Genomic DNA, 56,518 nt, shown 5'->3' with positions numbered 1-56,518 from the left:
GAACTTGCCGTATGCGGTTTCCGGCAGGCGGTAGCGCACGCCGATGTCATAGCCGGCGGTTTCGCGGTAACCGGCATTGACCAGCGAGCGATCCAGCGCGGTCACCTGGCCACGGGTGGCCGCAGCAGTGGAACGGGTGAAGCGGCCGCAGGCCGAATCCACACCCTGCACATAGCACTGGTTGAGGATGTCGGTGGCCGACTCGCCGACGATGGCGTTGTCGATGCGGATCTTCCACCAGTCCAGGCTGATGTCCAGGCCCTGCACGAAGTCCGGGCTGTAAACCAGGCCCACGGTCCAGGTCTTGGCGGTTTCCGGCTTCAGTTCCGGGTTGGAACCGGAGTTGAAATCGGAGGTGGCCTGCTGGCCCGGGCGGTTGGCGACATTGCCATCCGAGCCGGTCTGCTGGCGGAAGTTCGCCGGCACGTTCAGCGCCTGGCAGCGAGCTGCCACGGTGGCGCTGCTGGCGGCGATACCGAACTTGGAATCACACGGGTCGGTGAACGAATCACGGCTGGACACCGCGCCGCCGTAGAGGTCATCCACGGTGGGAGCACGGAAGCCGGTACCGTAGGTCGCGCGCACCAGCAGGCTGTCGATCGGCTTCCACTTCAGGCCGAACTTGCTGTTGGTGGTCGAACCGAAGGTGTTGTAGTCGGTGTAGCGACCCGCCAGGTCCAACGACAGTTCGCGTGCGAACGGCATGTCGGCCAGCAGCGGCACCTGCAGCTCCAGGTAGACCTCGTTGAGCGAGTAATCGCCACGGGTCGGCTGGCCGGTGGTGCCGGCGATCTGGCCCTTCTGCACCATCAGGTCCGGGGTGTAGCTGGCTTCTTCGCTGCGGTGCTCGAAGCCCATCGCACCCATGATGTCACCGGCCGGCAGGGTGAACAGCGAGCCGGAGATGTTGGCGCTGGCCACCTTGGTGGTGCTGCGCATCTTGTCGACGAAACGGGTGAACAGGTAGTCCTGCACGTCCTGGTTGCTCAGCGAGCCCGGGCCCGTATAGCCCATCGGTGCGGCCGGGTTCCACGGCACGCAGCCGGCAATCACTGCACCCGGCGTGCCGCAGCGCGCCACGGTGCCATCCATGAAGGACGGGCCGACGGCCTGATTGACGTGCGGCTGGTACAGGCTGCCGGTGCCAACGCGCTCGCCTTCATTGCGGTTGTACATGTAGCTGACGTTCCAGTCCCAGTAGCGCGAACCGGCTTCGAAGCTGCCTTCCAGGCCGAGGCTGGCACGCTTGGTTTCCAGCGTGTTCTCGGTGCCGCGCGGCAGTTCTTCGGTGCGGTGCGAGAACAGGACGTCCTGGCCCCACTTGTTGAAGGTGCTGTCCTTGGACAGGGCAGCACGGGTGCCATTGCGTGCCTGTGCGGCCGAGACCGAGTACGGGTAGCCTGCCAGGTGCTTGGTCGACTCGCGCTTGCTGTACAGCGCGTCGGCCACGATGCGCAGGTTGTCGGTGATCGAGAAACCACCGTTGGCGAACACCGACGTGCGCTCCAGACCGCTCAGCAGGCTCATGTTGGTCTTGGCGTTGGCACCATCAGCCGGATTCGGCGTGTGGAAGTTGCCTGCCTTGCCTGGATCACCGCCGGGGCCCACGGTCAGCGGCTTGCCGCCGACGGTGACGGTACCCCACTGGGTGGTCGGGCTCAGCGCGTCGACGTCATCGGCGTGGCGTGGGCCACCCGGGTAGCGGCTGAACTCGCGGTCCTTGCCGAGAATCTCGTCTTCCTTGGTGCGCTCGGCGCCAACGCTGAACCAGCCGCGGTCGAAGGTCTTGCCGAAGGTCGCGCTGTAGGAACGCTTCTGGCCGTCGCCTTCACCGTACTGGCCAACGTAGACGCTGGCTTCGCCGCCATCGAAGTTCTTGCGGGTGATGATGTTGACCACGCCGGCGATGGCGTCCGAGCCATACAGCGCAGATGCGCCGTCGGTCAGCACTTCCACGCGCTCGACGATGGCCGACGGAATCGAGGCCAGGTCGGAGTAACCGCCGGCGCTGACGCCCATGCGGCGGCCGTCGATCAGCACCAGGCTGCGTTCCGGGCCGAGGTTGCGCAGGCTGACATACATGCCGCCGAAGTCGCGCGAAGAGCTCAGCGACGAGGAGCGGCTCAGGCTCGGTGCGCCGGCTGCGGTGACATCCTGCAGGATGTCGGCAACGTTGACGTAACCCTTCTTCTCGATCTCGGCGCGGCTGAGCGCGACCACCGGTTGTGCGGTCTCGACACTGGCCTGGTGGATGCGCGAGCCGGTGATTTCGATGCGGTCGAGGTTGGTCGGGGTATCGCCGGCGCTCTGTGCGAAGGCGGGGGTGGTGCAGCTGGCGGCCAGCGCGATGACGATCGCGTTGCGCAGCGGAGTGGTTTTCAGGGACATCCGTGAAATCTCGTGTTTCAGGAAAAACAAGCGCCCGTTCTATGGGCGCGTGGGGTGCTGCAAACCAACGTGGGGGGCGCGATTCTAGAGTGTTTCCATTCGTAACTGTTTGTCGCTGCGCAACGGATGTGCGCGAAAATGAATCGCAACCAACAATCCACAGATGCGCTGTGCGCAGCGTCACGTGCGCTGCGTTGGCGATGGGCAGAGGCATCGATAGCGGCGGATTTACCGCAATCTGTAGCAGTGCATATGCGCAGGCATCCATCCACGCATGGCGTGGATCTACTGCACCCGGATCTGCCCCCCCCAACGAGAAAGGGACGGAGCCTTCGCTCCGTCCCCCTGCGTGATGCGCGTTGTATCGCTGCGAAATGCTCAGGTTTCGCGCAGCGCCGTGGTGATCGGCAAACGTGCTGCGCGCAGCGCCGGGAACAGGCCGCCGACCAGGCCGATGCCCAGTGCCCATTTCAGGCCGGTCCACAGCAGTTCCGGCGAGACGTGGAACTTGAACACCACTGCGCTGAAGTTGCTGCCGATGGTGGACACGCTGTAGCCATTGAACAGCAGCCACGCCACTGCGCAACCGAGCAGGCCGCCCAGCAGCGCCAGCAGCATCGTCTCCAGCATCACCGCCGTCACCACCGGCAGGCCGCGGAAGCCAATCGCACGCATGGTGGCGATCTCGCGGGCGCGCGTGGCCACTGCCGCATACATGGTGTTGAGCGCGCCGAACACCGCACCGACCGCCATGATGGTGCCGATCACCTTGCCGAGGATGTCGATCAGCTTGGTGAGGCCGCCGCCCTGCTTGCTGTAGTAGACGCGGGTGGTTTCCACGTCCAGTTTCAGGCGCGGGTCGGCGGCGACGGCCGTCTTGAACTGCTCGAAGCCGGCCTTGCCATCGGTGCGCACGCTGATCGACTGCCAGGCACTGCGCTGGTAGGTGGTGGCCAGCGTATCGGCATCGGTCCACAGTTCCGAATCATGCGCATCGCCGGTGGCGAACACACCCACCACGGTCCAGGTCTGGTTGCCCAGCGTCAGCGTCTTGCCAACGTCCAGATCGCGGAACTTGCCCTTGGCACCCTGGCCGACCACGATCTCGCGCAGGCCTGTGGCGAACTTGCGGCCTTCGACGATCTTGACCTTGTCATGCACCGCCCACGCCTGCGGGCCGACGCCGCGGAACTGCGCGTTGACGTCGGTGCCATCGGACTTCGACACCAGGTTGACCACCTGCGACAACTCCGGTGACAGTAGCGGCCGGCCTTCGGCATCGCGGCTGATGCCGGGCAGGGTGGACAGCGTCGGCACCTGTTCGCGGGTGATGACCGAGTTGGTTTCGGCCTGCGAGCCGCCGCGCAGCACGATGGCGGTGGTGTCATCGCCGGTGTTGTTGAGCGTGGCCTGGAAGCCTTCGCCCATGGCCAGCATCGCCACCAGCACGCCGACCACACCGGCGATGCCGACTACGATCACCGAGGACGCGCCCCAGCGCTGCGGCAGACTGGCCACGCCGATGCGGGTGGCGGCCAGCGCCAGTCGCCCACTGCGGGTCAGCAGCAGCCACAGTGCCACCAGCACGGCCACGGCCAGCACCCCGATCCACGGCAGGCTGATCCACAGCACCAGGCCGATCACCAGCAGCAGCACCGTCACGCCGTTGCCCAGCCACTTCTTGAGTTTGCTCTTGAACATGTCTGCGTTCTCCTCAGCGGCCGGCCAGTGCGTCGACGATCTTCAGGCGCTTGGCACGCAGCGCCGGCAACAGGCCGACGATGATGCCGATCACCACGATCAGGCCCAGCCCCATCAGCCAGGTCGGCGTCGGCACGTGCGGCGGCAGCATGCCCATGCTCTTCGGGCCGATGGCTGGCAGGATCAGCGCAGCCAGGCCCATGCCGATCAGGCCGCCCAGGCCGATCAGCAGCACCGACTCCACCATCACCAGGGTCAGCACGGTGCCATCCTTGAAGCCCAGCGTCTTCAGCGTGGCCAGTTCGGGCACGCGCTCGCGCACCGCCTGCGCCATGGTGTTGCCGGTCAACAGCAGCAGGGTGAAGAACACCGCACCCATGATCGACGTAACGATCATGCCGATGTCCGCGAACTGCTTGACGAAGGCCTGCTGGAACGCCGATTCGGTCTGGGTCTTGGTCTCGTGGTCGGAGTTGGCCGAGATCGCATCGATGGCCTGCGCCACCCGCGAGGACTGGTCAGGGTTGTCCAGCGTCACCGTGTACCAGCTCACCTGGTTCTTGATGTAGTCGTTGGATTCATCGAAGTACTTCCAGTTCATCATCAACTGGCGTTCTTCGTTGGCCGCCAGGGCACGGTCCTTGGAACGGTAGATGCCCTTCAGTTCCAGCGGCCAGTCGTTGCTGCCGCCCCGCGGGAAGATGGTGGCCTGCAGCGGGATGGTGTCGCCGATCTTCCAGCCGAACTGCTTGGCCAGCGTCTCGCCGACGATGGCGCCGGTGCGGGTCTGCTTCCAGTCTTCGAGCTGTGCCGGATCGATCTGCAGTTCACGGTAGACGTCGAAGTAGTTGGGTGACACCGAGAAGTTCGGGAAGAAGTTCTTCGGGTCCTGGTAGATGCCGCCGAACCACATGCCGTAGGCCACGTCGCGCACGCCGGCCACCTGGCGCACCTGCGCTTCCAGGCGGATCGGCAGCGATTGGGTGATCGACAGTCGCGAGGCCACCACCAGGCGGTTGGCGCCTTCCACGCTGCCACCGGAGGTGAACGCCACGCGTACCGAGTCGAGCATGCCGAACAGCAGGAATGCGGCCACCACCGAGAGCAGGGTCAGCAAGGTACGGGTGCGGCTGCGGAACAGCTGCGCCCACACCAACGAGAAATATTTCATCGTTGTGGCCTCCGTCAGTGGGCCAGCGGCGCGTCGGCCAGCTCGCCTTTGTCCAGGTGCACCGTGTGGGTGGCGTACTCGGCAGCCTTCGGGTCATGGGTGACCATGATGATGGTCTTGCCGTGTTCGCGGTTGAGCTGCTGCAGCAGGCCGAGGATCTCCTCGGCGGACTGGCGGTCGAGGTCGCCGGTCGGTTCGTCGCAGATCAGGAAAGTCGGGTCGGAGACGATCGCGCGGGCGATCGCCACGCGCTGCTGCTGGCCGCCGGACAGTTCATTGGGGCGATGGCTGCGGCGGTCGGCCAGGCCGACCAGGGTCAGCGCGATCTCGGCGTTGCGCTTGCGCTGCGCTGCATTGAGGTGGGTCAGCAGCAGCGGCAGCTCCACGTTCTTCTGCGCGGTCAGCATCGGCATCAGGTTGTAGAACTGGAACACGAAGCCGACATGGTGGCTGCGCCAGGTCGACAGCTGGCCGCCGCTCATCTGGTCGATGCGCTCGCCTTCGATGCTGATCTCGCCGCCGCTGGGGTTATCCAGGCCGCCGATCAGGTTGAGCAGGGTGGTCTTGCCCGAGCCGGACGGGCCCATCAGCGCAACGAAGTCGCCGCTGGCGATGTCCAGGTCGATGCCGTGCAGCACCTGCACTTTCTCGGGGCCACGCTGGTAGGTCTTGGTGATGTTGCGCAGTGAAACCAGGGTCGACATGGGTGGTTCTCCACGGAAGGCGGGAAACGGGGAAGCACACCTGCGGTGGCCACAGGCGTGCGTCGAGCGGTGTTGCCGGCGGCGCCCGTGGGCGCCAGGCCGTTACTGCGCTTGTTTCTGTTGCACCTTGGCGCCATCGCGCAGGGTGTCCGGCGGGTTCACCACCACCGATTCACCTGCGCTCACGCCCTTGAGGATCTGGCGGTCCTTGCCCATCGCCTGGCCCGCCTCGACCGTGCGCTGCTGCACGCGGTTCTCATCACCCAGCACGAAGGCCACCGAGGCGCCCTCGCGCTGGACCACGGCGCCGCCCGGCACGCGCACGCCCTGCGGCTTGGCGGCCGCCTGCGGCTGCGCCTGTTCCAGGAAGCTGACCCGCACGCCCATCTCCGGCACGATGCGCGGGTCCTTCACCTTCAGCGCCACGCGCACCTTCACTGTGGCCTTGCCGCGGTCGGCGGTGGGGATGATGGCGATCACCTCACCCGGAATCTTCCATTCCGGGTAGGCGTTGAGCGTGGCTTCCACCGGCATCTTCGGCTGCACGCGGCCGATGAAGGCCTCGCCGACCTCGACTTCGATCTCCAGTGATTCCATGTCGACGATGGTGCCGATGCCGGTACGGGTGAAGCCACCACCGGCCGACAGCGGCGAAACGATTTCGCCGGGCTGCGCAGCCTTGGCAGTGACCACGCCGGAGAACGGCGCGCGCACGATGTTGTTGTCTACGCCCAGGTCGGCGATGGCCAGCTGGTCGTTGGCCACCTTGACGTTGCGCTGTGCGGTGTCCAGCTGTGCACGCAGGCTGTCGCGCTGCGCCACCGCCTGGTCGTACTGCGAGCGCGACACCAGCTGCTGGCCGACCAGTGCCTGCAGGCGGCTGGCTTCAGCGGCGGCCTGCTTCTGCTGTGCTTCCAGCCCGGCGACCTGGCTGCGTGCGGCCTGCAGCTGCGAGGCATACAGGCTGCGCTGCGCGTCGGCATCGATCGGGTCCAGCGTGGCCATGATCTGGCCCTGCTCCACGCGCATGCCTTCCTCGATCATCACCTCGCGAACCTTGCCGGTGATCTTGGCCGAGACCGTGGCCATGCGCCGCGCAACTACATAGCCGCTGGCGTCGAGCACCGAACTGCTGGCGTTGCCCTGCTGGATGGCCACCGCCGGCGCGGTTTCCACGTCCACCGCTGGCGTACGCCCGAACAGGGCGAAAGCGACAGCGGCCAGCAGCAACACGACCACGATGATCGCGATCCACAGCCAGCGGCGGCCACCACCACTGCCACTCCCTCCGGAGGCGGGCGGCGGGGACTTGCGGTCGATACGGAGTTCCTTCAACAGCTCGGCAGAAGCGTTCATTCGTTCCATCACAGGCGTTCGGGCGGGTGTGGCCGGAAGGGCAGACGACGGCGGTTCCGGCGGTGGAGCGTGCGGCACAGCATGAGGGCAGGTACGGCGATGACGGCAGTGACAGCTGTCACCCGATGACACTGACGGCGGCAACTGCGAAATGTGACCACGGCGGCACAGGATGGCAACGTCCCCGCTACCGGTACCGCCCATGGATCCGATCGCCCCGTCGCTGGCCCGCCTGCAGCAGGTGCAGGTGCGCTATAGCGACCATACCGCCCTGCATGGCATCGACCTGCAGGTCCGCGCTGGCCAGGTGCTGGCGCTGCTGGGCCGCAACGGTGCCGGCAAGAGTACCGCGATCAGCGTGTTGTTGGGCCTGCGCCGCGCCGATGCCGGCCAGGTCGAGCTGCTCGGCGGTGACCCGCAGCAGCGGACCAGCCGCCTCGGCCTGGGCGTGATGCTGCAGAGCACCAGCCTGCCGCCGATGCTGCAGGTGGACGAACTGGTGGCGCAGGCCAGCGCCTGCTACCCCGACCCGATGCCGCTGCAGGAGGTACTGCAGCGTGCTGGTCTGCAGGCACTGGCACGCCGCCGCTACGGCCAGCTGTCCGGTGGCCAGCAGCGCTGCGTGCAGTTCGCCATCGCCCTGTGTGGTCGCCCGCGCGTGCTGTTCCTGGACGAGCCCACCACCGGCCTGGACATCCAGGCGCGGCAGGCGATGTGGCAGGCAATCCGGCAGCTGGTGGCCGAAGGCTGCGGCGTGCTGCTGACCACCCACTATCTGGAAGAGGCTGAAGCGCTGGCACAGCAGGTGGTGGTGCTGGAGCAGGGCCGGGTGCTGGCCGATGCGCCGCTGAGCGAGCTGCGCCTGGCTGATCGGCCACGCCGCATCCGCTGCCGCAGCGGGCTGCCTGCCGAAGACGTACAGCAGTGGCCGGGTGTGCAGCAGGTGCAGCGCGACGGCGAGCACCTGCAGTTGCTGGCAAGCCCGGCCGAGCCGGTGGTGGCACGCCTGCTGGCCGCCGATGCGCAGCTGCGCGAGCTGGAAGTACAGGGCGTGGCGCTGGCCGACGCCTTCCTCGACATGACCCGGGAGGCCGCATGAACACGATGACCCGTACCGGCACCACGCCCACGCCGGCATCTGCCTGGCGACAGGTACTGCGCCCGTACCGCGCCGAGCTGGTGGCCGAACTGCGCCGCGCCTGGCGCACGCCGGCGTTCGCGGTGCCCTCGCTGCTGTTCCCGGTGCTGTTCTATCTGCTGTTCGGCGTGCTGCTGGGGCGTGGTCATGCGCCGCTGTATCTGCTGGCCACCTACTGCGTGTTCGGTGCGATGGCCCCGGCCCTGTTCGGCTTCGGCGTGCAGCTGGCGCTGGACCGCGAAGGCGGCCTGCTGACCCTCAAGCGCGCACTGCCGATGCCTGCTGCGGCGCCGCTGCTGGCACGGCTGGCGATGGCCGTGATGTTCGCGCTGCTGGTAGCTTCGCTGTTGATCGGTGTGGCACACGTGTTCGGTGGCGTACAGCTGCATGCACTGCAGGTGCTGCAGCTGATGGCGGTGGCGGGACTGGCCGCGCTGCCGCTGGGGGCGATCGGCCTGCTGATCGGCAGCCATGTCAGTGCCAGCGCGGCGCCGGCGATGGTCAACCTGGTCTACCTGCCGTTGGCCCTGCTGTCCGGCCTGTGGCTGCCGCTGTCGGCGCTGCCTGCGTTGTTCTCGACGATGGCACCGCTGTGGCCGACCTGGCATCTGGCGCAGCTGGCGCTGCCGGTGGTCGGGCTGCCGTCGGTGGGCAGCATCGGTGGTCATCTGCTGGTGCTGCTGGCGGTCACGGTGGTGGCGCTGCTGCTGGCGCGCCGCCGCCTGCGCCGGATCGGCTGAACTGGCATGATCGGCAGCGTTCGTCCCCGCCTGGATCCTCCCGTGTCGTCGAGCTGGCTTGCGTCCCTGCTGCGCCCTGCGCCGGATTCGGCCGTGGCCGAACTGCTGCGACGTGGCAAGTCGCCCTGGAGCGGAGCGATCCACCTGCTGTGGTCGGTATGGATCTTCCTCACCCCGGTGCTCGGCAATGGCTTCACGCTGCGCTGGCTGCTGCTGACCCTGGCCAGCTATCCGCTGTTCCTGCTGCTCTATGCCAAGGTGATGCTGGCGCCCCGGCACCATGGGTGGCGCTATGCGCTGGGCATGATCGTGCTCGCCCTGGTACTGCTGCCGTGGTACCCGTCGGGCCTGAGCTACTTCGTGTTCGGTTGCGTGATGATCCGCATGAGCAGCCGTGGCGGCTGGTGGGTGTACCTGTTGCAGCTCACCGGGCTGAACCTGTTGTTCTGCGGCGCTGCGCTCTACTTCGGCTATCCATGGCAAGCCATGGTGTGGATGCCGGCAGTGTCGTTCATTGTCGGGCTGGTGGTGAACGTGGAGGCCTTGAGCCAGCAGCGCGACGTTGCCCTGCAGCTGTCGCAGGACGAAGTACGGCGGCTGGCGACCACCGCCGAGCGCGAACGCATCGGCCGCGACCTGCACGACCTGCTCGGTCACACCCTCTCGCTGATCACCTTGAAGCTGGAACTGGCACGCAAGCTGTACGACCGCGATGACGCGCGTGCACGGCAGGAGATCGGTGAGGCCGAGGCCATCGCCCGCGAAGCGCTGGCACAGGTGCGCAGCGCGGTGACCGGCATCCGTGCCAGTGACCTGGCCGGCGAACTGGCGTCTGCCCGTCTGCTGCTGGAATGCCAGCAGGTGCACCTGCAGTACACGACGCCACCGCCGATGCCGGTGGACGTGGAACGTGGACTGGCGCTGGTACTGCGCGAGGCGGCCACCAACATCGTGCGCCATGCGCAGGCGACCCGGGTGCAGGTGGATTTCATGCTGGAGGACCGACAGTTGACGATGCAGATACGCGATGACGGCCGCGGTGGCGTGCAGGCCGAGGGCAATGGACTGTGCGGTATGCGCGAACGTGCGGCGGCGCTGGGTGGCCAGCTGACGCTGCAGTCGCCCCGTGGCGAAGGCACGCTGCTGACCGTGCGCGTGCCCTTGGGGGCCGCCACCATACCGCTTTCCCCGGCATCGCTGGCACAGGGAGGGCCGGCATGATCCGCATCCTGCTGGCCGAGGATCAGGCGATGGTGCGCGGTGCACTGTCGGCGCTGCTGGGCCTGGAGCCGGATATCGAGGTGCTGGGCAGCGCCGCCGATGGCGAAACCGCGTGGCGGATGCTGCAGCAGCTGCAACCGGACATCCTGGTCACCGACATCGAGATGCCTGGTCTGTCCGGGCTGGAGCTGGCGCAGCGCATCGCCCGCCAGGAACTGCCGATCAAGGTGGTGATCGTGACCACCTTCGCCCGTGCCGGCTTCCTGCGCCGCGCGTTGGAAGCGGGCGTGCTGGGCTACCTGCTGAAGGACGCACCGGCCGAGAACCTGGCCGAGGCCCTGCGCAAGGTGAAACAGGGCATCCGCGCGATCGACCCGCAGCTGGCACTGGATGCGTGGTCGCAGGCCGACCCGCTGACCGACCGTGAGCGCCGTGTGCTGCGGCTGGCGGGCGAGGGCCGCACCGCCAGCGAGATCGCCGAGCAGTTGGGGTTGTCGCACGGTACGGTGCGCAATTACCTGTCCGAGTGCATCGGCAAGCTGGGTGTGGCCAATCGGATCGAGGCATATCGGCTGGCGCGGCAGAAGGGGTGGTTGTAGCGGCGCCCAGCTGTTCCCAATGATGTCGTTTCCGCGACCGCGGGTGGGTGTCACTTTCTTTGCTCGTGCACCACGCTGCAGGAGCAGCGTGGAACGGCGTAGCCGGCCCGCAGGGTGGCGCACATGGATGTGCGCCATCAAGAAAGTAACCAAAGAAACACGCCGCCAGAGCGCGAGCCGTCGCTGCGCACCGGTGCCCTGCGCTTCTCGGTGAATCAGGGGACGGCGCCGAACTCGCTGCGCTCAGACACCGGCGCCTCTTCGCCCCTGATTCCCCTGCGATGCTCGGCTCGCTCAAGGCGGACCCAACGTCAAAGGCAAAAGCTGCACCCAGTAGATCCACGCCGCGCGTGGATGCTCTTGTTGTTGATCTTGACCTTCAAGTCCGCCTTGAGCGAGCCGAGCACCGCAGGTCCGGCGAGGGCGAAGAGGTGCGGGTGTCTGAGCGCAGCGAGTTCCCGCACCGTCCCTCGACGGACCGAGGAGCGCAGGGCACCGGCGTGCGAAGCGCGCCGGCTCGCGGCCGGCGGAGCGTTTCTTTGGTTACTTTCTTGATGGCGCACATCCATGTGCGCCACCCTGCGGGCCGGCTACGCCGTTCCACGCTGCTCCTGCAGCGTGGTGCACGCGCAAAGAAAGTGACACCCCCCGCGGTCGCGGAAACGATCCGCCGGGAACACCCGGCGAACCCGCTCAATCCTTCCCGCGCGCCATCGCCTGGAACACGCCATCCCGCCGCACCCACAGGTGGAACAGCGCCGCACCCACATGCATCAGTACCGTGGCGAACAACACATACGCCAGCAGGCTGTGCGCATTGCGCAACGCGGCGTACAGCGCCGGGGTGTGTGGCACGATCGGCGGCAGATGCAGGCCACCCCACAGCACGATCGGATAACCACCGGCCGACAGCATCGCCCAGCCGATCAGCGGCATCGCCAGCATCAGCGCATACAACATCCAGTGCGAGGCCTTCGCTGCCAGCACCTGCCAGGCGGGCAGGTCGGAAGGCAGCGGCGGTGGGCGATGGCGCAGCCGGTTGTACAGGCGCAGCAGCACAAGCACGCCGATGGCGATGCCCAGTGGGCGATGCAGATCGATCAGCATCGGCCGCAGATGCAGCGAGGCGACCATGGTCACGCCGATGAACAGCATGGCGATGATCATCAGTGCCATGGACCAGTGCAGCACCCGCGCCAGCAGGTTGAAGTGGCCGTTGCCGGTGCTCATCGTGCGGCCTCCTTCGGTTGCTCGACGTTGCCGGTGGCGCGCTCGCGTTCGCGGCGGTTGAAGGACTGCGAGTACACCGCCGAGCGGGCGGCCAGGATCGGATCGTCACTGCCGCGCACGCCGCTGGGCAGGATCAGCGGATCGAAGTTGATCTGGCCGCACGCGCCTTGTTCCTGCGACTGCATGCGGTCCAGGCTGAGTACGCCGGCCACCACCTGATCACGCGACTCGGGCCACGGTACCGACGGATCATCGATGGCATCGCCAGGCTCGGCGGTAGTAACCACCAGGTTCCAGCGCACCGGGCCGCTGGCCAGGCGCTGCTGCAGTTCCTGGCTGAGGAAATCGACGCTGGCCTGCTTGCGCGTTTCCGCATCCATCTCCACCACCGGTGCCTGCGGCTGCCAGCGCCAGCGCACCGCGCGCTTCTGGCCCTGCGCGTTGGTGAACCAGAAGCTGTTGACGCTGTTGAAGGTGGTATCGGCCCAGCTGCTGGTCCACGGTGCCGTCTTGGCCCACTGCTGGAACGCCTGCGCACTGGGGTACTTCGTCAGTACGGCGGCCATCTTCTGCGGGTCGGGCTTGCCGGTGGCCGGGTCCGGGATGGAGGCGCGTGTCTGCGCGTAGAACGCCTCGGCATCGGGCACGGCGAAGAACGGGAAGCTGTTCATCGCCATCCGCCATTCCTGGCCGTCATCGCTGACCATCTGCACCGCGAGGCTGCGCACGCGTGCGGTGTTGTCGGCGCCGTAGGGGTCACCGCCGCCGATCGACAGGCGGCCCATCACCGGTACGCGTGACTGCGAGAACACGCGGGCGCTGGACAGGGTAGGGGCCTGCGCGCTGGGTTCGAACCAGCCGCTCACGCAGATGCCCTTGCTGTGCGCGCGTCGGAAGCCCGGATGGGCCGGGCCGGTGGCTTCGATGGTGTCGGTGAAGCGCTGCGCGGTCAGGCGGTCGCCGATCCAGCCGGCCAGCCAGGCGAAGGCCAGCGCGACGGCACCCAGAATGAGTGCGATCAGTGCGATCCAGGGCAGCGGCGAATGCGTGCGCGGTGCGCCCGGTGTCTGGCCGGCGCGGGTGTAGCGGAAGAGCGACATGGTCGGAGTCCTGCCTTCACGGAGCGTGTGGGTGGTCGACCCACACATCCTCGCAGAACCCGGCCGAGGCCGAAATTCAATTTTTCGTCAGATTTGGCGGGGACGGCGTGCCGACCAACGGTCGGCACCCACCCGATCAGCTGTAGCGCTGCTTCAGCATTGCCCACGCCGAACGCAGCGCCAGCGCTTCACCACCGGCCGGACGGCCCGGGCGTTCACCGTCGTTCCAGGCGTATACGTCCAGATGCGCCCAGCGCTGGCCGTCTTCCAGGAAGCGTTCCAGGTACAGCGCGGCGGTGACCGAACCGGCCATTCGCGAACCGGCGTTGGCCAGATCGGCGATGCCACTGGTCAGGTAACGCAGGTAGGGGCGCCACAGCGGCATGCGCCAGACCGGGTCGCGGGTTGCATCACCGGCCTGCAGCCACTGCTGCGCCACGCTGTCGTCATTGCTGAAGAGCGCCGGCAGATCCGGGCCCAGCGCGATGCGCGCGGCGCCGGTGAGGGTGGCGAAGTCCAGCACCAGGTCCGGTTTCTGCTCGCTGGCGAAGGTCAGTGCATCGCACAGGATCACGCGGCCTTCGGCGTCGGTGTTGTCGATCTCCACGCTCAGGCCCTTGCGGGTGGCGATGACTTCGCCCGGGCGGAACGCATCCGGGCCGATCGCGTTTTCCACCGCCGGCACCAGCAGGGTCAGCCGTACCGGCAGCCCGCGTGCCATCACCAGGCCGGCCAGGGCCAGTGCATGCGCGGCGCCGCCCATGTCCTTCTTCATGTTGCGCATGCCGTCGGCCGGCTTGATGTCCAGGCCGCCGGTATCGAAGCACACGCCCTTGCCGACCAGCACCAGTGCCGGATCGGTGTCCTTGCCCCAGCGCAGCACGACCAGGCGCGGTGCGCGGTGCGAGGCACGACCGACGGCGTGGATGGCCGGGAAGTTCTGCTTCAGCAGCTCATCGCCGGTGATCGCCTCGACCTGCGCGCCGTGCGCATCGGCCAGCGCGCGCGCGGCGTCTTCCAGCTGCTGCGGACCCATGTCTTCGGTCGGGGTGTTGACCCAGTCACGCACGCGCAGGCTGGCGGCGATCAGGTCGGCCACTTCGCCGGTCGGCTCGGCCACCAGGCGCGCCGGCGCACGGTGGCGCTTGCGATAGCGGTCGAAGCGGTAGCTGCCCAGGCCCCAGCCCAGCTGCAGCAGCGCCAGTTCGGCGGCCGGCAGTTCGCTGGCCAGCTGCCACACGCTGCCTTCCGGCAGGGCATGCGGGGCATGCGAATAGCTGTAGGCATCGGCACGATCACCGACACCGATCACCGCTCCGGCCAGGCCATCAGCGCCGGGCAGCAACGCTGTGGTGAAGGCACCGGCGGTGAAGCCCTGCGACGCCAGCCATGCCTGGGTGGCGGCCGGCTGGCCGGCCTTCCAGGCCGCGAACTGCTCGCGGTCCAGCACATACAGCGGCAGTGCTGCGGCGGTGTCGGCAGTGAAACCAGTGATCTCGCTCATGCGTCAGATACTCCGGGGTGCGGCAGCGTCGAGGTTGGCATCCAACCAGTCGGCCAGGCCGGTGAGGGTGTCGAACTGCAGGTCCGGCTGCAGTTGCGGATGGATCCAGGTGGCTGCTTCGCGGTTGATCCAGCAGCCGCGCAGGCCGGCGGCGATCGCTCCGGCCACATCCATTTCGGCGTGGTCGCCAACGTGCAGGACCTGCGCCGGCGCAACACCCAGTCGGGTGCAGGCGGCGTGGAAGATGCTCGCCTCCGGCTTGGCCGCGCCGTGTTCGCGCGCGCCCAGCTGGAAGGCGAAATGATGGGCCAGGCCGATCCGCTCCAGATCGGCATTACCGTTGCTCAGCGCTGCGACCGGTACCCGCGCGGCAATCCGCGCCAGCGCATCGATCGCATCGGGGTAGCATTCGACCTCGTTGCGCGCGGCGAAGAACACTTCATACGCCGGCTCCAGCAGATCCAGGCTGGCACCACTGGTGTGCAGCGCCTCGTGCAGGGTCAGCCGGCGCAGTGCGCTCAGGTCGTGATGGAGGTGCGGATGGGCGTGGTACAGGCGCTCGCGCAGTTCGCGCATCGCCGCCACCGGATACATCTCGGCCGTGGCGGGGCTGTGTTCACGCATCCACTCGTGCAGGACCAGGTCGATGCGGGCGCCGATCGGAGCGAACGGCCACAGCGTGTCGTCAAGGTCGAGAGTGATGGCTTGGACGGGGAAATTCACCCCGCCATTCTACGCCTGCCCGCGCGGGCTTTCATTCCAGCAGGCGCGCCCAGCCCTGCATGCCGTCCAGCCGCGCCAGCACCAGCTTGATGCAGACCAGCAGCGGCACCGCCAGCAGCAGCCCGATCATGCCCCAGGCCCAGCCGAACACCATCAGCGCCAGGATCAGTACCAGCGGTGACAGCTTCATGCGCCGGCCCAGCACGATCGGGGTCACCATCTGTCCCTCCAGGGTATGCAGGGCCAGGTAGGCGGCCGCCGGCAGCAGCGCCTGCAGCGGGTCGCGGAATTCGACGAAGCCCATCAGCAGCATCAGTGCCACGCCGATCAGCGGGCCCACGTAGGGGGCGAAATTCAGCAGCGCCGCCACCGTGCCCCAGAGCAGGGCTTCCTGCAGCCCGATGCCAAACAGCATCAGCACGCCGGCGAACACCAGCCCGACCAGGGTGTTGATGACGCTGATGGTCAGCACGTAGCGCGAGACCTCTCGCTCGATCGAACGCAGGATGTCGCTGGTGAAGCGTTGTTGCTGGCGGTTCGGGAACAGCGCGATCGCCGCGCGCTGCAGGCTCTGCCCGTAGATCATGAAGAACAGGGTCAGCAGCACCACCGCCAGCACCGAGGCGGCCAGCCGCGGCGCACGGGTCAGCATGCGGTACGGGTCGTCGAGCTGGGTGCGGATCACCTGCACCTTGCGGTTGCTGTCACCGCCGGCGACACGCGCGAAGTTCTCCGCCGCCTGGTTGGCCTGCTGCACCGGCTTGGTCAGGTCCTGCACCTGGCGCGCGACCTTGCGCAGCTGCTGCGGGGCTTCCTGCGCCCATTCCATCGCCGGTCCGATCAACTGCACGGCCAGCGAACCGGTCACGCCCAGGCCGGCGCCGAGGATCAGCAGGGCGCCCAGCGCGCGTGGAATCCACAGCTTCTGCAGCAGGCGCAGGATGGGGTTGCCGACCAGCGCGAAGAACATCGCCAGCAGCACCGGCAGGATGATGTCCTGCGCCGCCCACAGCGTGTAGCCCACCGCCAGGGTTGCCAGCACCACCAGCGACATCGGCCCGCGCGGGCGCGATGCGGGCGGCAGCGGTGCGTCGGGCTGTTCGGGGTCGGCCGGTGACGGGGACAGGAGGGACTCGCTCATCGACGCACCAACCGGGAAGGGGAGCGCATTATCCGCCGGCCGCGATCGGCGCGGCGGATTCCGTGGATCAACGTTCGGACAGCTCGGTGGCCGCTTCGGCCGGGCGCGGTTCGCGCAGTTCCGGTTCGGGTTCCGGTCGCGGTGCGGGCCGTGCGTCGGAAGCGGAGGCCGCCGCCTGTGCCTGTTCGCTGGCCTCGTCGGCTTCCTCGGCCGCGTCGTCGGCGCTGGCTGCCGCCTGCGCCGCCATCGCCGTGGCGAACGCGGCCTGTGCGCTGGCGAACAGGTTCGAGACCGAACCCACCATCTGCAGCCAACGGGCACCGTTGACCTTGCCGGGTACTTCCAGCTTGCCGGCAATGAAGCCACCGGCCAGGCCGACCACCACGATGCGCAGCGGTGACCAGCCCTGTCGCCAGACCTGGCTGAGCGTGGACCAGTGGTCCTGGGTTTCGACCAGGCGCACGGTCACCACCTGTTCGCAGCGTTTCACCCGCCGTTGCAGCGCACCGAACTTCATGGCTTGCCCCCAGGCAGCTGCACATCGGCATCGGGATCGTCTTCGCTGGGCTCGTCGAACAGGCCCAGGCGTGACAACTGGCGCCGGGTGGCGTGCATGCCGGTGTGGTGGAAGAAGTAGGACACCCGCCAGATCGCATAACCGGTGACGGCCAGGCTCAGCAGCGAGGTGATCAGCAGGGCCTGCAGCCAGCTCAGGCCCCAGCTCTGCAGCAGGGCGATGAGGGTGGCGGCCATCAGCAGCCAGGCCGAGGCACCAAATACGATCGCCACGCCGGCCCAGGCCAGCGCACGGCCGAACGCGCTGCGTGCCAGCGCGAAGTCGGCCGAGGCCAACCGGCGCAGCGAACGCAGCGAATGCTTGGCCGAATCGGCAGCGGCACGACCGGCCGCGCCGACCTGGCGGATGCTCTCATCCAGCGGCGGGGTGGCCGCCGGATCAGGGGCTTGCGCGTTGTCTTCGCTCACGCCGCGGCTTACTTGTCGCTGCTGCCGCGGGCCAGCTTGGCGATGATCCAGCCGGCAGCGAAGGCGACGCCGAACGAGGCCAGCGGACGTTCACGGATCAGCTCAGCGGCGCTGTCGATCAGGTCCTTGCCCTTGTCCATCAGTGCGTCGACCTGTTCCTTGGCGGCTGCACCACCAAACTCGGCGGCGGCCAGGCCGGACAGCGCGCTGTCGGACAGTTCAGCCTTGACGTTGGCCTTGCCGATGCGCAGTTCGTCGGTCGCGGCACCGGTTGCGCCCTTGATCGCACCGCCGGCGGCCGTGGCGGCCTGCTTCAGGTGGGAACCGGCTTCACCCAGGTGTTCCTTCAGGTTCTCGGTATTGGTGGGGCTCATCGAATCACTCCTGTTGCGATGGGGGAACGGGTGTCGGCGGTGCCGACCTGGACTGACAGCAATAGCATTGCCGGGGTATAGGGGGTGTTACGGCAGGGCGATCAGCGCATCACGAGCTGGCCCTGCTGCTGGCCATTGTTGCGCAGCACGCGTACCACCAGGGTCGGCGGGCGCTGCTGGAAATTGGCGCGCCAGCTGGCCAGGTCGGCGAATTCGCCCACCGTGGCATCGGTGATGATGTCGCCCTGCTGCAGGCCGTTGGTGGCCGCGCGGCTGCCGCGCTTGACCTCGCTGACCAGCACGCCGCCGACACCGGACTGGCGCAGCGACTCGGGCAGGTCGACGAAGGTGGCCCCGGTCAGCCGCGGGTCCAGGCTCTCACCGGTGACCGCGCGCGCCTGTTCCTTCAGCGTTGCCTTGATCTGCAGTGGCTTGCCTTCGCGGCGTACGTCCAGCGTCAGTGCGCTGCCGACCGCGGCCAGGCCTTCCACGTTGTGCAGGGCTTCGGCACTGTCCACGCGTTGGCCATTGGCCGAGACCACCACGTCGCCCGGCTTCAGGCCGGCCGCGGCGGCGGCCGAACCGGCCAGTACACGGGTGACCAGCGCGCCGCGGGTTTCGCCCAGGCCCAGGCCCTGCGCGATCTGCGCGGTCAGGTTCTGGCTTTCCACGCCCAGCGTGCCGCGCACCACCACGCCATGCTTGACCAGCTGGTCAACCACGCTGCGCGCCAGGTTGGACGGAATCGCCAGGCCCAGGCCGATGTTGCCGGCCATGCTGCCCTGCGGGTTGAAGCTGGCGGTATTGATGCCGACCAGCTGGCCCTGAAGATCGACCAGTGCGCCACCCGAGTTGCCGGGGTTGATCGACGCATCGGTCTGGATGAAGTTCTGGTAGCCCAGCCCGCGGATGCCGCTGCGGCCCACCGCCGAGACGATGCCCGAGGTAACCGTCTGGCTGAAGCCGAACGGATTGCCGATGGCCACCACGAAGTCGCCCACCCGCAGCTGGTCGCTGTTGCCGAGCTTGATGTCGGTCAGGTTCTGCGCCGGGATGCGGATCAGCGCGATGTCGGTATCGCGGTCCGAACCGAGGAACTCGGCCTTGACCGTGCGCCCGTCGGCCAGTGTCACCTGCACGTCATCGGCGTTGTCGATGACATGGTGGTTGGTCAGCACCAGGCCTTCCTTGGCGTCGATGATCACGCCCGAGCCCAGCGATTCGTTGATGCGTTCCTGCGGAATGTCCGGGAACAGACGGCGGAAGAACGGGTCGTTGAAGAAGGGGTTGCGCACCCGCACCACTTGCTTGGTATTGACGCTGACCACGGCCGGCATCGCCTTCTCCAGCATCGGCGCCAGTGACGGCACTGCCTGCCCGGCCACCGAAGCTGGCAGCGCGGCGGCGGTTGGCAGCACCGCCGGCAGCGGCGCGGCGTCGGCACGATTGTCCAGGTGCGCATTGATGCCGGTGGCAACGAAGCCACCGAAGGCGGCGGCGATTGCGAGCGTGAGCAGGGTGGGAAGCGGTCGCATGGGAGTCGGTTCGCTGGCGTGGGTGGGGGCGGTTCGGCCCTACGGTAAAACATGCTGAATGAGTGTGTCGCGATCTGGATAAATGCGCCATGAAAACCCCTGGCCGCGAAAGGCGGGTGCGGAGGATGGCAACGAGGCTGTGGTGACGCCCGCGGGGGCGATTCCTGCACCACCGAAGACCATCGCGCGGCACGTGGACACAGACTGATACTTGCGCAGTTCCGCGCAACCGGGTGCCGCAATGCGTCACGGCGCGCACTGGATGCTGCATCCGTGCAACGGCACGCAACCGCCATCTTCGACCACGCGGTTGATGTGGCGTAGTCCTTAAAAAAAGGGGTTTCCTGTAAACCTGCCGCTCCTGCGGCAGTGGTGGGCTACACCATTGCCGTCGCATCAGATGCGATTGCTGGCGCGTGCCCCGTTCCACGATCGTCAATGTCGGTATAGCATCGCCCCGTTTTGATACTTAAGGCCCCCAGGAGGGCAACATGAGCAACGGTAATGGTGTGTCGGTCGTGACCGACGCCGTCGAGAACGTCAAAGAAACCGCCACCAACGTTGGCGAGACCATCGCCCACGCCGCCGAAGACGCCGTGAAGTCGGTCAAGAAGACCGTCAAGCGCGCCACCAAGGCTGCCGGTACCCGCGTTGCCAAGGCCAAGAAGGCTGTGGCCAAGGTCGAGAAGACCGTTGCCAAGAAGGCCGAGAAGGCTGCCAAGTCGGTCGGCAAGACTGTTGCCAACGCCAAGAAGAAGCTGGAAGCCGCCAAGAAGAATGCCAAGGCCGAAGCCGCTGCCCTGAAGAAGGAAGTGGCCAAGAAGAAGGCCGCTGCAGGCAAGGCTGTGACCAAGAAGGCTGCCGCTGCCAAGAAGACCACCAAGGCCGCCACCAAGGCTGCCGGCAAGAAGGTCGCCACCGTGAAGAAGGCCGCCACCAAGAAGGCTGCCGTCGCGAAGAAGACCGTTGCCAAGAAGACCGCGGCCGCCAAGAAGGTTGTCGGCAAGAAGGTCGCCACCGCCAAGAAGGCCGTGGCCAAGAAGACCGTCGCCGCCAAGAAGGTCGCTGGCAAGAAGGCCGTGGCTGCGAAGAAGGTTGTCGGCAAGAAGGTTGCCGCCACCAAGAAGGTCGCCACCAGGAAGACCGCGGCCGCCAAGAAGGTTGTCGGCAAGAAGGCTGCCGTCGCCAAGAAGGCCGTCGGCAAGAAGACCGCCGCTGCCAAGAAGGTTGTCGGCAGGAAGACTGCCGTTGCCAAGAAGGCAGTTGGCAAGAAGGTTGCCGCCACCCGCAAGACGGTCGCCAAGAAGGCTGCGCCGCTGAAGAAGGTCGCCGCCAAGAAGGCTCCGGCCAAGAAGGCCGTGCGCAAGGTCGCCAAGCGCAAGTAATCGCGCCGTGACCGAAGGCCCTGCCACCCCCGGGGTGGTGGGGCCTTTCGCGTTTCTGGGACACGGTCTGGGGCAAGATGCAGGTTCTTCCTGCTGGAGTCCCGGGCATGCGCGGTATCGATTTCAGTTCCTGGCAGGGCGTGCTGTCCACGTTGGCGGGCCTGGTCCTGATCACCCTGCTGGGCGTGGGCATCCGCCTGCTGGTGATGCAGACCCTGCAGCAGCGTCGCGAACGCGAGAACCGGCAGATCAACGAACGGCTGCGCACGCTGATGGCGGCCTACAAAACCCTGGGCGGTTCGTTCACTGGCGAACTGGGCGTGGATCCCAGCCATCGCCGTGACCTGCGCCAGCGCGAAGATGCCGAAGGCATCGCTGAACCCCGCTCGGATCGGGCGCGCCGCATCCGCGATGCCGTTGAGGCCGCGTTGTCGGACATCCTGTTGCTGGGCACCGACGAACAGGTGCGGTTGGCTGCGCGCGCTGCCAACGAACTGGCACAGGGGCGACCGGTGCACACCCACGAACTGGTGGTCTCGCTGCGCGACTTCGTGCGCGAAGCGCTGGATCTGGCGCCGATTCCGACCGAACTGCAGCTACCGCCGCAGGGGCCGACCCGGCCCGGTGCCAGTGGCGGTGGCAAGGGCCGCAACGACGGCGATGCCAAGGGCGGTCGCGCGGGTGGAGGAGGTGGCGGTGGCGGAATGGGCGCCGGCATGGGCGGTGTGGGCCTCGGCGCCGGCGCCGCTCTGGGCGCCGGCCATGCGTCTGCCAGCGATGAAACGGACGCGCGCTGAGCACGTCCGCCCGGTTCAGCGCGTCAGCTCGTAGAGCGGCACGAAGCCGCCGTAGATCATCCGCGCGCCGTCGAACGGCATCGGATTCGTCGCTGGATCAAATCGCGGGTCCTCCATCATCTTCTTCATGCCGGCGTCGCGGGTCGGCTTGTCCGGCCATTCGATCCAGGAAAACACCACCGTCTCATCCGGCGTGGCTTTCACCGCGCCGAAGAAATCGGTGGTCTTGCCGTGCGGTACGTCATCGCCCCAGCACTCGACCACGCGCAGCGCGCCGTACTCGATGAAAACGGGATCCCCAGTGCGTGCGTGGGTGAGGAACTTCTCCTTGTTGGCGGTGGGCACCGCCAGGACGAAACCATCGATGTAGCTCATTGCCTGCCTCCGGATGGACCGTGCCGCATGCACGGCCTTCAAGTACCCGACGAACCAGGGCGTCGTGGATCGACATCCTGTGTGCGCCTGTTCAGCCCGGACCACCGGGCAGCGGCGCCAGCACAGTATCCGGTGGCTGCTGGCCGGCCAGGTGGCGTACGAAGTAATCCCACATGCGGTGCGTGTAGGTGGCGTCGTTGCGGAACAGTTCGTGGTCCTGTCGGGCCAGGTACAGCAGGTCGTAGCTGCGCTGGGCCTTGTTCAGGGCGGCGGCCAGCTGCAGGGTCAGCGCCGGCGGCGCGTTCTCGTCCAGTTCGCCATAGACCAGCAGCAGATGCCCGCGCAGGTTGCCGGCCAGTGCTGCATTGCCGAGTCCGGCAAAGGGCGCAGGCACGCCATCGGCAGTGGGCGTGGCCGGCAGCACGCCACCGAACAGCCGGTCCATGCCGTGCAGGGCCCCACCGTACATGCCCTGGAAATTGTGGCTGCCGGCCGAGGCCACGCCCACTTTGTAGAACGCCGGATAGCGCAGCAAGGCGCGCGCTGCACTGTAGCCACCGAACGAATGCCCATAGATGCCGACCCGCTGCAGGTCGATGCCCGGGTAGCGTTCGCCCAGCTGGCGCAGCGCGGACACATGGTCATCCAGCTGCACATCGGCGGCGCGCAGGAAGCTGCTGTCATGGAACGCCTTGTCGCGGCCACCGGTGCCGCGCGCATCGATGCTGACCACCACGAAGCCGAGTTCGGCCAGGCTGGCGCGTGACACCGGGTTCAAGGCAGACACCGCCTCGGCGTAGCTCACCGGCGCATTGCTGATGAACGAGCCACCGTACATCGCGTCGATCACCGGGAAGCTGCCGTCATCGCGATAGTCACGGGGCAGGTAGACGGTGGCGAAGATCGGTGTGCGCCCATCGGCGGCCAGCAGCCGCTCGCGCCGTGGTGGACGCCAGCCGGCAGCAACGATCGCGCTGTCATCGGCTGTTTCCAGCACCATCACTTCACGGCCGTCATCGCTGGCCCGCAGCACGGTACGTGGTGGCTGGTCGAGACGGGAAACGGTATCCACCAGATAGCCACCGCCAGGCGACAGCGCCTGGGGGGCGCGCCCCCCGAACAGCGCGCCGGTACCGGCATCGGCCATGTGGTCGTTGCCATCGGCGGCCAGTTGCTGGATCGGACCGCCCTGCAGCGATACCCGGTACAGGCCGCGCACGTAGGGGTCGCCACCGTCGATGCCGCCGGCGCTGAAGTACGCCCAGCCACCCGCAGCGTCCACACCCAGCAGGTCGCGCACCACCCATTTGCCGCGGGTGAGCTGGCGCAGCACCTTGCCATCGGACAGGCGCACCCGGTACAGATGGCCCCAGCCATCGCGCTGCGAGAACCACACGGCGGTGTCCTGCCCGGGCAGGATGGCCACCGCGGGCCGGTTGTAGGAATACACGTTGAGCTGCAGGCGAGTGTCGCTGGCTTCTTCCAGAACCGTACGCAATGCACCGCTGTTGGCATCGATCTCCACCAGGCGCAGCCTGCGCGGTGTGCCAAAGTGCGCGATCACGGCATACAACCGATCACCGTCCCAACCCAGGATGCCGGCCTCACTGAGCGTGTTCCAGCCCTCGGGCAGCACGATGTCATGCTGCCTGCCGCTGAGGATATCGATCACATACAGGCTGTCGTGTACCTGCTGTGCATCGCCCAGCAGCCCCAGCTTCACCGTATGCACGCGCGGCCGCGCGCTGTTGGCCGGGCTGCTTTCCAGATAGGGATAGTCCTGCAGCGCGCGTTCGTCGTAGCGGATGCCGGCCACGTAGCGGCCATCCGGCGACCAGCCGACCGCGAACGGCCGCGTCGGCATCCGGCCCTGGCGGCGTGGAATACCGCGCAGGGTGAAGTCCGGCAGCACGCCATAGCCATGATTGGGTTCACCGCCGCTGGTCAGCGCTCGTGCTGCCATTCCGGGCGACTGCAGCCACAGGTTGTGATCGCGTACCTGCAGCCAGGCATCACCGCCGGGCGACGGCAGTGCATCAGCCGGCGGCAACGCCTGTTGTGCGGCCGTGCACCGCAGGCGCGGCCATTGGCAGTTGATTGCCGCCTCGCCGTTGAACTGCAGGCGCAGGCCTTCATCCAGTACCTGCACGCTGTTCAAGCGCAGGCGTGGTCCGCTGGCGCCGAGAGGTGCAACCGCAGCGTCCAGCGCATCGGGTTCGAACAGGATCTGGCGTGTGGCCTGGACTGGATCGACCAGTACCGCCTGGCGCCGGCCCTGCGTGTCTTCACGTTCGTACCAGAAGCGGCCGTCGGCCAGCCAGTTGGGCAGGACCGAGGCATTGCGCAGCGCACCGCGCAGATGACTGTCATGCACGCGTTCGGCGCGCTGGTAGTCAGCCGCCTGCTGCGCGTGCGCAGCGTGGATCGGAAACAGGAGGGCAGCGCAGGCCAGGAGGGCGGCGCGAACAGGCATCAGCAGCGGATCGGAAACGTGCAAGGCAACCTCCTGTTGCAATCGACGACGAATCACAAATGCACGCGCGCCGCGCGCGTATGCCAGAGACAGCCTGAATCAAGGCAAAAAATTCAGCAATGCGAAGACCGCTGTTTTCAGGGAGCGTTGTGGCGAATAACGGAGAATTTACATTCCCGATGCGATGGCGCCCTGGCGCTGCTGCACACCATAAGAAAGTAAAGGTGTACCCCCATGAAGAATTCGCTGATTGCTCTGGCCCTGGCCGCTGCCCTGCCGTTCACCGCCTCGGCTGCTGAGAACCTGTCGTACAACTACGCCGAAGCCGACTACGCCAAGACCGACATCGACGCGTTCAAGGCCGACGGCTGGGGCGTGAAGGGTTCGTACGGCTTCCTGCCGAACTTCCACGCTTTCGGTGAGTACAGCCGCCAGGAAATCGACCACACCAACATCAAGCTGGACCAGTGGAAGATCGGCGCCGGCTACAACGTTGAAATCGCCCCGACCACCGACTTCGTTGCCCGCGTTGCTTACCAGAAGCGCGACCAGAAGCACGGCCTGGACTTCAATGGCTACAGCGCTGAAGCCGGTATCCGCACCGCCTTCGGTGCCCACGCCGAAGTCTACGGCATGGTCGGCTACGAAGATTTCTCGAAGAAGCACGGCATCAATCCGGAAGGCCAGTGGTACGGCCGCCTGGGTGGTCAGGTCAAGCTGAACCAGAACTGGGGCCTGAACGGCGAGCTGAAGATGAACCGCGACGGCGACAAGGAATACACCGTCGGCCCGCGTTTCAGCTGGTAACTGCTTTCTCGGCGCGCCTGCGCGCTGAAGATGCCTCGACAGGCCCGGCTCATGCCGGGCCTGTTGCGTTGTGACGACCCGAAACCGCAGCTGAGCATGTTCCGGGGCCGCTGCTGCGTTGCAATAAATTGGATTCCGCTGCTTCCGGTGCGGGCCTACGGTGGGCACTTCGTACCGTCGGATCCATGTGATGCCGCCTGCCGTTCCCGCTCTGCCCCTTGATCAGCCCCGCCGCCTGGCAATGCTGGCGCCGCATCCCGTGCTGCGCCTGGGGGTGGAGGTGGTGCTGCGCCAGCACGGCGGCGTGCAGGTCTGCGGCAGCTTCACCCGCGAAGGTGATCTGCTCGACCTGCTGCATCGCTACCCCGGTGGCATCGACCTGTTGCTGATCGATCTGTTGGCACCGCGCGGACCCGAGCAGGGCCTGGCCCTGCTGCGGCTGTTGTCACGACGCTGGCCGCTGCTGCCGGTGCTGGTGCTGTCCGAACACTGCAATGCCAGCACGGTGACCATGGCGATGCAGGCCGGTGCGCGCGGGTTCCTGTCCAAGGGAACCACGCCGGAGATGCTGCGGCGCGCGGTGGATGTACTGGCCCGTGGCGGCCGCTTCGTGCCCCCGGAGTTGCGCACGCAGTTGAATCGATCGCGCATGCGGCGCACACCGGCGCCGGTGCTCACGCCCTTGAGCCGACGCGAGCGCGAGGTGCTCCGGCTGGTGCTGCAGGGCTGCACCACCGGCGAGGTGGCGCGGCGCTTCGGGCGCACGGCCAGTACGGTCAGCACGCAGAAGCGGACGGCCTACGAGAAGCTGGGTATCCACAGCGATGGGGAGCTGTTCCGCATCCGGCACCTGCTCGAATGCGGATGAGCGGGCTTACTCGCCCTGGTACTGCTTTTCTTCCACCAGGGCCGAACCGGCCACGCGGTTGATCTCGTTCTTCACCTGCACGCGCTCGCCATTGGTGCCATAGACACCGCGTGCCAGCTGGATGAAGGCATCGTCGAACGCCTGGGCCGCTTCCTTGTCGCGCAGCTGGTCCTGGATGTCCCACATGCGCTCGTTGATCACCTTCAGCTGCTGCTTCAGCACGGCCAGCGCCGGCTGTGCCTGCAGCTGCTGCTGCAGCAACGGCAGCAGGCCGTCCAGCTCAGTGCGCACGTTGCTCAGCTTGGCCGCATCGTCGATGCGCTCGGCCTTGATCTCGAGAATGGTGATCTTGTCGATCAGCTCGCCGATCGATACCGGGGTCAGGATGGCGTCCACGTGGTTGGTTCCTGGAAACAGGCCTGCATGATACCGCGCCCACCGCAGCGGGATTTACGCCGAATTTGCGCTGCGGGCCGGGCAGCACCCTCGATCCGTTACGCCGCTCCCTCCGACACTGCTGTCCCGGCGGCGTGACCGCCTTCGACGAGGAACACAGTGCAGTGAACAGCAAGGGGATGATGGCGGCGATGGTGGCCGCGCTGGCAGGAATGCTGGGTATCGGCAGCGCGCAGGCCCAGGTGCAGGTCAGTGGCAGTGCGGCATTGACCAGCGACTACGTGTGGCGCGGCAGCTCGCAGAGCGACGGCGACCCGGCGGTGCAGGCGGGCGCGAAGATCTTGGCCGCATCGGGCTGGTATGCCAGCGTGTGGGGCTCCAGCGTTTCGTTCAAGCCGGACAACGGCGCGCGCAGCGAGTTCGACCTGGTGGCGGGCTGGTCCGGTGCGCTGGCCCCGGACTGGACACTGGATGCCAACCTGACCCGATACGTGTACCCGGGTACCGGCCGCGCGCTGGACTGGACCGAACTCAATACCACCGTGACCTGGAAGCAGCGCACCTGGTTGCAGATCGCGCATTCCAACGACGCGCTGGCGGGCGGCCATCGCGGCACCTATGCCCAGCTGGGCGTGCGGGTACCGATGCACGAGCGCTTCCGCCTGGAAGCAGCGGTGGGCCAGTACTGGCTGGCCACCGCACAGGGGCCCGATTACCTGCATGGTCAGCTCAGTGCCATCGCCACGCTGGCCCCGGCATGGGAGCTGCGTGCCACCGTGCATGACACCGATAACGCGGCCAAGCGGCTGTTCCCGGGCAATGCCGGTGGGCGGTGGGAACTGGCGCTGCAGGGCAGCTTCTAGTTGGCAGCCGAGGCCTGGCGTGCACGCAGCGCGCCGGGCATCCACACCAGCAGGGCCAGCACGGCCACTGCAGCACCGGCTACACAAACCCCGGTCCAGCCGAAGCGCTGGTAGACCTGCGCCGACAGCAGCGAGCCCAGCGAACCGCCGATGAAGTAGCCGGTCATGTAGCCGGCATTGAGGCGGTTGCGCGCAGCCGGTTGCAGCGCATAGATCAGGTTCTGGTTGCTGACGTGCAGCAGCTGCGCGGCCAGGTCCAGCACCACCACGCCCACCAGCAGTGCCAGCAGCGAGTGCGCCGACAGCCCCAACGGCAGCCACGAGAGCAGCAACAGCACCAGCGCGATGGCGGTGGCGCGGCCGGTCTGGCCACGGTCGGACATGCGGCCGGCAAGGCCCGCAGCCAGCGTGCCGGCGGCACCGACCAGTCCGAACAGGCCGATGGTGGCGTCGCTGTAGGCGTAGGGCGGTTGTGCCAGCAGGAACGCCAGTGGCGTCCAGAAGATCGCGAACATGGCGAAGCTGCAGGCGCCCAGCAGGGTGCGCTGGCGCAGCGCCGGCTCCTGCACGAACAGCACGCCGATCGAGCGCAGCAACGCGAAATAGCCGAGGCCGGCGCTGTGGTGGAAGCGCGGCAGGCCGCGCTGCAATGCCAGTGCGGTCAGCACCAGGGTGCCGGCGGCGATCGCGTAAACCAGGCGCCAGTCGCCCAGGCTGGAAAGCAGGCCGGCCACGGTGCGTGCCAGCAGGATGCCCAGCAGCAGGCCGCTCATCAACGTGCCGACCACGCGACCGCGATGCTCCGGCGCTGCCAGCGTAGCGGCGAACGGCACCAGCACCTGTGCCACCACCGAAAACAGGCCGGTGATCGCGGTGCCCACCAGCAGCCAGGTCAGCGACGGCGCGCAGGCGCTGATCACCAGCCCGCCGGCGGACAACAGGCTCATCACCACGATCAGGCGGCGCCGTTCGAACAGGTCACCCAGCGGCACCAGCAGGATCAGTCCGGCGGCATAGCTCAGCTGTGCGGCAGTGACCACCATGCCGACCTGGCCGAACGGCACATCGAAGGCATCGGCGATGGTGTGCAGCAGCGGCTGCGCATAGTAGTTGCTGGCCACGGCCACGCCGGTGGCGACCGACATCAGCAGCACCTGCCAGCGGTGCAGAGGGGGGAGGGACGGGCTCACGCGGTGTTCCAGGAAGCGGGGGTGCACAGTGTCCGCCTGCTGCGATCATGATGGAAATGAATCATCATCATCCCTGTCATCTGAAAATAAGATGGTTGCGTGAATCTCAAGCAGCTCGAATTCGCCGTGGCGCTGGCCGAAGAGGGCAATTTCACCCGTGCCGCCGAGCGCTGCCACGTGGTGCAGTCCGCGCTCAGCCACCAGATCGCCCATCTTGAACAGGAACTGGGCACAACGCTGTTCGAGCGCCTGCCACGCCAGGTGCGGGCCACCGCCGCCGGCGAGGCGTTGCTGGTGCACGCACGCCAGGTGCTGGCCAGCCTGCGCCATTTGCGCGCCGACGTGGCCGCGGTCAGTGGCGAGGTGCGTGGTCTGCTGGCGATCGGGCAGATCTCCTCGCTGACCGATATCGATGTGGTGGCGATGCTGGCAGCCTTCCAGCAGGCGCACCCGCAGGTGGAGTTCCAGCTGCGGGTCGACAAGAGCGAGGACCTGATCGCGCAGGTGCAGTCGCGCGACCTGGATGTGGCGCTGGTCGGGTTGTCACCCTCGGCGGGGCTGGACGGGGTCTGCCACCAGATGCTGCAGGAAGAAGACCTGGTGGCGGTGCTGGCGCCGTCGCACCGCTTGGCCCGGTGCAAGCGGCTGCCATTGACCGAACTGCAGGACGAGGCGCTGGTCGACTTCCCGCGCGGCACCGGTGCACGCCGCCAGACCGACGATGCCTTCGCCGCCGCTGGCCTGCCGCATACGGTGCGCTTCGAGGTCAATCTGATGGAACTGATCGAGCGCTTCGTCCGCCATGGGCTGGCGGTTGGCATCGTGCCAGCGTTGATCGCCGACGGGTTCCAGGGCGTGGTACAGATTCCGCTGCAGCCGACCCCGACCCGCCGCGTGCACCTGGTCTGGCAGCGGCTGCCGACGCCGGCGGCGCGGGCGTTCGTCGAAGCCGTGCTCAGCCGCGCAGGCGCAGGCTCAGGCCCTTGAGGAAATTGCGCAGCATCTGGTCCAGGCAGCGCCGGTAATTGGTGTGCCCGGGCTGGCGGAACAAGGCGCCCACTTCCGACTTGGAGACGTTGAAACCGGCGCTGGCGAAGATCTCCATCAGATCGACGTCGCGCAGCTGGAAGGCGACGCGCAGCTTCTTCAGCACCAGGTTGTTGTCGATGCGGGTTTCCACCGCACGCTGCGGCTGGCTCTCGTCGCGACCGCGCAGGTGCACGATCAGGCCGTCGAGGAAGTGCGCCAGCGCGCTGTCGCTCATCGCTTCGAAACCGGCTTCGTCCTCGCGGCGCAGCCAGGCCTTCACCTGCTCGGGGTCCACGGCGAAGGCCGGATCGGCCATCTGGCACAGGGTCACCACGTGGTGGTCGCCCAGGTCCAGGGAGTAGCGCACGCTGCGCAGGACATCGTTGTTGATCATGGCCCAATTGTACCGGTCGCCCCGACAAGTGGGGTCGCAGCCGGGAGGCAGATCCCTTTGCGGAGCAAAGGGATCTGACCCCGGATCTGGCTGATCCGGCAACACAGAGACCAACCGACGGTGCCAGAATGGGGGTCTGGTTTTCCCCTGGAGTTGCCTGATGACCCGCACTGTCCTGATTACCGGCGCCACGTCCGGCTTCGGCGCCGCCGCCGTCCACCGCTTCGCCCAGGCGGGCTGGAAGGTGATCGCCACCGGCCGCCGCGGCGAACGCCTGCAGCCGCTGGTCGAGCGCTACGGCAAGGACGTGGTGCATGCGGCCGCCTTCGACATCCGCGATCCGGTGGCGATGGAAGCGGCGCTGCTGGCATTGCCGCCGGCGTTTGGCGAGATCGATCTGCTGGTCAACAACGCTGGTCTGGCGCAGGGCACCGCACCGGCACAGAGCGCCAAGCTGTCGGACTGGACCACGATGATCGACACCAACATCACCGCGCTGGTGACGCTGACCCACCGCCTGCTGCCGCAGCTGGTGGAGCGCAAGGGCGCGATCATCAACATTTCGTCGGTGGCCGGCGTCTACCCGTATCCGGGTGGCAATGCCTACGGTGGCACCAAGGCTTTCGTCAGCCAGTTCTCGCTGGGCCTGCGTTCGGACCTGCATGGCACCGGCGTGCGCGTGACCACGATCGAGCCGGGCATGGCCGAAACCGAATTCACCGTGGTGCGTACCCATGGCGACCAGGCGGCGTCGGACAAGCTCTATACCGGCGCCAACCCGATGACCGCTGAAGACATCGCCGAGCAGATCTTCTGGGTGGCCAGCCTGCCGCCGCACCTGAACATCAATCGCCTGGAACTGATGCCGGTCAGCCAGTCCTTCGCCGGTTTCCAGGTCGCCCGCGAAGGCTGACTTGCGCCGTGCGTCCTGTAGAGCCGTGCCCATGCTCGGCTGCTTTGAACGGCAGTCGAGCATGGCTCGACGCTACAGAAGCAAAAAAAAGCCGGGCAATGCCCGGCTTTTTCATTCACAGCGGCAGACTTACTGTGCCTTGATCGCCATCGCCTGCAGGCCGGTGCCATCCAGCTTCTGCTTCGCTTCAGACAGTTCGCCCGCGCTGCCGTACGGCCCCATGCGCACGCGGTACACGGTCTTGCCGTTGATCTGCGCCGATTCCACGCGTGCCGCCAGGCCCATCATGGCCAGCTTGGCCTTGGTCGCTTCGGCATCGCCGGAAGCACCGAACGCACCTGCCTGCAGGATGTAGCGGGCGTTGTCGGCGGCCGCCGGTGCAGCAGCGGCCGGGGCACTGGCCGCGGTCGGCGGGGTTTCCGCACGTGCTGCCGGAGTGGCAGCGGCGGTGCTGGTCGACGCCGTCGAAGCGCTGGCCGGCGGCGTTGCCGCAGCCGGGCGTTCGCTCAGCGGTGCCGGCAGCGGACGGCTGGTGGCGGTTACCGGTGCGGTGCTGGCCACGCTGGCGGTGGCCGTCGGTGCCGGCGCAGCGGCGGCGGCCGGAACCGGCTTGCCTTCCAAAGCGGCCTGCGCGCGCTGCGCTTCGGCCTTGGCCCGGCGCTGCTCTTCGGCACGCGCGCTGGCGGCCAGTTCGGCGTCGGACATTTCAACTTCCTTGCCCGGCAGCAGGGTGTAGAAGTCGTACTGGGTGGCGGCCGGCTTTTCCGGTTCAGCCGGCTTCGGCGTGGCCGGCTGCGCGGCCGGCTGGGTGCCGACATCGCTGTCGGCATCCGCGACCGGGGCCGGCTGTGCGTTCGGGTTCGGCTGCGGACCGGCGCGCAGGAAGCCATCGCCTTCGCCCTTGAACAGGTTCGGCGCCGCCAGGAACACCACGGCCGCAATCGCCACGCCAGCGACCAGCCACACCCATCCGGGTGTGCCCTGGCTGCTGCTGTTGCGTCGTGCCTGGTTTTTGCCGCGTCGTGCTGCCATGTGTACTGCGTCTCCTGATGCTTACATTTTTTCCGGGGCGCTGACGCCCAGGAGTTCGAGGCCGTTGGCCAGCACCTGGCGCGCGGCGCAGGCCAGGGTCAGCTTGGCGTTGCGATCGGCGGCGTCTTCCACCAGCACCGGCGTCCCGTGATACCACGTGTGGAACGCGTGCGCCAATTCACGCAGGTACTGCGCCACCAGATGCGGTTCCAGCGCCACGCCGGCCGCCTCCACCACTTCCGGGTACCGCGAGATCTCGTTCATCAGCAGCAGCGAAGCGTCGTCGGCCAGACGGCCAAGGTTGGCCAGGCCGTTGCCCTGTTCGTACACCAGGCCCTTCTCCTGCGCCTGGCGCAGCAGGCTGCAGACGCGGGCGTGCGCATACTGCACGTAGAACACCGGGTTGTCGTTGCTCTGCTGGCGGGCCAGGTCGATGTCGAAGGTCAGCTGCGAATCGGGCTTGCGCGCGATCAGGAACCAACGGGTGGCATCGCGGCCGGCTTCCTCGATCAGGTCGCGCAGGGTGAAGTAGCTGCCGGCACGCTTGGACAGCTTCACTTCCTCGCCGCCACGCATGACGGTGACCATCTGGTGCAGCACGTATTCCGGCCAGCCCTGCGGGATGCCCACTTCCATCGCCTGCAGGCCGGCGCGCACGCGTGCCAGCGAGCCATGGTGGTCGGCACCCAGCTCGGTGATCGCGCGCTCGTAGCCGCGCTGCCACTTGGACAGGTGGTAGGCCACGTCCGGCACGAAGTAGGTGAAGGTGCCGTCGGACTTGCGCATCACGCGGTCCTTGTCGTCACCGAAGTCGGTGCTGCGCAGCCACAGCGCGCCACCTTCCTCATAGGTGTGGCCGGACGCCTGCAGCTTGGCAACCGCTTCGGCGACCTTGCCGTCGGCGTACAGCGAGCTTTCCAGGAAGTAGATGTCGAAGTCGACGCCGAACGCGGCCAGGTCCAGGTTCTGCTCGTTGCGCAGGTAGGCCACGGCGAAGCGGCGGATTGCCTGCATGTCGTCCGGGTCCTTGGCGCCGACCACGGTGCTGCCTTCCAGGTCGACGCTGGCGCCGGCCATGTAGGCGCGGGCGACGTCGGCGATGTATTCACCGCGGTAGCCACCTTCCGGCCAGCCATCCTGGTCCGGCGCGATGCCCTTGATCCGCGCCTGGGTGGACAGCGCCAGGTTCTCGATCTGTACGCCGGCGTCGTTGTAGTAGAACTCACGCTTGGCGTTCCAGCCGTTGGCATCGAGCACGCGGGCCACGCAGTCGCCAATCGCCGCCGCGCGGCCATGGCCGACATGCAGCGGGCCGGTCGGGTTGGCCGACACGTACTCCACGCCCACCGTGCGGCCATTGCCGGACAGGTTGCGACCGTAGTCGTGGGCTTCCTTGATGACCGAGGCGGCTTCGCGCTGGTACGCGGCCGGGGCCAGGTGGAAGTTGATGAAGCCGGGGCCGGCGATCTCGACCTTGCTGACGTCCTCGCTGCGCGGCAGCGCCTCGACCAATGCCTGTGCCAGTGCGCGCGGATTGCTGCGCGCGGCCTTGGCCAGCAGCATCGCGGCGTTGGTGGCGAAGTCGCCGTGGTCGCGGGTCTTCGGGCGCTCGACCACGAAGTCCGGCGGCAGGGAGTCGGCGGGCAGGGTGCCATTGGCGCGCAAGGCTTCGATGCCTTGGCTGATCAGGGCGCGGAGGAGATTTTTCACGAGGCCTGCTGTGAGAATGAGCGGCGGAATCGCCCATTTTAGCGCAGATACCAGCGGCCACGCTGACCGAAACCTGCCTGTGGGGGCGGCCGATGGCGCCCGAAGGGGCCGCGCTCAGCCGAACAGGCGTGGCTGGGGTGGGGACAGCAGGCCCCGTTCAGCAAACGAAACGGGGCGGCCCTCGCCGACCACGAAGTGGTCCAGCAGGCGCACGTCCACCATCGCCAGCGCCTGCTGCAGTTCGTCGGTGATGCGGGTATCGGCGCTGGAGGGTTCCGGGTCGCCGGAGGGGTGGTTGTGGCTGAGGATCACCGCCGCCGCGTTGTGCAGCAGGGCGCGCCGCACCACCTCGCGGGGGTAGACCGGGGCGGCGTTGATGGTGCCGTGGAACAGTTCCTCGCAGGCGATCAGGCGGTGGCGGTTGTCCAGGAACAGCGCCATGAAGATTTCCCGGGCCTGCCCGCGCAGGCGGTGCTGAAGGTAGCGGCCGACCGCGGCCGGGTTGTTGCCGACCGCTTCGCCGTGCTCCAGCTCCGCCGCCAGGTAGCGGTGGGCCAGTTCCAGCCCGGCGGCCAACGTACAGCTGCGCGCCGGGCCGAGCCCGGGCAAGCGGGCGAGCTCCCGTGCGGGGCGATCGAGAAGTACCCGCAACGGTCCATGCGCCTGCAGCAGGTCGCGCGCGGTCTGCACGGCATCGCGGCCACCGAACCCGGAGCCGAGGAACAACGCCAGCAGTTCGGCGTCGGAAAGTGACGTGGGCCCGCGCGCGATCAACTTCTCGCGGGGGCGTTCCTGTTCGGGCCAGTCGTGGATGGGCATGCCTGCATCATCGCCAGCCCGGACGGCGGCTCCCATCGGTGCACACCGCAGCACCGGGTCGGGCGATGCCTCACCCGCGCCGGGTCTGCAGGTAGTCGAACAGTTCCTGGTTGTTCTGCAGGCCCAGCTTGCGCTTGGCTTCGGCCTTCTGCCGGCTGATGGTCTTCGGGCTGCGCCCACAGCGCTCGGCGACTTCGTTCACGTTGAGACCAGCCGCCAGCAGCTCCAGCACTTCCTGTTCACGTGCCGACAGCGGTGCCGGTTCGCGCGGAAACAGCAGGTCGCGCGCCTGCAGGTGGTGGCGCAGCTGCTGGGAGACGAATACCTGCCCGGCCAGCGCGGCGTTCAGCGCCTGCGGCAGTTCGGCGAAATCGGCGCACTTGTCGACCAGGCCGCTGATGCCCTCCCGCAGCAGTCCGTCCAGCAGGCCGGGATGTCGGGCGCCGGTCAGCACCACCACCGGCAGGCCAGGGCGGCGCATGCGCAGCGCGTCGATCAGCTCCGGACCGTCCGGGCCGGCACCCGGCATCGACAGGTCGGTCAGCACTGCATCGCAGTCGTGGTGGTCCACCAGCTCCAGCAGCTGGGCACCGTCACGTGCACTGCCGACGATGTCCATCAGGTGGGTCTGCAGCACGATACGGATGCCATGCAGGACCACGGGATGGTCGTCGGCGATGATGATGCGTGGATGCACGCGGCTCCTTGAAGGTCGAACAGGCCACGGTGAGCGACAGCCAACGCCTGATTCTGCAAAAGAGCAGGGCCGCAGAGGTATAGGAAAGGTCCGAAACCGATACCCGGCAAACTCCGGGTCAAGCACAGCGCGCTCCATCTGCTGATAGCTGTCAGCTATGTGCACCCTGCACCGGGACATTACCGACCATCGGGTAAGCTAGCGCCCTCGTTTGCACAGGAATTCCAGGTGGCTGACTCCCCCAACGCTTCCCCCGCGCCGGCCCGCGCGCTGGAAGGTCAGAAACTGCTGTTGTGCGTCGGCGGCGGGATCGCAGCGTACAAGGCGCTGGAACTGGTGCGGCGCCTGCGCGACGCCGGTGCCCAGGTGCAGGTGGCGATGACCGCCGGTGCCCAGCAGTTCGTCACTCCGCTCAGCTTCCAGGCCCTGTCCGGGCAGCCGACCCGCACCACGTTGTGGGACAGCGCCGCCGAACAGGCCATGGGCCACATCGAGCTGGCGCGCTGGGCCGACCGCATCGTGGTTGCCCCTGGTACCGCCGATCTGTTGGCTCGGCTGGCCCAGGGCCACGCCGATGACCTGGTCAGCACATTGTGCCTGGCCAGCACTGCGCCGTTGACGATCTGCCCGGCGATGAACCACCGCATGTGGCTGCATCCGGCCACCCAGGCCAACATCGCCCTGCTGCGCCAGCGCGGCGCGCAGGTGATCGGCCCGGTCGACGGTCCGCTGGCCGAAGGCGAGTCCGGTCCGGGTCGTCTGGCCGAGCCCGGCGACATCGTGGCCGCGCTGGCCGCCAATGGCAGCAGCGCCGCGACCGTTGCCGCGCCGGAAACCCGCGCGCTGCAGGGCCTGCGCCTGCTGATCAGCGCCGGTCCGACCTATGAAGACATCGATCCGGTGCGCTACGTCGGCAACCGCAGCAGCGGCAAGATGGGCTTTGCCCTGGCCGCGGCCGCCGCGACGATGGGCGCCCAGGTGGTGCTGGTCAGCGGCCCCGTACAGCTGCCGACGCCACCCGGCGTGCAGCGTGTGGACGTGCGCTCGGCCGCGCAGATGCGCGATGCCGTGCTGAAGTCGCTGCCGGCCGACATCTATATCGGTGCCGCAGCGGTGTCCGACTACACGCCACGCCAGGTGGCGCCGCAGAAGCTGAAGAAGACCGCCGAGAGCCAGTCGCTGGTGATCGAGCTGGTGCGCACGCCGGACATCCTTGCCGAAGTTGCCGCGCAGACGCAGTCACTGAAGCTGGTGGTCGGCTTTGCCGCCGAAACCCACGACGTGGAGAAATATGCACGTGGCAAGCTGGTCGACAAGCGCCTGGACCTGGTGATCGCCAACCAGGTCGGCATCAGCGGCGGCGGTTTCGAGAGCGACAACAATGCCGCCACGGCCTTCTGGCAGGACGGTGAACAGGTATTCCCGGCCACCTCCAAGCGTGAGCTGGCCGAACAACTGCTGGCGCTGATCGCGCGGAGACTCCAGGCATGACCCAGGCTTTCACTTCCCAACCGCTGCAGGTCAAGCTGCTCGATCCGCGCTTCGGCGACAGCTGGCCGCTGCCGGCCTACGCCACCGAAGCCAGCGCCGGCATGGACCTGCGCGCGGCGCTGGATACCGCGCTGACCCTGCAGCCGGGCGACACCGCGCTGGTGCCCAGCGGCCTGGCCATCCACATTGCCGACCCGAACCTGTGCGCGGTGATCCTGCCGCGCTCGGGGCTGGGCCATCGCCATGGCATCGTGCTCGGCAATGGCACCGGTCTGATCGACGCCGACTACCAGGGCCCGCTGCTGATCAGCGTCTGGAACCGTGGCCGCGAGGCCTTCACCATCGAGCCGGGTGATCGCATCGCGCAGCTGGTGGTGGTGCCGATTGCCCGCGTCAGCCTGCAGGTGGTGGATACTTTCACCGACAGCGTGCGGGGAACGGGTGGATTCGGCCATACCGGGGTGCGTTGACGGGGGACATCGATGAGCGGCATCGGGGAAGGACAGCGGGGACGGTCGTTGGGACGCAGCGCGCCACTATTGGGGGTGCTGCTGGTCCTGCTGGCTGGCTGGTTCGGATGGAGCGCGGTGCAGCAATGGCGCCAGGAGGCCAACGGCCAGGCGCTGGAAGAAGCACGTGACCAGGCGGTGCAGGGCCTGCAGGAGGCGGCCGCCGGCCAGCTGAAGCAGCTGCAGCAGCAGCTGAAGAACGAACGCGTGCAGCAGGCGTTGCAGGCCGGTGATGCCGCGGCAGCGGCGCTGGCCGTGCGCGAGAGCTGGACCGGCGTGGAGCAGGCTGACGTGCTGACCGCCGATCTGGCCAACGCCTACGCCGACCCGGCCGCCTTTGGCTATGCGCGATTGGCGCTGCTGGAAGCGGCATTGGCCGAAGGCAAGCCCAGCCTGCGCGTGGTCCGCGATGGCGGTGGCAATCGCCTGGGCCTGGCAGCGCCGGTGCAACTGGGCAGTCTCGGCCCGGCGGTGCTGTATGTGCGCCAGCCGTTGCTGCGGCTGACCTCACCGCTGGATCAGGTCAGCGCGCCGTCGACGGGTTTCCTCGGATTGCGCCAGGGCGCGCACGACCTCGTCGCCCAGGGCGATTCCAGCCTGGCGGAAAGCGCCGAGGCACTGGCACGGCCGGTCACCGGTACACCGCTGCGGCTGGTCGCCGCCGTACCCAATGTCGAACCCGGTCCGCTGGGCCTGGGTTCGCTGGCCAGCGCCATCGTCGCGCTGCTGCTGGCGTTCATCGCCGTGCTGCTGGTTGTCGGTCGCGGCCGCCTGCCGAAGACGTTGCCGCTGCCGCGCCGTGCGGCCGTGGCGGAAGCGGATCATGGCCCGACCCTGAGCGAGAGCCTGCAGATGGCGCCGCCGCCGGTGGCCGAGGCCAGCACAACTGAAAGTGCACCGCCGCCTCCGCCGCCCGTTCCGGCCGAGGAACTGGCGGCCGGCATCTTCCGCGCCTACGACATCCGCGGCGTGGTTGGCAGCCAACTGACGCCGAAGACGGCGGCGCTGATCGGCCAGGCCATCGGCACCGTGGCGTTGGAGCAGGGGCTGCGCGAGGTGGTGATCGGTCGCGATGGCCGCCTGTCCGGACCGGAGTTGGCTGCAGGCCTGGCCGAGGGCCTGCGTCGCGCCGGTTGCGCGGTGATCGACATCGGCCTGGCGCCGACCCCGCTGGTGTACTACGCCGCCTTCCATCTGCGTACCGGCACCTGCGTGGCGGTCACCGGCAGTCATAACCCGCCCGAGTACAACGGCTTCAAGGTGGTCATCGGCGGTGAAACGCTGTCCGGCGATGCGATCACCGATCTCTACCAGCGCATCGTCGAGGGCCGGCTGGTGCAGGCGGCCGAACCGGGCGATTACCAGCAGCGCGATGTCAGTGCCGACTACATCCAGCGCATTGCCGACGACGTGCAGCTGGACCGCCCGTTGAAGGTGGTGGCCGATGCGGGCAATGGCATCGCCGGCGCGCTTGCACCGCAGCTGCTGGAAGCGATCGGTGCTGAAGTCATTCCGCTGTACTGCGATGTTGACGGTACCTTCCCCAATCATCATCCCGACCCGAGCGAACCGGCCAACCTGGAAGACCTGGTGCAGACGGTCAAGCGCTTCGGCGCCGACCTCGGCGTCGCCTTCGATGGCGATGGCGATCGACTGGGCGTGGTCACCGGCGAAGGCAGGATCATCTATGCCGACCGCCTGCTGATGCTGTTCGCCGCCGATGTGCTGATGCGCAACCCCGGCGCGATGGTGATCTACGACGTGAAGTGCACCGGCAAGCTGTCCGACCACGTGCTGCGCAATGGCGGCAGCCCGCTGATGTGGAAGACCGGGCATTCGCTGATGAAGGCGAAGATGCGCGAGACCGACGCCGAGCTGGCTGGCGAGATGAGCGGCCACTTCTTCTTCAAGGAGCGCTGGTTCGGTTTCGACGATGGCCTGTATGCGGCTGCGCGCCTGCTGGAGATCCTGGCCCAGCGCGAGGAGACCCCGGACGAGGTGCTGGGCGAACTGCCGGAGATGGTGGCCACGCCGGAACTGAAGGTACCGGTGGCCGACGGGACGCCGCATGCGCTGGTGGCGATGCTGGTGGCGGCGGCGCAGTCGCCGGACAACCCGTATGTGGGCGGCCGCCTGTCGACCATCGACGGCTTGCGTGTGGACTTCCCCGATGGCTGGGGCCTGGTGCGTGCTTCCAATACCACGCCGGTGCTGGTGCTGCGCTTCGAAGGCAACGACGAGGCCGCACTGGAACGCATCCAGGCGCTGTTCCGCAGCCAGCTGCAACCGGTGCTGGGCGACACCCCGCTGGGGTTCTGATCGATCTTGGTGGGTGCCGACCGTTGGTCGGCACGCCTTGCCTGCTCTTGGTAGGTGTCGACCTTGGTCGACACGGTAGATCCACGCCATGCGTGGATGCTCTTCCGGCTTCGCTTTGGTGGGTGCCGACTGTTGGTCGGCACACCCTCACCCCTTGAACCGCAAACCCACGCCCGGTTCGGTGAACAGGTAGCGCGAATCCAGCGCTGAATCGCCCAGCTTGTGCCGCAGCTTGCCGACCAGGATGCGCAGGTAGTGGGTGTCGTGCTGGTGGGTCGGCCCCCAGATCTCCTGCAGGATCTGCGGCTGGGTCACCACCCGTCCCGCGTTGCGCAGCAGCAGCGACAGCAACGCGTATTCCTTGCGGGTCAATGCCACCGGCTCGCCATCGAGGGCGACCTCGCGTCGCACCAGGTCCACATGCAGATGGCCATCGTCGAACACCGGCGGTGTGCCGTCGCTGGGCACGCTGCGCGTGCGCAGCAGCGCCCGCACCCGCGCCATCAGCTCCTGCGTGCCGAACGGCTTGGTCACGTAGTCGTTGGCACCGGTATCCAGCGCGCGCACCTTCTCGGCTTCGCCGGCGCGCACGGTCAGCATGATCACCGGCACCTGGCTCCACTGCCGCAGCTGTTCCAGCACCTCGTGGCCTTCCATGTCCGGCAGGCCGATATCCAGGATCACCAGATCCATGTCCTCGCTGGCGGCCAGTTGCAGGCCTTCCTGACCGGTGGCGGCCTGCCGTACCTGGTAGCCCTGCGCGCGCAGGCTGATGTCCAGGAACCGGCGGATCTGGGTTTCATCATCGATCACCAGCACGCGCGCGGCCGGCACGCTGGCGTCAATCGGGGTCGGGCTCATCGTGGGAGGCTGGCTTGAGCAGGGGCAGGGTGATGCGGATCAGGGTACCGCGACCATCGCGTCCGGGCAGCGCCTGCACGCTGCCGCCATGTGCGCCGATCATGCCCTGGCAGATGGTCAGGCCCAAGCCGGTGCCGTGGCGGCCACGGTCACCGCGTTCGACGCTGTAGAACATGTCGAAGATGCGCGCGCGCTCGTCGTCGGGAATGCCGGGGCCGGCATCGATCACGTCGATGCGCAGCTGGCCGTCCAGGTCGCGCGCCTGTACCTGCACGGCGGCGTCGGGCGGCGAGAACTTGGCCGCGTTCTCCATCACGTTGAACACCGCCTGTTCGACCAGTGCCGGGTGTACCCAGATCGGTGCCAGCGTGGCCGGAATATCCAGCTCCAGCCGGACCTTGGGCTGGTAGCGCTGCAGGCGCCGCGCTGCCGAGCCGATCAGTTCGTCCACGCCGATCCAGTCACGGTTGATCTTCAATCCTTCGTGGCCGAGGCGGGTCATGTCCAGCAGGTTCTGGATGTAGCGGTCCAGCCGTTCGCCCTCGACCAGGATGGTGTCCAGCAGGGCACGGCGATCGGCCGTATCCATTGCCGCACCATAGCTGGCCAGGCTGTCGGCCGAGCCGATCATCGCCGCCAGCGGCGAGCGCAGGTCGTGCGACACCGAAGAGAGCAGGGCCGAGCGCAATCGCTCGGTCTCGTTGCTGACGTGGGCCTGTTCCAGTTCGGCCACCAGCCGCGTGCGCAGCGCGGCCTGCGCGATGTCGTCGACCATTGCTTCGGCCAGCTGCCGTTGTTCGGGCAGCAGGCGTGCCTGTGCGCCAGGCAGGTACAGGCCGGCCACGCCGATCGCGCGGTCTTCGCCATCCAGCAGCGGCAGGAACCACCACTGCGCACCGGCCAGGGTATCGGTGAAGCGGCCACTGGGCTGGCCATGGCGCAGCGCCCAGTCGGCGGCGGCCAGGTCGGTGTCGCCGGGCTGGCTGCGGCCTCCGGTTGCGGTATCGGCGCCGATCCGCAGCCACGCCGGCACGTCCATGGCCTGTTCCAGTGCGTGTCGACCCGCCTGTGCCACCTCGCCGTTGCCGGCGGCACTGGCCAGCTGACGGCCCAGCTGCTGGCGCGCACGTGCATGGCGGTTGGCCGCACGCAGCGCGATCACCTGCATGCGCAGGCGCGAGGCCAGGCGCCCGGCCACCAGTGCCGCGGCCAGGAACAGGAACACGGTGATCACGCCCTGGCGTGCACCGATGGCGAAGGTGAAGCGCGGCGCGATGAACAGGAAGTTGTAGGCGAGGAAGCACAGGATCGCCGCCATCACCGCCACGCTGGCGCGCGTGCGCGCAGCCACCAGCACCACCGCAACGATGAACACCATCGACAGGTCGGCCATGCCCACCCAGCGTTCGGCCAGCCATGCCACCGCACAGGCCAGCGCGGTAGCGATCAGTGCCTGCGCCGGTTCGTAGCTGATGCCGCGCATCGGTGGCAGCAGACCCTCGCGGCGCGAGCGCGCCCGCGCCTGCGGGGTGCTGATGATGGTGATCTCGTAGTGCGCGCCGCGCTGGATCAGCTGCTGGGTCAGGGTGCGGTTGAACATCCGCGCCAGCGGACGTTCGCGGGTCCGGCCCAGCACCAGGGTCGACACGCCGTTGTGTGCGGCATGGTCGAGCAGGGCATCGGCGATGCTCGATCCGTGCAGCAGTTCGGCGTCGCCGCCCAGGCGCCGTGCCAGCGCGAAGGCCGCATCGATCTCGCGCCGGGTCGCCTCGTCCTGGCGTCGGCCCTGCACGGTCACCACCGTCCACGGTGCATCGCGGCGTTCGGCGATGCGACGCGCCACGCGCACCAGGTATTCACTCTGACCGCCGCCATCAATGGCCACCAGCACGCCGCGACGCAGCGGCAGGTTGCTCTCGCCACGCGCGGCGCGTGCTTCGCGCAGGCTGCTGTCGACGCGGTCGGCCGCTTCCTGCATCGCCAGTTCGCGCAACGCGGTCAGGTTGGCCGGCGAGAAGAATGCCTGCAGGGCCTGCGCGGCCTGTTCGGGCACATAGACCTTGCCCTGCTGCAGGCGCGCGATCAGTTCGCGTGGCGGCAGGTCGACCAGCACGATGTCGTGCAGTCGGTCGAGCACACCGTCCGGCACGGTCTCGCTGACGCGCACGCCGGTGATGCGCATCACCACATCGTTGAGGCTTTCCAGATGCTGGATGTTGACCGTGGTCCAGACGTCGATGCCGGCATCCAGCAGTTCCATCACATCCTGCCAGCGCCGCTCATGGCGGCTGCCGGGCGCATTGCGATGGGCCAGTTCGTCTACCAGCACCAGCGCCGGATGCCGTGCCAGCACGGCATCCAGGTCCATCTCCTGCAGGGTGTGGCCGTGGTAGGCCACTGCCTTCAGCGGCAGCTGGGGCAGGCCCTCCAGTAGTGCCTGGGTATCGGCGCGGCCATGGGTTTCCACCAGCCCCACCACCAGGTCAACGCCGCGGCGTAGCTGTTCCTGCGCGCGGGTGAGCATGGTGTAGGTCTTGCCCACGCCCGGCGCCGCACCGAGGAACACGGTCAGCTTGCCGCCGGCTTCGCGTTGCAGGCCTTCGACCAGGGCGTCGGCCTGGCGGGTTCGTGCATCAGTCATGGGGGCCGCTGTCATGGCCGCCATTGTGCGCGCAGCCGATGCAGGCCGGCATCACGGCGCCTTGGCCGCGTGGTCCAGTGCGAAGTTCAGCGTCACCACGTTCACCCGTGGCTGCCCGAACAGGCCCCACTGGCGACCTTCGGTGTGCGCCTGCACCAGGGCCTGCACGCGCTCCACCGGCAGGCCACGGGCACGTGCCACGCGTGCCACCTGCAGCTGCGCCGCCGCCGGCGACAGCTGCGGATCCAGGCCGCCGGCGGACTGGGTGACCAGGTCCGCCGGTACCTGTGCCGGGGCGACACCTTCGCGCGCGGCCACCGCAGCCGTGCTGGCGGCAACACGTTCGGCCAACGCCGGGTTGCTGCGCGCCATGTTGGAACCGGCCGCGGCCATCGGGTCGTAGTTGGCCGCTGACGGACGCGCCTGGAAGTAGCCGTCACCGGTGAACGGCTGCGACAGCCACGCCGAGCCGCGAACCTGGCCGTTGCCATCGCGCAGCAGGCTGCCCTCGGCCTGGGTCGGGTACGCCAGGCCGGCAAAACCGGTGGCGATGCCGGCGTAGACCGCGCCAGCCAGCAGCAGTGTGGCCAGGCCCAGGCCGATCGCCGGGCGCCAGCTGGCGCCATCCTGCAGGCTGGCCACGCGGGCCTCGGCCTTCTGTTCGCGCGGAAGGGAAGATGAAGTGGAAGCAGTACGGTTCATGCGCCGAATACCAGGACAAGAAGAAGGTCGATCGCCTTGATCGCCGCGAACGGCAGCAGCACGCCACCCAGGCCGTACACCAGCATGTTCCGGCGCAGCAGCGCCGTTGCGGTGGCCGGGCGGAAGCGCACGCCACGCAGGGCGAGCGGGATCAGGGCGGGAATCACCAGGGCGTTGAAGATCAGCGCCGCCAGCACCGCATTGCGCGGGCTCGACAGCTGCATCACGTTCAATGCGGCCATGGTCGGCACGGCAGCGGCGAACAGTGCCGGCAGGATCGCGAAGTACTTGGAGACGTCGTTGGCCAGCGAGAAGGTGGTCAGCGCGCCGCGGGTGATCAGCTGCTGCTTGCCTACTTCCACCACCGCCAGCAGCTTGGCCGGGTCCGAATCCAGGTCGACCATGTTGCCGGCCTCCTTCGCCGCCTGCGTGCCGGAGTTCATCGCCAGGCCGATGTCGGCCTGGGCGAGCGCCGGTGCGTCGTTGGTGCCATCGCCGACCATCGCCACCAGGCGGCCACCGGCCTGTTCCTGGCGGATGCGTGCCAGCTTGTCTTCCGGGCGCGCCTCGGCGATGTAGTCGTCGACGCCGGCTTCGGCGGCGATGGCGGCGGCGGTCAGCGGATTGTCGCCGGTGATCATCACCGTGCGGATGCCCATCGCCCGCAGCTGCGCGAACTTCTCGCGCATGCCGTGCTTGACCACGTCCGACAGCTCGATCACGCCCAGCACGTGGCGACCTTCGGCCACCACCAGCGGGGTGGCACCGTTACGCGCCACTTGCTCCACGCGTCCGGCCAGTTCAGCCGGCACGCTGCCGCCCAGCGCCTGCACGTGGGCACGGATCGCATCGGCGGCGCCCTTGCGGATCTGCCGCCCATGTTCCAGATCCACGCCGGACATGCGGGTCTGTGCACTGAAGGCCAGATAGTCGGCATGGTCCGGCTCGGCGGTGGCGCAGCCCTGTTCGCGCGCCAGGCGCACGATCGACTTGCCTTCCGGGGTCGGGTCGGCCAGCGAGGACAGCAGTGCCGCCTCGCGCAGCTGGCTGGCGTCGATGCCGGCCAGCGGATGGAAGTGGCTGGCCTGGCGGTCGCCGTAGGTGATGGTGCCGGTCTTGTCCAGCAGCAGCACGTCGACGTCGCCGGCCACTTCCACCGCCTTGCCCGACTTGGCCAGCACATTGGCGGCCAGCGCACGGTTCATGCCAGCGATGCCGATGGCCGGCAGCAGCCCGCCGATGGTGGTCGGGATCAGGCACACCAGCAGCGCGATCAGCAACAGCGGGTCGACCTTGACGCCCACCGCCGCACCGATCGCCGGCAACGTGGCCACCACCACCAGGAAGGTCAGCGTCATCGCCGCCAGCAGCAGGGTCAGCGCGATCTCGTTCGGGGTCTTCTGGCGGTTGGCGCCTTCCACCAGCGCGATCATGCGGTCCAGGAAGCTGTGGCCCGGCTCGGCAGTCACCCGCACGATGATCTGGTCGGACAGCACCTTGGTGCCACCGATCACACCGGAACGGTCGGTACCGGCCTCGCGCAGCACCGGTGCCGATTCGCCGGTCACCGCCGCTTCGTTGATGGTGGCCAGGCCCTGCACGATCTCGCCATCGGCCGGCACCAGCTCACCGGCACTGACGATCACATGGTCGCCCGGGCGCAGTTCGGCGGCCGGCACCTGGGCTTCTGCGGCGCCCGGCTGCGGCGCCGCCAGCCGGCGTGCCACCAGGTCCTGGCGGGCACGCCGCAGCGACGCGGCCTGGCCACGGCCACGTGCTTCGGCCACGGCTTCGGCGAAGTTGCCGAACAGCACGGTCACCAGCAGGATCGCGGTCACCGCCAGGCCGAAGCCCAGCGGCGCATTGCCGGTCAGGGTGACGATCGCGGCGACGATCGTGCCGGCCATCACCACCGCCATCACCGGGCTGCGTACCAGGTGCATCGGCGACAGCTTGCGCACCGCTTCGACCAGCGCACGGCGCAGGCCGGCGCCATCGAGCAGGGCAGGGCGCGCTGCATGGGTACTACGGGTTGAACTTGCTTGGGTACTCATCAGGGTGTCCTTAGTGCAGTCCCAGGCTCAGGTGGTCGGCGATCGGGCCGAGTACCAGCGCCGGCATGAACTGCAGCACGGTCAGGATGACGATCACCGAGACCAGGGTCAGGGCGAAGGTCGGGGTTTCGATCTGCAGGCTGCCGGCAGATTCCGGCGCCTGGCGTTTGGCGGCCAGCTGTGCGGCCACCACCAGCGGAATGATCAGCAGCGGGAAGCGGCCCAGCAGCAGCACCAGCGAGCAGCTCAGGTTCCACCACAGCGTGGCGTCGCCCAGCCCTTCGAAGCCCGAGCCGTTGTTGGCGTAGGCCGAGACGTACTCGTAGAAGACCTGGCTGATGCCATGGAAGCCGGGGTTGGAGGTGCCCGCCAGGCCGGGTACGGCCAGGGTGATCGCAGTGAACACCAGCAGGGTGATCGGTTGCAGCAGCACCAGCAGGGCCAGCAGGCGCACCTGTGGCGTCTCCAGCTTGCGGCCGAACAGTTCCGGCGTACGCCCAGTCATCAACCCGGCCAGGAACACGCCCAGCAGCAGATAGACGATGAACTGCTGCAGGCCACAGCCGATACCGCCCCAGATCGCGCTGACCAGCATGTTGACCATCGCGATGCCACCGCTCAGCGGCGCCAGCGAGTCATGCATGCCGTTGACCGAACCGTTGGAGACCTGGGTGGTCACCGCCGCCCACAGCGCGGTGCCGTCGGCGCCGAAGCGCACTTCCTTGCCTTCCATCAGCAGCGGGGTGGCGGCGCTGGCGCTATGCCCTTCGCTCCACATCATCGCGCCGGTGGACAGCAGCGACATGCCCAGCATGCAACTGAACACCAGGGCGCCGAAACGACGCCGGCCGGTGAACGCGCCGATCATGAAGATCACCGCCATCGGCACCAGCAGGATGCCAAGGATTTCCAACGCATTCGAAACCGGCGTCGGGTTCTCCAGTGGGAAGCTGCTGTTCGGGCCGTACCATCCGCCACCGTTGGCTCCCAGCTGCTTGGCCGCGACCATTGCCGCGACCGGGCCCAACGGCAGCTTCTGTTCGGCCATGCCGGCGCTGGCGTCGATCGGCGTGGCCTGAGGGCCACCGGCCATCGTCGACGGCACGCCCTGGCTGGTCAGCAGCAGGGTCCATACCAGGCACAGCGGCAGCAGGAAGCGCACGCACAGGCGCACCACGTCCACATAGTAGTTGCCTACCGCCACCTGGCGGTCATCGCCGCTGCCGGTGGCCGCCGCAGCCTGCGGCGCACGCGAGAACAACGCGCGCAGCGTCGCCACCGCCAGCGCCAGGCCCATCATCGGCGTCACCACCTGCAGGCCGGTGATGCCGGTCATCTGCGAGAGGTAGGACAGCTGCGCCTGGCCCGAATAGTGCTGCTGGTTGGTGTTGGTCAGGAACGAGATCATCGTGTGCAGCGCGGTGTCCCAGCGCATGTTCGGGATCTGGTCCGGATTCAGCGGCAGCCAGGCCTGGGTCATGAACACCGCCTGGGTCAGTACCGCAACCACCACGTTGCTCAGGACGAAGGCCAGCACGTAGCCGCGCCAGGACATCGAGCGCGACGGATCGACGCCGAACACCCTGTACAGCGGCTTCTCGATCCAGTGGAACAGCACGTCGACCTTCATCGGCGTGCCACGCATCACGCGGGCCAGGTACAGGCCCAGCGGCCACGCCAGCAGCAGGCTGGCGGCAATAATCACAAGCATCTCAGTCATGGCAGGCTCCGTTCAGAACGACTCGGGCCGCAGCACGACATAAAGAAGATAGGCGGCGGCGACCAGCACCAGAACGCCACACAACAACGACAGCCAGGGGGACATTGCAATAGCGTCCTGGTGGAACCCCTCCACCTCAGGCCGTCATCGTCGTCCTGCCCCCCATAAACGCACTACGCGCCGGACCGGGCCGACGCGTAAAGAGTGCATAAATTCCGTGGGCCAAGCCGTAACCAGGCCACGGGTAGCGCCGGGCCATGCCCGGCGGCAGGAGCGTCGTCAGCCTGCCGGGGCAGCCGGCGCCACGCCCTTCAGCTCGCGATAGCGCTGCAGGGTGCTGTCGATTTCGGCCTTCAGCGCCTGCTGCTGCTGCAGGAACCCGGCCTGCAGGCGCTGCTGCGACTGCAGCTGCACGTGCCGCTGGCGGATCGCCTCGGCCTGCTTGTCGGCCACCTTGGCACCGGCCAGTTCACGGTCACCGGCGGCCGACAGCAGCGCCACCAGCGACTCGCGCAGGCTGGTGACGTTGTACTCGGCGGTCTTCAGGTTGTTGTCCAGCACTTCCTGGCGTTCGGCGAACACCCGGCGCAGGTCGTCCTCGCTGCCATAGGTGGCCAGCATCGCCTGCTCGGTGCGCTGGCGGGTCTGTTCGGCCATCAGATCCAGCTGCTGCTGCGCGGCCACCGTGCTGGCGGCGGCGCGCTCTTCGTCGGTCAACGCGCGCTGGACCTGCGCATTGCGCAGGCCACTCTTCGCGTTGAACTCCTCGCGGGCATGGTTGACCGCATCGGCCGGCAGCGAATCACTGCAGATCCGCTCCTTGCCCTCGTTCCAGCAGTACAGCTTCTTTTCCGTCTTGTCGCCGCCCCGCGGCTGCGCCGGCACGGTGAACGGTACGGCCAGCAGCAGGCCGGCAAAGAGCACAGCAGGAACTCGGGACATGACCTTTCCCCTGGGTCGGTCAGCGGATCGAACGGACGCCGTATTGGGCCCGGTAGGCTTCCAGCGGCTGCCGGTAACCCACAAGTTCCGGGTTGCCGGAGGCGAAATCAAGCAGATCGGCCAGCGATGCTACGGCGATCACCGGAATGCCGGCTTCCTCGGCCACCGACTGCGCCGCCGAACGGCGATCGGTTTCCGAAGCGATCTCCTGGCGGTCCAGTGCCACCACGATGCCGGCCGGGGTGCCACCGGCGGCGCGGATGATGCCCAGCGCTTCGCGGATCGCGGTACCGGCGGTGATCACGTCGTCGACGATCAGCACGCGCTTGCCGTTCATGTCGGCGCCGATCAGCTGGCCGCCTTCACCGTGGTCCTTGGCTTCCTTGCGGTTGAACGACAGCGGCAGGTCGCGGCCACGCTGGGCCAGCTCGCAGGCCATCGCGGTGGCCAGCGGAATGCCCTTGTAGGCCGGGCCGAACACCACGTCGTACTTGATCCCGGTGGCATCGATGGCATCGGCGTAGCAGGCGCCGAGCTGCGACAGCAGCGAACCGGAGTCGAAACGACCGGCGTTGAAGAAATAGGGGCTCAGCCGGCCGGACTTGAGGGTGAACTGGCCGAAGCGCAGGGCGTCGGCGGTCAGGGCCAGCTGCAGGAAACGGTGGCGGTGGTCGCTCATCAAAACTCGATTCATCTTCATTTGGAGCACAAATCCTAATCCAGCTGGGCGTTTCGCGCTCGTCCGGGCCCGTGTGAAGGGTGTCGCGGCCCGGCCTGGCGGACTGCGCAGCCCCGCGGGCAACCGGTATGCTTGCCCGGTTTCCCGCCGTAGGTCCCCCGCATGCGCATCATCAGTTTCAACGCCAATGGCATCCGTTCCGCCGCGACCAAGGGCTTCCTCGACTGGTTCCGGTCCCAGGACGCCGACGTCCTGTGCATCCAGGAAACCAAGGCCCAGGAAGACCAGCTGACCGACCCGATGTTCCGCCCGGACGGCCACCACTGCTTCTACCGCGACGCCATCACCAAGAAGGGCTACAGCGGCGTGGCGATCTACAGCAAGCGCGAGCCGGACCAGGTCATCACCTCGCTGGGCTGGGCCCCGTTCGACGACGAAGGCCGCTACATCGAGGCGCGCTACGGCAACCTCAGCGTGGTCTCCTTCTATATCCCGTCCGGCAGCTCGGGGGACCTGCGCCAGGGCTTCAAGTTCGAAGTGATGGAATGGCTGCGGCCGATCCTCGAGGAGTGGGCGCGCAGCGGCCGCGACTACGTGCTGTGCGGCGACTGGAACATCGTGCGTTCGGCGCTGGACATCAAGAACTGGAAGTCCAACCAGAAGAACTCCGGCTGCCTGCCGGAAGAGCGCGACTGGCTCAACGCCCTGTGCGCCGACCACGGCCAGGCCACCGATGTCGCCGCTGGCCGCGGCTGGGCCGATGCCTACCGCCTGCTCAACCCCACCGGCGAGGACTACACCTGGTGGAGCAACCGCGGCGCCGCCCGCGCCAACAACGTCGGTTGGCGCATCGATTACCAGTTCATCACCCCGGGCCTGCGTGACCGCCTGCGCAGCTGCTCGATCTACCGCGACGAGCGCTTCTCCGACCACGCGCCGTTCATCGTGGACTACGACCTGTGACCGAGGCTGCCAAGCCGCGCCGGCCATGGCAGCAGGTGGTGTCCAACCTGAGCCAGCGCAAGGTGCTGGCGATGCTGCTGCTCGGCTTCAGTTCCGGCCTGCCGATCTATCTGGTGGGCAACACGCTCGGCTTCTGGATGCGCAAGGAAGGCATCGAGCTGAGCACGATCGGTTTCCTGTCATGGGTCGGGCTGGCCTACACCATGAAGTTCCTGTGGGCGCCGATCGTCGATAAGACCGACGTGCCTCTGTTCGGTCGCTTTGGTCGCCGCCGCGGCTGGATGCTGCTGTCGCAGCTGGTCGTGGTGGTGGGCCTGGTCGGCATGGCGCTGGTCCAGCCCAAGGGGGGCCAGATCCAGTTCCTGGGTATCGCCTGGCAGCACATCGTCGTGTTCGGCGTGATGGCCGTGATCGTCGCGTTTGCTTCGGCCACCCAGGACATCGTCATCGATGCTTGGCGCATTGAAAGTGCTGACAACAGCGAGCAGCTTGGACTGCTGACCTCATCCTCGGCACTGGGCTACCGCACTGCATTGCTGGTCACCGATGCGCTGATCCTGATCATCGCGGCCCGTGTTGGCTGGCAGGTTTCCTACGAGATCATGGCCGTGCTGATGGCGCTTGGCGTCGTGGCCGTGGTCATGGCCCGTGAACCCGCGCGGGAAGTGGCTGCCGTGCAGGCACAGGCGACCTCCCTGTGGACGCCGCGCGGATTGTTCGACGCCGTGGCGGGGCCGTTCATCGCCTTCGTCCGCGAGCATCGCAGCGGCGCGATCCTGATTCTGGTGGCCATCAGCGTCTATCGCATGGCCGACTTCGTCATGGGGCCGATGGCCAACCCGTTCTACGTCGATCTCGGCCTGGACGAGGACACCGTTGGCGCTGTGCGTGGCTCGGTGGGCCTGGTCGCGACCTTCGTCGGCATTGCTGCGGCGGGCCTGGTCTCGGTTCGCTGGGGGGTGCTGGCGGCGCTGATGGTGGGTGCCGTGCTGGGTCCGGCCTCCAATCTGGCGTTTGCCTGGCTGGCCTATTCCGGTCCGGACACGACCCACTTCGCCGTGGCCATGGCAATCGACAACTTCGCCAGCGGTTTCGCCGGTACGGCGCTGATCGCCTATATGTCGAGCCTGACCAGCATCGGATACACCGCAACCCAGTACGCGCTGCTGAGTTCGTTCTACGCGATGCCCGGCAAGGCGCTCAAGGGGCTCTCCGGGTGGTCGGTACAGACGCTCGCACAGGGCCGGACGCTGCTGGAAGGCTACGCGCTGTTCTTCGTCGGTACCGCGCTGGTGGCGATCCCGGTGGTGATCCTCTGCGCGCTGCTGATCCTGCAGCAGCGTCGTCGCCAGGCCGCCAGCTCGACCTGATTGCCTGCCCGCCCGGTCTGCGGGATCATCGCCCCCGACGCGCCGAGGGGGCGGTGCCTTGCGAACGGGGAAGTGAGCATGGCCGACGTTGTGCTGCGGGACCTGGACCCGCTGCTGCTGGAACGTATCCGACGGGTCGCGGTCGCCCGCGGCTGGACCCACGAACAGACCTGCACCGCCTTGCTGGAGCAGGGCCTGTTCAGCAGTGAACTGGAGGTCCGCTCCGGCTTCGGTGATCCCGAGGTGGACGCGCTCTCCGACGCCATCGCCGCCCTGCAGGCCCTGCCCGCAGGGCAGGGCTTCGATTAGCGGCCGCGCCGCAAGGCTGTAGAGCCGAGCCCACGCTCGGCTGCCCGGTAGATCCACGCCATGCGTGGATGGCGCCACCTCACGCCAGGTGGATCGCCCCCAGGATCCGCGGCCCCGTCGCCCCGGTCACGCTCGGCAGGTTGCCGGCCAGCCCGTCCATCGTCCGCTGTGCCAGCCACGCAAAGCCCATCGCCTCCACGTACTCCGGGTCCAGCCCATGCACCGCGCTGGACTCCACCTGCACCTCCGGCAGCCGCGCCGCCAGCCGCTTCATCAGCTGCCGGTTGCGCACCCCGCCGCCACAGACCAGCAGGCGCCGGGTCTGCGGCTGCTGCGCCAGCAGCGCATCGGCCACGGTTGCCACGGTCAGCTCCAGCAGGGTGGCCTGCACATCGGCGGCAGCGTATTGGCCTTCACCCATGTGGGCCTCGGCCCAGGCCAGGTGGAACTGCTCACGGCCGGTGCTCTTCGGCGGCGGCAGCGCGAACCACGGGTCCGAACGCCAGCCGGCCAGCAGGCTCTCGTCCACCGCGCCACTGGCGGCGTACGCGCCGTCGGCATCAAAGGTGCGGCCGGTGTGGCGCTGGCACCAGGCATCCATCAGCGCGTTGGCGGGGCCGGTATCGAAGCCACGCACCGCGCCTTCGCGCGGGATCAGGGTCAGGTTGGCGATGCCGCCCAGGTTGAGCACGGCGCGGTCCTCATCGGCGGCGCCCAGCATGCCCAGGTGGAAGGCCGGCATCAGCGGCGCGCCATGGCCCCCGGCCGCCACGTCGCGGCGGCGGAAGTCGGACACCGTGGTGATCCCGGTCAGCTCGGCAATGCGGTTGCCATCGCCCAGCTGCACGGTGAAGGCGGGGTTGGCCAGCGGGCGATGGCGCACGGTCTGGCCGTGCGAGCCGATCGCGCGCACCTGGCTGCGGTCCACGCCGGCCTCGGCCAGCAGTTGATTGGCGGCTTCGGCGAAGTTGATCGCGATCCGTGCATCCAGCTCGCCCAGCTCCTCCAGCGAGTCCAGCGGTCCGCCTTCGCCCAGCGCCACCAGCCGCGCACGCAGCACCGGCTCCCAGCGGGCGGTCAGCCCGTGCACGAAGCGGCAGCCACCGGCGGCGGGGAACTGCACCAGTGCGGCATCGATGCCGTCGGCGCTGGTGCCCGACATCAGGCCAAGGTACAGGGGGGCGTCAGCGTCGGCAGTCGTGTTCATGGCAGGCATAAAAAAAGGACGCGGCAAGCTTGGGCTGCCGCGTCCTTCTTCGTCAACGCAGGGGTTCAGCCGCGCTTGCGGCCGGTTGCCTGCTTGTCCTTGGCGCTGGCAACCTCGGGGGCGGCCTCGTCGCGGCTGGTCGGTGCCGGGCTGGCGTCGGCGTAGATCAGCTTCTCCATGCCCTGGATGCGGGCCATCGCCGGTGCGGTCTGCGAGCGGAAGGCGACCAGCTCGGCGCCCTTCAGCGGCTCCGGCGGCGGCATGGTCACGGTCAGCGGATTGCGATGCTCGCCGTTGACGCGGAATTCGTAGTGCAGGTGCGGGCCGGTCGCCAGGCCGGTCGAGCCGACATAGCCGATCACCGTGCCCTGCGCCACGCGCTGGCCGGTCTTGATGTTCGCAAAGCGCGACATGTGCCCGTACAGGGTGGTGTGGCCGCGGCCGTGGTCGAGGATCACCACGTTGCCGTAGCCGCGCTGCACGCCGGCGAACTGCACGCGGGCATCGCCGGCGGCCATGATCGGGGTGCCGGTGCGCGCGGCGTAGTCCACGCCCTTGTGCATGCGCATCTTGCCCAGCACCGGGTGCTTGCGCGCGCCAAAGGTCGAGCTCAGCCGTGCGAAGGGGATCGGCATGCGGATGAAGCTCTTCTTCAGCGAACGGCCGTTGATGTCGTAGTACTCGGACTTGCCGTTGCGGTCGAAGCGGAAGCCGGAATAGGTCTTGCCACCGGTGGTGAAGGTCGCCGCCAGGATCTTGCTGGTGTCCACCTTCTCGCCTTCGCGCCAGGTTTCATCCATCACTACGCTGAAGCGGTCGCCCGGCTGCAGGTCCTTCGAGAAGTCGATGTCGTACTTGAAGATGTCGTCGGTCATCGTCGCGATCGCCGACGGCGACAGCCCGGCCCGTCGGGCCGCGGCGTACAGCGAGCTGGTGATCTCGCCGCTGGTGACCACGGTGCGCGTGGAGGTCTCGCGTTTGGTCACCTTCTCCTTGATGTCGTCGCCAGCCAGGCTCAGTTCCACCCGGTTGTCGGCATCGCGGTCGAAGCGGATGCTGCGCAGGTCACCGGACAGCGGCATGTCGAAGGCGATCTCGGCACCCGGGCGCAGCTTGGTCAGTGCCTCGCGCGCGCCGGGATGGTCCAGCACCCGGTGCAGGGTGGTGGCCGGAATGCCGGCCTTGTCGAACAGGTCACTCAGGGTCTGGCCGCGCTGCACCCGCAGCACCTGCCAGCTGTCACCGGGCACCTGTTGCTGGCGGGCCATGGTCAGCGGCGGCAACGGCAGCGCCAGGCTGGTATGGCTGTCGGCGAAGGGGGCGTCGATGGTGTGCGAGAAGCCCGGGACGATGGTCGCCACCAGGGCGCCGATGGTCGCGAACAGGCTGGCGTGCATCCAATGGCGGCGGGTCCAGCGCTCATTGAAGGCGGCGGGAAGATGTTGCCTGAGCTTCCGATGCAGGGCGTTGTCGTGCAGGACGTGGAGGCGTTCCTGGAAGCGCTGCTTGCGTGCGCGCCCTTGTTCGGAATTGTGCATCGGCGGTTTTTTCCTGGCAGCCCGGGAGCGCGGGCCTGATCGCCGGTTACCATAGACACCTGAGAAAACCGCGTCAAACCCTTGTGCCCATTGGCTTTTGTGAAGCCAATCGGGTTAACTTTGCTTTAACACCCCACACAAGAATCGGCGTTGCCGGGAGTAGTCACGTGTCCTCGATTGAAGAAGCCCTTGCCCTGATCGGCCGTGGTGCCGACGAGATCCTCAAGCTCGAGGATCTGCGTGCGCGCCTGCAGGAAGGCCGCCCGCTGCGGATCAAGGCCGGCTTCGACCCCACCGCGCCGGACCTGCACCTGGGCCATACGGTGCTGCTGAACAAGATGCGCCAGTTCCAGGACCTCGGCCACCAGGTCATTTTCCTGATCGGCGACTTCACCGGCATGATCGGTGACCCGTCCGGCAAGAGCCTGACCCGCAAGCCGCTCAGCCGCGAGGACGTGCTGGCCAACGCCCGTACCTATGAGGAGCAGGTGTTCAAGGTGCTGGACCGCAGCCGTACCGAAGTCCGCTTCAACTCGGAGTGGTTCGGCAAGATGGGCGCGGCCGATATGATCCGCCTGGCCGGCCAGCACACCGTGGCGCGCATGCTCGAGCGCGACGACTTCGCCAAGCGTTACGCTGCCCAGCAGTCCATCGCCATCCACGAGTTCCTGTACCCGCTGGTGCAGGGCTACGACTCGGTGGCCCTGGAGGCCGACGTCGAACTGGGCGGTACCGACCAGAAGTTCAACCTGCTGATGGGCCGTGGCCTGCAGGAACACCACGGCCAGAAGCCGCAGGTGGTGCTGACCATGCCGCTGCTGGAAGGCCTGGACGGCGTCAACAAGATGTCCAAGTCGCTGGGCAACTACATTGGTATCAGCGAGCCGGCCATCGACATCGTCACCAAGACCATGAAGGTGGACGACACCCTGATGTGGCGCTGGATCGAGCTGCTGTCCTTCGACATCAGCCAGGCCGAAGCCGTACAGCTGCGCGAGCAGGTGGCCAATGGCGGCCTGAACCCGCGCGTGGTCAAGCTGCGCCTGGCGCGTGAACTGGCCACCCGCTTCCACGACGCCGCGGCGGCCGAGCAGGCCATTGCCGGCTGGGAAGCGGCGGTGACCGGGCAGGGCGACATCACCCAGCTGCCGCTGCAGGACGTGGCGATCCCGGCCGAAGGCCTGCGTATCGCCGCACTGCTGACCGCGGCCGGCCTGACCCCGAGCAACTCCGAAGCCAACCGCAAGCTCAAGGAGCGCGCGGTCAAGGTGGACGGTGAAGTGGTGGAAGACGGCCAGCAGGTGCTGCAGCCGGGCTTCGAAGGCCTGCTGCAGGTCGGCAAGCGCACCTTCGCCCGCGTGCGCCTGGTCGCTGCCTGAGACAAAGGAAGGGCCGGCGCAGCCGGCCCTTCCTTATGCTCTTGTAGAGCCAAGCCCACGCTTGGCTGCGCTTCGTGGGTTCCTACCGCAGCGCGATGGATGAACGGATGCAACATCCGTTGAAAAAAATCGCCACACCCCCTTCACAAATGATGCGAATGGGGACATACTTCTCCTCCCCCGTCGCAGGGGTCGCCACCAAGGGGCTCCAGCGACAGCAGGGCGCCCACCACCGCCGAACGAGATGATCGAACGAAGGTGTTGACGGACTGAAAAAGTCTGGCATAATGGGCGGCTCGCTACGAAGGAAACTTCGCAGCACACGGGAACGGCGCTGAGGCCACTCCCCGGATCTTTGAAAGTATGCGCAGGTATCTTGTGAAGGCGCCTGCAGGAAGGATGATTGTCCATCTTGCAGACGTTTGATCAAGCAACTATTAATTGTTTTAAAGCAAGCGATACGTTGCCAGAATCAAT

At 67.6% G+C, this 56,518-nt stretch carries 51 protein-coding genes (1 of these 51 cut by a window edge); 18 read left to right on the top strand and 33 right to left on the bottom strand.

The genetic code is table 11. The annotated features are described in order from the left end of the window. The 5 genes from ACJ7C5_RS14985 to ACJ7C5_RS14965 form a co-directional block, all read right to left on the bottom strand. Nucleotides 1-2,388, bottom strand: the 5' portion of a protein-coding gene (locus tag ACJ7C5_RS14985) for a TonB-dependent receptor (RefSeq protein WP_412704331.1). The gene continues 471 nt to the left of window position 1, outside the view; 2,388 of the gene's 2,859 nt are visible here — the first part of the coding sequence; its start codon is at nt 2,386-2,388; its stop codon lies beyond the left edge, outside the window. Nucleotides 2,389-2,766: 378 nt separating this feature from the next. Beyond that, complete coding sequence (locus tag ACJ7C5_RS14980; RefSeq protein ID WP_412704330.1) at nt 2,767-4,089, bottom strand: ABC transporter permease; 1,323 nt, start codon at nt 4,087-4,089, stop codon at nt 2,767-2,769. A gap of 13 nt (nt 4,090-4,102) precedes the next feature. Beyond that, nucleotides 4,103-5,260 carry an ABC transporter permease gene (locus ACJ7C5_RS14975; RefSeq protein WP_412704329.1) on the bottom strand — a complete coding sequence of 386 codons (1,158 nt, stop codon included), beginning with the start codon at nt 5,258-5,260 and terminating at the stop codon, nt 4,103-4,105. 14 nt (nt 5,261-5,274) lie between these two features. Continuing rightward, nucleotides 5,275-5,964 (bottom strand): ABC transporter ATP-binding protein, encoded by a 690-nt coding sequence (locus tag ACJ7C5_RS14970; RefSeq protein ID WP_049399872.1) that lies wholly within the window; start codon nt 5,962-5,964, stop codon nt 5,275-5,277. 102 nt (nt 5,965-6,066) lie between these two features. After that, nucleotides 6,067-7,320: an efflux RND transporter periplasmic adaptor subunit gene (locus ACJ7C5_RS14965; protein WP_412704328.1), complete on the bottom strand. Its 1,254-nt coding sequence runs from the start codon at nt 7,318-7,320 to the stop codon at nt 6,067-6,069. A 202-nt stretch (nt 7,321-7,522) separates the two neighbouring features. Between ACJ7C5_RS14965 and ACJ7C5_RS14960 the strand changes: the two genes are divergently transcribed. The 4 genes from ACJ7C5_RS14960 to ACJ7C5_RS14945 are packed head-to-tail and all read left to right on the top strand — an operon-like array spanning nt 7,523 to nt 11,018. Further along, the gene (locus ACJ7C5_RS14960; RefSeq protein WP_412704327.1) at nt 7,523-8,419 is read left to right on the top strand and encodes an ABC transporter ATP-binding protein; all 897 of its coding nucleotides are present in this window, start codon (nt 7,523-7,525) and stop codon (nt 8,417-8,419) included. Next, nucleotides 8,416-9,198, top strand: coding sequence for an ABC transporter permease (locus ACJ7C5_RS14955; protein ID WP_412704326.1), 783 nt, complete (start codon nt 8,416-8,418; stop codon nt 9,196-9,198). Before ACJ7C5_RS14960 ends, ACJ7C5_RS14955 begins: the two co-directional genes overlap by 4 nt. 42 nt (nt 9,199-9,240) lie before the next feature. Then, a complete protein-coding gene (locus tag ACJ7C5_RS14950) occupies nt 9,241-10,419 on the top strand; it encodes a sensor histidine kinase (protein WP_412704325.1) in 1,179 nt (392 codons plus the stop codon). Further along, nucleotides 10,416-11,018: a response regulator transcription factor gene (locus tag ACJ7C5_RS14945; protein ID WP_075675585.1), complete on the top strand. Its 603-nt coding sequence runs from the start codon at nt 10,416-10,418 to the stop codon at nt 11,016-11,018. The genes ACJ7C5_RS14950 and ACJ7C5_RS14945 overlap by 4 nt, the downstream gene beginning before the upstream one ends. Nucleotides 11,019-11,711: 693 nt before the next feature. Here ACJ7C5_RS14945 and ACJ7C5_RS14940 read toward each other — a convergent pair. The 9 genes from ACJ7C5_RS14940 to ACJ7C5_RS14900 form a co-directional block, all read right to left on the bottom strand. Further along, a complete protein-coding gene (locus ACJ7C5_RS14940; protein WP_075675584.1) occupies nt 11,712-12,248 on the bottom strand; it encodes a cytochrome b in 537 nt (178 codons plus the stop codon). Continuing rightward, entirely contained in the window at nt 12,245-13,348 is a 1,104-nt protein-coding gene (locus ACJ7C5_RS14935) for a catalase family peroxidase (RefSeq protein ID WP_412704324.1), read from the bottom strand. The genes ACJ7C5_RS14940 and ACJ7C5_RS14935 overlap by 4 nt, the downstream gene beginning before the upstream one ends. A gap of 136 nt (nt 13,349-13,484) precedes the next feature. Next, nucleotides 13,485-14,852: a leucyl aminopeptidase family protein gene (locus tag ACJ7C5_RS14930; RefSeq protein WP_094002336.1), complete on the bottom strand. Its 1,368-nt coding sequence runs from the start codon at nt 14,850-14,852 to the stop codon at nt 13,485-13,487. A 3-nt stretch (nt 14,853-14,855) separates the two neighbouring features. Then, nucleotides 14,856-15,575: an HAD family hydrolase gene (locus ACJ7C5_RS14925; protein WP_412704323.1), complete on the bottom strand. Its 720-nt coding sequence runs from the start codon at nt 15,573-15,575 to the stop codon at nt 14,856-14,858. A gap of 31 nt (nt 15,576-15,606) precedes the next feature. Further along, on the bottom strand, nt 15,607-16,716 hold the full coding sequence (locus ACJ7C5_RS14920; RefSeq protein ID WP_094002338.1) for an AI-2E family transporter: 1,110 nt from the start codon (nt 16,714-16,716) through the stop codon (nt 15,607-15,609). Nucleotides 16,717-16,783: 67 nt separating this feature from the next. Beyond that, a complete protein-coding gene (locus ACJ7C5_RS14915; protein ID WP_097048237.1) occupies nt 16,784-17,233 on the bottom strand; it encodes a protein sip-5 in 450 nt (149 codons plus the stop codon). After that, on the bottom strand, nt 17,230-17,700 hold the full coding sequence (locus tag ACJ7C5_RS14910; RefSeq protein WP_094002340.1) for a phage holin family protein: 471 nt from the start codon (nt 17,698-17,700) through the stop codon (nt 17,230-17,232). The genes ACJ7C5_RS14915 and ACJ7C5_RS14910 overlap by 4 nt, the downstream gene beginning before the upstream one ends. 8 nt (nt 17,701-17,708) lie before the next feature. Continuing rightward, nucleotides 17,709-18,074 (bottom strand): hypothetical protein, encoded by a 366-nt coding sequence (locus ACJ7C5_RS14905; RefSeq protein WP_004153835.1) that lies wholly within the window; start codon nt 18,072-18,074, stop codon nt 17,709-17,711. A gap of 101 nt (nt 18,075-18,175) precedes the next feature. After that, nucleotides 18,176-19,609: a Do family serine endopeptidase gene (locus tag ACJ7C5_RS14900; RefSeq protein WP_094002341.1), complete on the bottom strand. Its 1,434-nt coding sequence runs from the start codon at nt 19,607-19,609 to the stop codon at nt 18,176-18,178. A gap of 491 nt (nt 19,610-20,100) precedes the next feature. Between ACJ7C5_RS14900 and ACJ7C5_RS14895 the strand changes: the two genes are divergently transcribed. Together ACJ7C5_RS14895 and ACJ7C5_RS14890 are read left to right on the top strand one after the other, a co-directional pair. Then, complete coding sequence (locus ACJ7C5_RS14895; RefSeq protein WP_412704322.1) at nt 20,101-20,994, top strand: hypothetical protein; 894 nt, start codon at nt 20,101-20,103, stop codon at nt 20,992-20,994. A 107-nt stretch (nt 20,995-21,101) separates the two neighbouring features. Continuing rightward, on the top strand, nt 21,102-21,791 hold the full coding sequence (locus tag ACJ7C5_RS14890; RefSeq protein WP_412704321.1) for a hypothetical protein: 690 nt from the start codon (nt 21,102-21,104) through the stop codon (nt 21,789-21,791). 15 nt (nt 21,792-21,806) lie between these two features. Here ACJ7C5_RS14890 and ACJ7C5_RS14885 read toward each other — a convergent pair whose 3' ends face one another. Both ACJ7C5_RS14885 and ACJ7C5_RS14880 read right to left on the bottom strand, forming a co-directional pair. Then, a complete protein-coding gene (locus tag ACJ7C5_RS14885) occupies nt 21,807-22,166 on the bottom strand; it encodes a DUF1428 domain-containing protein (RefSeq protein WP_412704320.1) in 360 nt (119 codons plus the stop codon). Between the two features lie 91 nt (nt 22,167-22,257). Beyond that, entirely contained in the window at nt 22,258-24,663 is a 2,406-nt protein-coding gene (locus ACJ7C5_RS14880) for a S9 family peptidase (protein WP_412704319.1), read from the bottom strand. A gap of 210 nt (nt 24,664-24,873) precedes the next feature. Here ACJ7C5_RS14880 and ACJ7C5_RS14875 point away from each other — a divergent pair, with 210 nt between their 5' ends. Further along, nucleotides 24,874-25,446 carry an OmpO family porin gene (locus tag ACJ7C5_RS14875; RefSeq protein ID WP_032130335.1) on the top strand — a complete coding sequence of 191 codons (573 nt, stop codon included), beginning with the start codon at nt 24,874-24,876 and terminating at the stop codon, nt 25,444-25,446. 190 nt (nt 25,447-25,636) lie between these two features. Continuing rightward, nucleotides 25,637-26,314 (top strand): response regulator transcription factor, encoded by a 678-nt coding sequence (locus tag ACJ7C5_RS14870; protein WP_088023542.1) that lies wholly within the window; start codon nt 25,637-25,639, stop codon nt 26,312-26,314. 6 nt (nt 26,315-26,320) lie between these two features. Here ACJ7C5_RS14870 and ACJ7C5_RS14865 read toward each other — a convergent pair whose 3' ends face one another. Next, nucleotides 26,321-26,710, bottom strand: a complete 390-nt coding sequence (locus ACJ7C5_RS14865; RefSeq protein WP_088023545.1) for a DUF6165 family protein — start codon at nt 26,708-26,710, stop codon at nt 26,321-26,323. A 164-nt stretch (nt 26,711-26,874) separates the two neighbouring features. On the opposite strand from ACJ7C5_RS14865, the gene ACJ7C5_RS14860 reads away from it, so the two are divergent. Continuing rightward, nucleotides 26,875-27,573: a TorF family putative porin gene (locus ACJ7C5_RS14860; RefSeq protein ID WP_412704318.1), complete on the top strand. Its 699-nt coding sequence runs from the start codon at nt 26,875-26,877 to the stop codon at nt 27,571-27,573. Here the strand turns inward: ACJ7C5_RS14860 and ACJ7C5_RS14855 are convergent. After that, complete coding sequence (locus tag ACJ7C5_RS14855; RefSeq protein WP_412704317.1) at nt 27,570-28,763, bottom strand: MFS transporter; 1,194 nt, start codon at nt 28,761-28,763, stop codon at nt 27,570-27,572. The two genes, ACJ7C5_RS14860 and ACJ7C5_RS14855, sit on opposite strands and share 4 nt — an antisense overlap. Before the next feature lie 99 nt (nt 28,764-28,862). Here ACJ7C5_RS14855 and ACJ7C5_RS14850 point away from each other — a divergent pair, with 99 nt between their 5' ends. After that, on the top strand, nt 28,863-29,750 hold the full coding sequence (locus tag ACJ7C5_RS14850; protein ID WP_412704316.1) for a LysR family transcriptional regulator: 888 nt from the start codon (nt 28,863-28,865) through the stop codon (nt 29,748-29,750). Here the strand turns inward: ACJ7C5_RS14850 and ACJ7C5_RS14845 are convergent. After that, complete coding sequence (locus tag ACJ7C5_RS14845) at nt 29,719-30,186, bottom strand: YehS family protein (RefSeq protein ID WP_005411992.1); 468 nt, start codon at nt 30,184-30,186, stop codon at nt 29,719-29,721. The genes ACJ7C5_RS14850 and ACJ7C5_RS14845 overlap by 32 nt on opposite strands. 160 nt (nt 30,187-30,346) lie before the next feature. Here ACJ7C5_RS14845 and ACJ7C5_RS14840 point away from each other — a divergent pair, with 160 nt between their 5' ends. Next, entirely contained in the window at nt 30,347-31,099 is a 753-nt protein-coding gene (locus ACJ7C5_RS14840) for an SDR family NAD(P)-dependent oxidoreductase (protein WP_019337645.1), read from the top strand. 129 nt (nt 31,100-31,228) lie between these two features. Here the strand turns inward: ACJ7C5_RS14840 and ACJ7C5_RS14835 are convergent, their stop codons facing one another. The 4 genes from ACJ7C5_RS14835 to ACJ7C5_RS14820 all read right to left on the bottom strand — a co-directional run bounded on the left by ACJ7C5_RS14835 (nt 31,229) and on the right by ACJ7C5_RS14820 (nt 35,357). After that, the gene (locus ACJ7C5_RS14835) at nt 31,229-32,131 is read right to left on the bottom strand and encodes an SPOR domain-containing protein (protein WP_094002351.1); all 903 of its coding nucleotides are present in this window, start codon (nt 32,129-32,131) and stop codon (nt 31,229-31,231) included. A 21-nt stretch (nt 32,132-32,152) separates the two neighbouring features. Further along, nucleotides 32,153-33,841 (bottom strand): arginine--tRNA ligase, encoded by a 1,689-nt coding sequence (argS, locus tag ACJ7C5_RS14830; protein ID WP_012478915.1) that lies wholly within the window; start codon nt 33,839-33,841, stop codon nt 32,153-32,155. A gap of 114 nt (nt 33,842-33,955) precedes the next feature. Continuing rightward, the gene (radC, locus tag ACJ7C5_RS14825) at nt 33,956-34,660 is read right to left on the bottom strand and encodes a RadC family protein (protein ID WP_049448728.1); all 705 of its coding nucleotides are present in this window, start codon (nt 34,658-34,660) and stop codon (nt 33,956-33,958) included. 70 nt (nt 34,661-34,730) lie between these two features. Then, entirely contained in the window at nt 34,731-35,357 is a 627-nt protein-coding gene (locus ACJ7C5_RS14820; RefSeq protein ID WP_125428704.1) for a response regulator, read from the bottom strand. A gap of 228 nt (nt 35,358-35,585) precedes the next feature. Here ACJ7C5_RS14820 and coaBC point away from each other — a divergent pair, with 228 nt between their 5' ends. Genes coaBC through ACJ7C5_RS14805 form a run of 3 tightly spaced genes read left to right on the top strand, consistent with a single transcriptional unit; the run spans nt 35,586 to nt 39,676 of the window. Then, nucleotides 35,586-36,848: a bifunctional phosphopantothenoylcysteine decarboxylase/phosphopantothenate--cysteine ligase CoaBC gene (gene coaBC / locus ACJ7C5_RS14815; RefSeq protein ID WP_094002354.1), complete on the top strand. Its 1,263-nt coding sequence runs from the start codon at nt 35,586-35,588 to the stop codon at nt 36,846-36,848. Further along, the gene (gene dut, locus ACJ7C5_RS14810) at nt 36,845-37,318 is read left to right on the top strand and encodes a dUTP diphosphatase (RefSeq protein ID WP_021204751.1); all 474 of its coding nucleotides are present in this window, start codon (nt 36,845-36,847) and stop codon (nt 37,316-37,318) included. Before coaBC ends, dut begins: the two co-directional genes overlap by 4 nt. Before the next feature lie 12 nt (nt 37,319-37,330). Continuing rightward, nucleotides 37,331-39,676, top strand: coding sequence for a phosphomannomutase/phosphoglucomutase (locus ACJ7C5_RS14805; RefSeq protein ID WP_412704315.1), 2,346 nt, complete (start codon nt 37,331-37,333; stop codon nt 39,674-39,676). A 147-nt stretch (nt 39,677-39,823) separates the two neighbouring features. On the opposite strand, the gene ACJ7C5_RS14800 is transcribed toward ACJ7C5_RS14805, so the two are convergent. The 8 genes from ACJ7C5_RS14800 to pyrE all read right to left on the bottom strand — a co-directional run bounded on the left by ACJ7C5_RS14800 (nt 39,824) and on the right by pyrE (nt 49,275). Then, entirely contained in the window at nt 39,824-40,537 is a 714-nt protein-coding gene (locus ACJ7C5_RS14800) for a response regulator transcription factor (RefSeq protein WP_004153862.1), read from the bottom strand. Further along, complete coding sequence (locus ACJ7C5_RS14795) at nt 40,518-43,178, bottom strand: ATP-binding protein (RefSeq protein ID WP_412704314.1); 2,661 nt, start codon at nt 43,176-43,178, stop codon at nt 40,518-40,520. The genes ACJ7C5_RS14800 and ACJ7C5_RS14795 overlap by 20 nt, the downstream gene beginning before the upstream one ends. A gap of 51 nt (nt 43,179-43,229) precedes the next feature. Further along, nucleotides 43,230-43,880, bottom strand: a complete 651-nt coding sequence (gene kdpC / locus ACJ7C5_RS14790) for a potassium-transporting ATPase subunit KdpC (protein WP_065724210.1) — start codon at nt 43,878-43,880, stop codon at nt 43,230-43,232. After that, nucleotides 43,877-45,934, bottom strand: coding sequence for a potassium-transporting ATPase subunit KdpB (gene kdpB, locus ACJ7C5_RS14785; protein WP_412704313.1), 2,058 nt, complete (start codon nt 45,932-45,934; stop codon nt 43,877-43,879). Before kdpB ends, kdpC begins: the two co-directional genes overlap by 4 nt. A 10-nt stretch (nt 45,935-45,944) precedes the next feature. After that, the gene (kdpA, locus tag ACJ7C5_RS14780; RefSeq protein ID WP_097048248.1) at nt 45,945-47,654 is read right to left on the bottom strand and encodes a potassium-transporting ATPase subunit KdpA; all 1,710 of its coding nucleotides are present in this window, start codon (nt 47,652-47,654) and stop codon (nt 45,945-45,947) included. Nucleotides 47,655-47,666: 12 nt separating this feature from the next. Continuing rightward, the gene (locus ACJ7C5_RS14775; protein WP_005407770.1) at nt 47,667-47,759 is read right to left on the bottom strand and encodes a potassium-transporting ATPase subunit F; all 93 of its coding nucleotides are present in this window, start codon (nt 47,757-47,759) and stop codon (nt 47,667-47,669) included. 174 nt (nt 47,760-47,933) lie between these two features. Next, on the bottom strand, nt 47,934-48,596 hold the full coding sequence (locus ACJ7C5_RS14770) for a hypothetical protein (RefSeq protein ID WP_412704312.1): 663 nt from the start codon (nt 48,594-48,596) through the stop codon (nt 47,934-47,936). A 19-nt stretch (nt 48,597-48,615) separates the two neighbouring features. After that, nucleotides 48,616-49,275 (bottom strand): orotate phosphoribosyltransferase, encoded by a 660-nt coding sequence (gene pyrE, locus ACJ7C5_RS14765; protein WP_010486876.1) that lies wholly within the window; start codon nt 49,273-49,275, stop codon nt 48,616-48,618. Between the two features lie 162 nt (nt 49,276-49,437). Here pyrE and ACJ7C5_RS14760 point away from each other — a divergent pair, with 162 nt between their 5' ends. From ACJ7C5_RS14760 to ACJ7C5_RS14750, 3 genes are all read left to right on the top strand, one after another. Further along, complete coding sequence (locus ACJ7C5_RS14760) at nt 49,438-50,238, top strand: exodeoxyribonuclease III (protein ID WP_032128444.1); 801 nt, start codon at nt 49,438-49,440, stop codon at nt 50,236-50,238. After that, nucleotides 50,235-51,608: a muropeptide MFS transporter gene (locus ACJ7C5_RS14755; protein ID WP_049435222.1), complete on the top strand. Its 1,374-nt coding sequence runs from the start codon at nt 50,235-50,237 to the stop codon at nt 51,606-51,608. Before ACJ7C5_RS14760 ends, ACJ7C5_RS14755 begins: the two co-directional genes overlap by 4 nt. Nucleotides 51,609-51,686: 78 nt before the next feature. Then, entirely contained in the window at nt 51,687-51,917 is a 231-nt protein-coding gene (locus ACJ7C5_RS14750; protein WP_088023589.1) for a hypothetical protein, read from the top strand. A 79-nt stretch (nt 51,918-51,996) separates the two neighbouring features. On the opposite strand, the gene ACJ7C5_RS14745 is transcribed toward ACJ7C5_RS14750, so the two are convergent. Next, entirely contained in the window at nt 51,997-53,124 is a 1,128-nt protein-coding gene (locus ACJ7C5_RS14745) for an anhydro-N-acetylmuramic acid kinase (RefSeq protein WP_412704311.1), read from the bottom strand. Between the two features lie 65 nt (nt 53,125-53,189). Then, nucleotides 53,190-54,662, bottom strand: a complete 1,473-nt coding sequence (locus tag ACJ7C5_RS14740; protein WP_094002361.1) for a M23 family metallopeptidase — start codon at nt 54,660-54,662, stop codon at nt 53,190-53,192. Nucleotides 54,663-54,829: 167 nt separating this feature from the next. Here ACJ7C5_RS14740 and tyrS point away from each other — a divergent pair, with 167 nt between their 5' ends. Further along, entirely contained in the window at nt 54,830-56,041 is a 1,212-nt protein-coding gene (gene tyrS / locus ACJ7C5_RS14735; protein WP_049431058.1) for a tyrosine--tRNA ligase, read from the top strand. Nucleotides 56,042-56,518: the final 477 nt, after the last annotated feature.

It is taken from the genome of Nocardiopsis yanglingensis, assembly GCF_045809185.1.
In the GTDB taxonomy this organism is placed as follows: Bacteria; Pseudomonadota; Gammaproteobacteria; order Xanthomonadales; family Xanthomonadaceae; genus Stenotrophomonas; species Stenotrophomonas yanglingensis.
The sequence above is the reverse complement of the archived record's forward strand: the minus strand, read 5'-3'. Positions and strand labels throughout refer to the sequence as shown.

Coding starts and splice junctions, on each gene's coding strand:
- ACJ7C5_RS14955 (WP_412704326.1), top strand. CDS start 8,416: ATGAACACGATGACCCGTACCGGCACCACGCCCACGCCGGCATCTGCC.
- ACJ7C5_RS14970 (WP_049399872.1), bottom strand. CDS start 5,964: ATGTCGACCCTGGTTTCACTGCGCAACATCACCAAGACCTACCAGCGT.
- ACJ7C5_RS14905 (WP_004153835.1), bottom strand. CDS start 18,074: ATGAGCCCCACCAATACCGAGAACCTGAAGGAACACCTGGGTGAAGCC.
- ACJ7C5_RS14945 (WP_075675585.1), top strand. CDS start 10,416: ATGATCCGCATCCTGCTGGCCGAGGATCAGGCGATGGTGCGCGGTGCA.
- ACJ7C5_RS14750 (WP_088023589.1), top strand. CDS start 51,687: ATGGCCGACGTTGTGCTGCGGGACCTGGACCCGCTGCTGCTGGAACGT.
- ACJ7C5_RS14935 (WP_412704324.1), bottom strand. CDS start 13,348: ATGTCGCTCTTCCGCTACACCCGCGCCGGCCAGACACCGGGCGCACCG.
- ACJ7C5_RS14740 (WP_094002361.1), bottom strand. CDS start 54,662: ATGCACAATTCCGAACAAGGGCGCGCACGCAAGCAGCGCTTCCAGGAA.
- ACJ7C5_RS14870 (WP_088023542.1), top strand. CDS start 25,637: ATGCCGCCTGCCGTTCCCGCTCTGCCCCTTGATCAGCCCCGCCGCCTG.
- ACJ7C5_RS14775 (WP_005407770.1), bottom strand. CDS start 47,759: ATGTCCCCCTGGCTGTCGTTGTTGTGTGGCGTTCTGGTGCTGGTCGCC.
- ACJ7C5_RS14875 (WP_032130335.1), top strand. CDS start 24,874: ATGAAGAATTCGCTGATTGCTCTGGCCCTGGCCGCTGCCCTGCCGTTC.
- ACJ7C5_RS14795 (WP_412704314.1), bottom strand. CDS start 43,178: ATGACTGATGCACGAACCCGCCAGGCCGACGCCCTGGTCGAAGGCCTG.
- radC (WP_049448728.1), bottom strand. CDS start 34,660: ATGCCCATCCACGACTGGCCCGAACAGGAACGCCCCCGCGAGAAGTTG.
- ACJ7C5_RS14895 (WP_412704322.1), top strand. CDS start 20,101: ATGAGCAACGGTAATGGTGTGTCGGTCGTGACCGACGCCGTCGAGAAC.
- ACJ7C5_RS14835 (WP_094002351.1), bottom strand. CDS start 32,131: ATGGCAGCACGACGCGGCAAAAACCAGGCACGACGCAACAGCAGCAGC.
- ACJ7C5_RS14980 (WP_412704330.1), bottom strand. CDS start 4,089: ATGTTCAAGAGCAAACTCAAGAAGTGGCTGGGCAACGGCGTGACGGTG.
- kdpA (WP_097048248.1), bottom strand. CDS start 47,654: ATGACTGAGATGCTTGTGATTATTGCCGCCAGCCTGCTGCTGGCGTGG.
- ACJ7C5_RS14900 (WP_094002341.1), bottom strand. CDS start 19,609: ATGCGACCGCTTCCCACCCTGCTCACGCTCGCAATCGCCGCCGCCTTC.
- ACJ7C5_RS14915 (WP_097048237.1), bottom strand. CDS start 17,233: ATGAAGTTCGGTGCGCTGCAACGGCGGGTGAAACGCTGCGAACAGGTG.
- ACJ7C5_RS14930 (WP_094002336.1), bottom strand. CDS start 14,852: ATGAGCGAGATCACTGGTTTCACTGCCGACACCGCCGCAGCACTGCCG.
- dut (WP_021204751.1), top strand. CDS start 36,845: ATGACCCAGGCTTTCACTTCCCAACCGCTGCAGGTCAAGCTGCTCGAT.
- ACJ7C5_RS14965 (WP_412704328.1), bottom strand. CDS start 7,320: ATGAACGCTTCTGCCGAGCTGTTGAAGGAACTCCGTATCGACCGCAAG.
- ACJ7C5_RS14890 (WP_412704321.1), top strand. CDS start 21,102: ATGCGCGGTATCGATTTCAGTTCCTGGCAGGGCGTGCTGTCCACGTTG.
- ACJ7C5_RS14975 (WP_412704329.1), bottom strand. CDS start 5,260: ATGAAATATTTCTCGTTGGTGTGGGCGCAGCTGTTCCGCAGCCGCACC.
- ACJ7C5_RS14745 (WP_412704311.1), bottom strand. CDS start 53,124: ATGAACACGACTGCCGACGCTGACGCCCCCCTGTACCTTGGCCTGATG.
- ACJ7C5_RS14840 (WP_019337645.1), top strand. CDS start 30,347: ATGACCCGCACTGTCCTGATTACCGGCGCCACGTCCGGCTTCGGCGCC.
- ACJ7C5_RS14845 (WP_005411992.1), bottom strand. CDS start 30,186: ATGATCAACAACGATGTCCTGCGCAGCGTGCGCTACTCCCTGGACCTG.
- ACJ7C5_RS14805 (WP_412704315.1), top strand. CDS start 37,331: ATGAGCGGCATCGGGGAAGGACAGCGGGGACGGTCGTTGGGACGCAGC.
- pyrE (WP_010486876.1), bottom strand. CDS start 49,275: ATGAGCGACCACCGCCACCGTTTCCTGCAGCTGGCCCTGACCGCCGAC.
- ACJ7C5_RS14940 (WP_075675584.1), bottom strand. CDS start 12,248: ATGAGCACCGGCAACGGCCACTTCAACCTGCTGGCGCGGGTGCTGCAC.
- ACJ7C5_RS14770 (WP_412704312.1), bottom strand. CDS start 48,596: ATGTCCCGAGTTCCTGCTGTGCTCTTTGCCGGCCTGCTGCTGGCCGTA.
- ACJ7C5_RS14800 (WP_004153862.1), bottom strand. CDS start 40,537: ATGAGCCCGACCCCGATTGACGCCAGCGTGCCGGCCGCGCGCGTGCTG.
- kdpB (WP_412704313.1), bottom strand. CDS start 45,934: ATGAGTACCCAAGCAAGTTCAACCCGTAGTACCCATGCAGCGCGCCCT.
- ACJ7C5_RS14885 (WP_412704320.1), bottom strand. CDS start 22,166: ATGAGCTACATCGATGGTTTCGTCCTGGCGGTGCCCACCGCCAACAAG.
- ACJ7C5_RS14760 (WP_032128444.1), top strand. CDS start 49,438: ATGCGCATCATCAGTTTCAACGCCAATGGCATCCGTTCCGCCGCGACC.
- ACJ7C5_RS14920 (WP_094002338.1), bottom strand. CDS start 16,716: ATGAGCGAGTCCCTCCTGTCCCCGTCACCGGCCGACCCCGAACAGCCC.
- ACJ7C5_RS14960 (WP_412704327.1), top strand. CDS start 7,523: ATGGATCCGATCGCCCCGTCGCTGGCCCGCCTGCAGCAGGTGCAGGTG.
- kdpC (WP_065724210.1), bottom strand. CDS start 43,880: ATGAACCGTACTGCTTCCACTTCATCTTCCCTTCCGCGCGAACAGAAG.